Here is a 55,538-nt window from a genome sequence, read left to right on the forward strand (position 1 = left end):
GAACGAACAGATCGCCGCCGTCAGGTTGTGGTGCCAGGGGCAGGCATAGGTATTGTATTCCTGATCCTCGAACGTGTGATTGGGCAGGATCTTCAGCCCGGGTTTTGCCTTGAACAGCGCGATCCGGTCGATCTTTCGGCTGTCCTTCGGAATATGTTCCTCGTGCCGCCAGCGCACACCGCCGAAAAAGTCGAGCTGGCGTTCGCGCGGGTGGCCGGTTTCCGGGTCCTTGCGCGCCTGGGCGTAATACCCCGATCGGTCGAGAAAGGCCCGGTCCAGCGAAACACCCATGGGGCAGGCCTGCAAATCGTCGGCATAAAGGTCGATGACATAGGTCAGCATCGCGTCGCGCCGTTCCTCGCCGTGGAACGTCAGCATCTCGCCCACGCTGCGCGTCTCGCAGAAGGGAAAGAACAGGTATTCGGCATTGTAGCAGTAATACATCCAGATGCCCGGCGCCGCCGCGATGATCCGGTTGATCGCATTGACCACCGCGTTACGCGGCCCGCAGTCGTACGGGATGCGGTGAATGCGCGCCTCGACATCTTTCGGCAGGACAAATGCATCGGGCATAAAGACCAGAACGGACTTGAACCCGGATTGGATGTGATGGCGCATGGTGGTGGCCAGTTCTACATCGTCCTCGACAAAGATCATCGCCACCGGTCCCTTGGCCAGCGCCTCGGCCCCGGTTTTCAGGAAATGGTCCAGCGATGCGTATTCCATGCCTGTCTTCCACCCTTGCCTGTCTGGCATTCTGGGCCAACTTCGGTTAATTGCGCGTGCATTGCAAGCGACGCCCGATCCCTGTAGACGCCGCCGCTGATCTCGCGAAAACAAAGGCCTGTCCGATGTCCGACCCCAAGAAGCTGTTTATCAAGACCTATGGTTGCCAGATGAACGTCTATGACAGCGAGCGTATGGCCGAAGCGCTTGGCGGGCAGGGCTATGTCGAGACGCAGAGCGCCGAAGACGCGGACATGATCCTGCTCAACACCTGCCACATCCGGGAAAAGGCGGCGGAAAAGGTCTATTCCGAACTGGGACGGTTCAAGGGGCTGAAGGCCGCCAAACCCGATCTCAAGATCGGGGTTGCGGGCTGTGTCGCCCAGGCCGAGGGCGAGGAGATCATGCGCCGCCAGCCGCTGGTCGATTTGGTGGTCGGCCCGCAGAGCTATCACCGCCTGCCCGAACTGGAGGCCAAGGCGCGCGCCGGGGAAAAGGCGCTCGACACCGATTTCCCCGAGGAAGACAAGTTCGAAAAACTCAAGAGCCGCCCCAAGGCGAAACGCGGCCCGACCGCGTTCCTGACCGTGCAGGAAGGCTGTGACAAGTTCTGCGCCTTTTGCGTGGTGCCCTATACCCGGGGTGCCGAGGTCAGCCGCCCCGCCGACCGAATCCTGCGCGAGGCCAACGAACTGGTCGAACGCGGCGTGCGCGAAATCACGCTCCTGGGTCAGAACGTCAACGCCTATCACGGCGCGGGGCCCAACGGTGACATGACGTTGGCCGGTCTGATCTGGGAGCTGGACAAGATCGACGGGTTGGAGCGCATCCGTTTCACCACCAGTCACCCCAACGACATGACCGACGACCTGATCGAGGCGCATGGCACCTGTGCCAAGCTGATGCCTTACCTGCATCTGCCGGTGCAGGCGGGGTCGGACAGGATCCTGAAACGGATGAACCGCAGCCACACTGCTGAAAGCTATCTGCGCCTGGTCGAGCGCATCCGCGCCGCCCGCCCCGATATTGTTATGTCGGGCGATTTCATCGTGGGCTTCCCCGAAGAGACCGAGGCCGATTTCCAGGCCACGCTCGATCTGGTCGAGCAGGTCCGCTATGGCTATGCCTATTCGTTCAAGTATTCGACCCGCCCTGGCACCCCGGCGGCCGAGCGGGTACAGGTCGACCCGGCCGAGGCCGACGATCGCCTGCAACGGCTGCAAGCGGTGATCACCCGCCACCAACGCGAGATCCAGGACAGCATGGTTGGCCGCGAGGTCAGTGTCCTGTTCGAAAAACCCGGCCGCCTGCCCGGCCAGATGGTCGGCAAGAGCGAATACCTGCACGCTGTTCACGTGCAGGCCCCCGGCCTGTCGGCCGGTCAGATCGCGCGGGTCCGGATCGTGGCCTCAGGCCCGAATTCGCTGGCAGGCGAACCGGTCTGAGGCCGCGCCCGGTCAGTGCGACGGTGGCGTTTTCGCCATGATCTCCAGCAGCGAGGTCCGCATGTAGTCATGCTGGCCGACGCCCCATTCGTCCCGGCAGATGCGCTCGCCGATGGCATGCGCCTGCGGATAGGAATAGCCGATCTTGACCAGGTCCTCGACAAAGACCGCATTGGGGCGGTCCCAGATCACGTCCCGGGTCGGTCCGCGGAAGCAGCTGATGGTGATGTTGTAGCCGTCAGTCCCCGGTTTCGTCGGACGCTGCTGCGCCACGGCGGAACCAGATGCCACGACAGTACTCGCCAGGAGGATCCCGGCGACCAGATAAGCTTTCATGTCAATACCCCCACGTCTGACAGGAAATATGTAACAGCGCCGTACAGCCCGACGCCGACCTGTTCCGGACATCCGGAAAGGCAGGTCCATACTATCTGATTGCAACCCATTGCGATAGCTGTCGAAACGGCGCCCAAAGCCGATCATTGTTCCCGGCGTGGCGCAGAATGACGGGTTGACCGGCGGCTTTGTCGCCCCCGCCAGCACAATCAGGCCAGAGCGCCCGATGTCTTTGCCCGTGACGAAAGCCGCGACTCACCCCGATGCCGGGCCCCGGCGCTTTGTGTCGGATCAAGGACAATTCGGTTACCACCTAGGGGAGTGTCCCCCAAAAGGGCACAATATGTGGTGGTTTTCACTTCACAGTTATGCAGAATTTTCATATGGTTGAACCAGTTTCGCGTTCGACGATCGGCATGTTTGCGCCGGTTGCCGAAGGTGGGGGAGCCAGGTGAGGATTTGATACGGTGTCTGATTTCAATCTCAAAAAAGTGGCGGTCGCAATTGCAGTCGCCCTGGCAGTATCCGGGGCTGCTGTCGCGCCGGCTACTGCGCAATCCAGTACCACGGGTACGCAACGCACCATCGTGGGCGAACGTTATGTACCCACGATCTGGGTGGACCCCGACGGATGCGAGCACTGGGTGATGGACGACGGCGCCGAGGGGTACATGACTCCGCATGTCTACCCCGATGGAAAACCCGTCTGCCGGCGTGGCCAGCTGTGCGGGATGATGCCGACGGATCAGTTCTTTGCCACCGACAAGCACAATATCAATTCGGCGGGCAAGGCGCGCTTGCAGGAGTTCTTCCGCAAGGCGATGCCGGGCACGCGGTATTTCGTGGTTGCGGGCCATACGGACAGCCGCGCCTCGGACGAGTACAACATCCGCCTCTCTGAACGCCGCGCAAACGCGGTTGCTCAGGTTGCGCGCTCCGTTGGTGCGCGGATCGGCGACATTCGTGCTTATGGTGAGCGCGACCCGCGGGTTCCGAACACCAGCGCCGCCAACATGGCGCAGAACCGTCGTGTCGAAATTTATTGTATCCGTTAAGGAGAGTTGGAAATGACAATTTTCAAGGGAGTTGCCGCTCTGACTCTGGCAGTCACTGTTTCGGCTTGTGCACCGGCCACCGACAAGACCCGCGACCGTAACATCCTGGATGGCAAAAGCGGGGACCTGTCGCTGTTGACCGCCGGTATCTGGGTCGATCCGGCAGGCTGCGAACACTGGATCATCGACGACGGTCTCGAAGGGTATGCCGACTTGCGGCGAACACCGGATGGTAAACCGGTCTGCAACAGCGAACTGCCGCGCAGCGTGGCGACAGGACCGTTCAAATCAGGGTCCACATTCAGCGATCCGATCTGACCAGAACACCGCTGGTACAAAGACCGCCCTCGGGCGGTCTTTTTTGTTTCAGAGTGATGAAAACTTTGCGGTCATGCTTGCACCTCCCACAATATCTTGGCTACGCTGAGATCAGGACTTCGACAACAGGAGAGCGGATGGCCCTCGGTGCCCTGATCACACCGCAAGACGGCAGCGTCCAGACGGACCTGCACCTGGAATTCCCCGACAATCGGCTGTTGATAGACTTGTGCGGCGAACACGACCGTCACCTGGTGCTGATAGAGCAGGTGCTGGGGGTGCAGATTGTCCGCCGCGGCAATCACCTTTCGATTCTGGGCGACGACCCCGAGGCCCGCGCCCGCGCGGGCGAGATCCTCGAGGCGCTTTATGAGCGGCTGCAATCCGGTCGCACTGTCGAGGGGGCCGATGTGGACCGCGAATTGCGCATGGGACGGATCAGCGAAGAGCCCGACCCGCGTGATGGCGACCAGCTGGAAATGTTCCTGGGCGGGCGGTTCGAGATCAAGACCCGCAAGAAACCGGTCGAACCGCGCACCGAGGCGCAAAAGGCCTATGTGAAATCGCTGTTCGAAAACGAGCTCGCCTTCGGCATCGGCCCCGCCGGTACCGGCAAGACCTATCTGGCCGTGGCTGTCGGCGTCACCATGTTCATCAACGGTCTGGTCGACCGTATCATCCTGAGCCGTCCGGCGGTCGAGGCGGGCGAGAAGCTGGGCTATCTACCCGGCGACATGAAGGACAAGGTCGACCCCTACATGCAGCCGCTCTATGACGCGCTGAACGATTTCCTGCCGGGCAAGCAGGTGGCCAAGCTGATCGAGGAGAAGAAGATCGAGATCGCGCCGCTGGCCTTCATGCGCGGGCGCACGCTGGCCAATGCCTTTGTGGTGCTGGACGAGGCGCAGAACGCCACCACCATGCAGATGAAGATGTTCCTGACCCGTCTGGGCGAGGGCAGCCGCATGGTGATCACCGGCGACCGCAGCCAGGTCGACCTGCCGCGCGGGGTGACTTCGGGTCTTTCCGATGCCGAACGGCTGTTGAAACCGGTGCCGGGCATCAGCTTCAACTACTTCACCTCCAAGGATGTGGTCCGGCATCCGCTTGTCGCCGCCATCATCGAGGCGTATGAGGCCGACGCAGGTTGATCCGCCTGGCCGAATGGCGGGTCGCGACCTGAGAAAGCCGGGGCCGCAATGACACTTGATATCACCCTCGAAGATCCGCGCTGGGTTATCCTACCGCCCTTGGCGCAGCGGGCCGCCGACGCGGCCCTGCGGCATTTTGGCCTGGACCCCGAAGAGTGCGAGATCAGCCTGTTGGGTTGTGACGACGCCCGGATATCGGAACTCAACGCCGATTTCCGCGGCAAACCCGTGCCGACAAACGTGCTGAGCTGGCCATCCGAAGATCTCGCCGCCGACGCTCCGGGCGGCACACCCCTGGCGCCCGAGCCGGATTTTACCGGCATGATTCCCCTTGGCGACATCGCGATCGCCTATGACACTTGCCAGCGCGAGGCAGAGGCGGCGGGCAAGCCCATGACCGATCATGTCACGCATTTGATCGTTCACGGGGTGTTACATCTCTTGGGTTACGACCATATCCGTGACGAAGACGCAACGCTGATGGAAGGTTTGGAGGCGGAGATACTTGGCAATCTGGGCCTCGATAACCCATATTATACGGACTGAAGGGCCACGACGCTCTGGATTGGATTAGGATTAATGGGCGACATAGAGGGCAGTTCTAGCGCAGCGCAAAGCGCGCAACCGGATATTCCCGGCGAGACGAACGCAGAAAGATCAGGATTTTTCACCCGCATCATGGATGCGTTTTCCCCTGGCGACGGCCAGGAGCAGCCCGAGACCTCGGGCACTTCGGTTGCGCCTGCCGTCACGCCCGGTCTTTTGAACCTGCGGCGCATGCGGGTCGAGGACGTGGCCATCCCCACTGCGGAAATCATTGCCGTGCCGGTGACCATATCCAAGGAAGAGCTGGTTCAGGTGTTCCGCGACAGCGGGCTGACCCGGATCCCGGTCTACGAGACCACGCTCGATACCCCGCTCGGCTTCGTGCACCTCAAGGACCTGGCGCTGACCCATGGGTTCAATGGCAATTCGGCGGTGTTCGATCTGGCCTCCATGCTGCGGCCGCTGCTGTTCGTGCCGCCGTCTATGCCCATCGGTGTTCTGCTGACCAAGATGCAGACCGAACGGCGCCATATGGCGCTGGTGATCGACGAATATGGCGGGGTCGATGGCCTTTTGACCATCGAGGACCTGATCGAACAGGTGGTGGGCGAGATCGAGGACGAGCACGATACCGATGAGGCGCAGACCTGGATAAAGGAACGCCCCGGCTGCTACATCGCCCAGGCCAAGACGCCGCTGGAGGATTTCGAGGCCGAAATCGGCCGCTCTCTGACCAGTCACGAGGACGTGGACGAAGAAGAGATCGACACGTTGGGCGGACTGGTCTTCATGCTGTCCGGTCGGATCCCGGCCCGGGGCGAAGTGGTCCTGCACCCCGAGGGCGTTGAATTCGAAGTCATGGATGCCGATCCGCGACGCATCAAGCGGCTGCGCGTCATGATACCCGAAGCCGCGGCATGACCTTTTTGTCCGGCTGGCGTTTGTGGCAACGCATGCTGCTTGCCGCAGCCTTGGGCGTGATCGGGGCATTGGGTCTGGCGCCGACCTCGATCTGGGTCGCCACGGTCAGCGCCCTGCTGGCGGTGCCGGCGCTGTTTCAGGCGTCCCGCTCGCGGACCGAGGCTGCCCTGACCGGGTGGGCCTTTGCCACCGGCTATTTCGGCTATGCGCTTCTCTGGATTGTCGAGCCGTTTCTGATCGACATCGCGCGGCACGGCTGGATGGCGCCCTTTGCGCTGATCTTCATGGCCGGCGGGTTGGCGCTGTTCTGGGCGGCGGCCTTTGGGCTGGCGGCCATGCCTTGGCGTACTGCCGAGCGGCGGACCTGGTTGCTGATCCTTTCGCTGGGAATCGCAGAGTTCGCGCGCGGCTATGTGCTGACCGGATTTCCCTGGGCGGGTCTGGCGCAGGTGTGGGTGGAAACCGATGCCGTGTTGCTGCTGGCCTGGATCGGCCCCAACGGCCTCGCGGTCCTCACCCTTCTGGCTGTGTTGCCCCCTGGGTCGGCTTTGGCGCGTGGCATGGGCGGGTCTGCCCTACTGCTGCGCTGCATTCCCGCCATGGCGTTCGGACTGGCAATTCTGGCGGTGGATGCGATCCGGCCGGAGGTCGAGAGCACGGGAAAACGGGTCCGGCTGGTACAGCCGAACGCGCCGCAACACCAGAAATGGGACCCCGACTGGTACCCCGTCTTTCTGGCCCGGCAACTCCGGTTCACCGCCGAAGGTCCGGAGCCCAATCTGGTGGTCTGGCCCGAATCCTCGCTGCCCTATTGGCTCGACGGCGCAGGTCCGGCGCTGGAAGAAATCGCCACCGCCGCGCGCGGTGCGCCGGTCGTCGTTGGCGTGAACCGGGCCGAAGGGACGCGCATCTTCAACTCTCTTGCGGTGGTGACACCCGAGGGTGTTGCCGATCCGGTCTATGACAAGCACCACTTGGTTCCCTTTGGCGAATACGTCCCCTTTGGCGATGTGCTGGAATCCTTCGGCATCTCCGGCTTTGCCGCCCGCAGCGGGCAGGGGTTCAGCCCCGGACCGGGGCCGGACGTGCTCAGGATACCTGGGATCGGTGTCGCGGTGCCGCTGATCTGTTACGAGGCGGTGTTTCCCCAGGACGTGAACGCGGTGCCGGGGCGGCCGGACCTGCTGTTGCAAGCGACCAACGACGCCTGGTTCGGAACCTGGTCGGGCCCCTATCAGCACCTGGCACAGGCCCGAATGCGGGCGGTAGAGCAGGGATTGCCGATGGTGCGCGCCGCCAATACCGGGGTCTCGGCAATGATCGACCCGCTGGGCCGGATCACCGCCGCCCTGCCCCTGAACAAGGCAGGTTATCTCGATGCCGAACTGCCCTTGCCGCTGAACCCGACCGTCTACAGCCAGACCGGGGACTTGCCATTGTTGATGGCGATGCTGATCCTGCTGCTTGGTGCGGCAAGGATACAGGCGCGTCCCGAACCGGCAAATAGCGATTGACCTCAACAAATGCGGGGCGTATCCCGGCTCAGACCTGCCACAACGGCTTCCTGGCGTGGCGCGGGTATTCATTAATGGAGCACTTTGCATGTCCCGACAGAACTACATCTTCACTTCGGAATCCGTTTCCGAAGGGCACCCGGACAAGGTTTGCGACCGGATTTCCGATGCCGTCCTCGACGCGTTTCTGACCGAAGAGCCCGAGGCGCGGGTTGCCTGTGAAACCTTTGCCACCACCAACCGCGTCGTGATCGGCGGCGAAGTCGGCCTGTCGAACAAGGACAAGCTGCGCGAATACATGGGCCGCATCGAGGAAATCGCGCGCGCCTGTATCAAGGATATCGGCTACGAGCAGGACAAGTTCCACCATGAGACGGTGGAAGTTACCAATCTTCTGCACGAACAGTCAGCCCACATTGCCCAGGGCGTCGATGCCTCGGGCGAGAAGGACGAAGGCGCTGGCGACCAGGGCATCATGTTCGGCTATGCCACGACCGAAACGCCCACGCTGATGCCCGCCCCGATCCAGTACAGCCATGCCATCCTGCGCCGTCTGGCCGAGGTGCGCAAGAACGGCACCGAGCCGGCGCTTGGCCCGGATGCGAAATCGCAGCTCTCGGTGATCTATCGCGATGGCAAGCCGGTGGGCGTGTCCTCGATCGTGCTGTCGACCCAGCACCTGGACGAGGCGCTGACCAGCGCCGACATCCGCGCCATTGTCGAGCCCTATATCCGCGAAGTCCTTCCCGAAGGCTGGATCGGCGCCGATACCGTCTGGCACGTGAACCCGACCGGCAAGTTCGTCATCGGCGGGCCCGACGGTGACGCCGGTCTGACCGGCCGCAAGATCATCGTCGACACCTATGGCGGTGCCGCGCCTCATGGCGGCGGTGCCTTCTCGGGCAAGGATCCGACCAAGGTGGACCGCTCGGCCGCCTATGCCGCGCGCTACCTGGCCAAGAACGTGGTCGCCGCCGGCATGGCCGAGAAATGCACCATCCAGCTCAGCTATGCCATCGGCGTATCGGCGCCGCTGTCGATCTATGCCGATACCCACGGTACCGGCACGGTCGCCGATGCCGAGATCGAGGCCGCCATCCCCAAGGTCATGAACCTGACGCCGCGCGGCATCCGCACCCATCTGAGCCTGAACAAGCCGATCTACCAGCGCACAGCCGCCTATGGTCATTTCGGCCGCGACCCCGAAGCCGACGGCGGCTTCAGCTGGGAGCGCACCGACCTAGTCGAGGCGCTCAAGAAAGCGGTCTGAACCGGAAAATGACAAAGGGGCGCGGGAAACCGCGCCCCTTTCGCTTCTATCGGCCGGGGTCCCGTCTTGCACCCGGCGCGCGGTCGCAGTAACCCCACGGCCATGAGCAAAACCATCCCCGACCGCCCGCGGCGCAACTTCTATGGCCGTATCAAGGGCAAGACCCTGAAACCGAACCAGCGGACCTATCTGGACGAGGACCTGACGCCCCTGTCACCGGGTCCGGTGAGCTGGCAGGACAATCCCGCGCGCGCACCGCTGGATCTGGACGCGCTCTTTGGTGGCCGCGAGACATGGCTCGAGATCGGGTTCGGCGGCGGTGAGCATCTGGTGCATCAGGCGGCTTCAAACCCCGGCATCGGCATCATCGGCGCGGAACCCTTTATCAACGGGGTGGCGATGCTGTTGGGCAAGATCCGCGCAGCAGAGGCCGACAATGTTCGGGTGCATCCGGGCGATGTGCGCGACCTGTTCGACGTACTGCCACCGCAGAGCATTTCACGCGCCTTCCTGCTCTATCCCGATCCCTGGCCCAAGAAACGGCATCACCGGCGCCGTTTTGTGACCCCCGAACATCTGGAACCGCTGGCGCGGGTGCTGAAACCCGACGCCATCTTTCGCGTGGCCACCGACATCCCCGACTATGTCCGCCAAACGCTGGAGGAAGTGCCGCGTGCCGGTTTCGAATGGCTGGCCGAGGCGCCCGCCGACTGGCGCCAGCCCTGGGGTGACTGGATCTCGACCCGCTACGAGCAAAAGGCGCTGCGCGAGGGCCGGGTGCCGCATTACCTGACCTTCCGCCGCACCCAGGACTGACCGGTTCAAACCGGCGCGGGGTCATTCATCCACTTGAACTGCCGCCCCTTGGTGAACCAGGCCAGGGCAAAGGCCCACAGCATCGTTGTCTCAAACACAAAGGTCAGGTTCCACTGGTTCCACCAGACCTTGAACTCGGGACCGGTCAGAAAGCCGATGCAGGCCAGCAGGGTCACACAGCCAAGGATCGTGTAGCCGCATATTCCATACACCAGGTTGCGCCGCCGTTTGCTCTCGATCAGGCGGTTGTCTCGAACGTGCCGCTCGGGCACGATCCGCCGCATCACCACCAGACAGTACACCCCGAGATAGATGAACAGCACCGAGGCGGCCATTCGGTGCACGTCTCCCACATCTGGAAACAGCATGAAGAAGCTGCCATCGGGCATCGGAACCACGCGATCGGGCGGACCCGAGTGATATTGGACAAAAACCCGTGACAAGAACCCCGGATGGTCCTCGCACCCATTGCCGATAGTCGGAAAGATCGCCACGAAAAAGGCACCTACGCCCGCAATGAAGGATCCCGTATCCTCGATCCAGTGTTCACCGGAATAAGCGATCATGAAGCCGCCGATAAAGCTCAGAAGGCCGACAAAGATCGATCCGAGAACCTGTGCGTAATAATAATGGCTGATGCTGTCGCGATAGCAGTCTCCATCCAGGCGCGCCCCGAGTACCATGATGATCGGCAGGCAGAGCGCAACGAGACCAACCAGGAAAGCCAGCCGGTTCTGCGTCCGCAGGTTCTGCGACTGCAACGGATCCTTCTCGGGCTGCCTGGGTTGAATCCACCTGGTGGAACCCGTGGTCAGAATGTTGGTGTTGTCCGGCATGGTCGTTTCCCTTCCCTGCTCGGTTCTGCCCGAGGGTCCGTTCAGTCTACCACACCGGACGATGCCGGCTAAGCTTCGTGATTCTGCCTGCAAATCGCTCTGGACCGTCTCGGACCGATTGGATAGGGCTTGGGCGACTTAAGAAAGAGGTTTCCCGCATGTCCGGACACGGCACACCCATCCCGATGACCTCGCATCCCTGCGGTCCGTTGAACGGCGTGGCAGAGGTGCCGGGCGACAAGTCGATCTCGCACCGGGCGCTGATCTTGGGTGCGATGGCGGTGGGCGAGACCCGCATCACCGGCCTGCTCGAAGGCGAGGATGTGCTGGACACCGCCAAGGCGATGCGTGCCTTTGGCGCCGAGGTGACGCGGCACGCGGATGGATCCTGGTCGGTGCACGGCGTTGGTGTCGGCGGCTTTTCCGAGCCGGATCAGGTGATCGATTGCGGCAATTCCGGCACCGGCGTTCGGCTGATCATGGGGGCGATGGCAACCTCGCCCATCACCGCGACCTTTACCGGCGATGCCAGCCTGAACAAGCGCCCCATGGCGCGGGTCACCGATCCGCTGGCGCTGTTCGGGGCAAAGGCTGTGGGCCGCAAGGGCGGCCGCCTGCCAATGACCATCGTGGGTGCCGCTGATCCGGTGCCGGTGCGCTACGCGGTGCCGGTGCCTTCGGCCCAGGTGAAATCGGCGGTTTTGCTGGCCGGGCTCAATGCACCCGGCCAGACCGTGGTGATCGAGAAGGAGGCCACCCGGGACCATTCCGAGCGGATGCTGGCGGGCTTCGGCGCCGAGGTCACGGTCGAGGATACCAACGAAGGTCGTGTCATCACCCTGACCGGGCGGCCCGAGCTGAAACCGCAGGTGATCGCGGTGCCGCGCGACCCCTCCAGCGCCGCTTTCCCGGTCTGCGCCGCGCTGATCACGCCCGGCTCGGATGTGCTGGTGCCCGGCATCGGCCTGAACCCGACGCGCGCAGGCCTCTTCACCACGCTGCGCGAGATGGGCGCCGATCTGACCTATGAAAACGAGCGCACCGAAGGGGGCGAGCCGGTGGCCGACCTGCGCGCCCGCTATTCGCCCGACATGAAGGGCATCACCGTGCCACCCGAACGCGCCGCCAGCATGATCGACGAATACCCGGTCCTGTCGGTGGTGGCCGCCAATGCCCAGGGCGTGACCATGATGGGCGGCGTCAAGGAGTTGCGCGTCAAGGAAAGCGACCGGATCGACGCGATGGCGCGCGGGCTGCGCGCCAATGGCGTGACGGTCGAAGAGGGCGACGATTGGTGGGCGGTACATGGTCTGGGCATCGGCAAGGTGCCGGGCGGCGGCACTTGCGAGAGCTTCCTGGATCACCGCATCGCCATGTCCTTCATGGTGATGGGCATGGGGGCTGCGGCGCCGGTTTCGGTCGACGATGGCAGCCCGATCGCCACCTCCTTCCCGATTTTCGAGCCGCTGATGGGCGGGCTGGGCGCCAAGGTTGAGCGGAGATGACCTTTACCGTGGCCATTGACGGGCCTGCGGCTGCGGGCAAGGGTACGATCTCGAAAGCTGTGGCCGCGCATTTCGGCTTCGCCCATCTCGATACCGGTCTCCTCTATCGCGCGGTGGGGCGCCGCACGCTGGACGGCGAGGCGGCCGAGGTCGCCGCGCGCACCCTGCGGCCTGAGGACCTGGAGCGTGACGACCTGCGCACCGCCGAGGTGGCACAGGCCGCCAGCAAGGTGGCAGCAATCCCCGAGGTGCGCGCCGCGCTGGTCGATTTCCAGCGCGCCTTTGCCCGCCGCGCCGGGGGCGCGGTGCTCGATGGGCGCGATATCGGCACCGTGATCTGCCCCGAGGCCGAGGTGAAACTCTTTGTCACCGCCAGCGCCGAGGTGCGCGCCGAACGCCGCTATCTGGAACTGACGGCCAAGGGCCATGTCACCACGCTGGATGCGGTTCTGGCAGATGTGCGCGAACGCGATGCCCGCGATGCGGACCGCGCCACCGCGCCGATGAAACCGGCCGAGGATGCGGTGCTTCTGGATACCAGCGCCATGGATATCCCCGCCGCGCTGGCCGCCGCGATTGCCCAGATCGAACGGAAGAGGCCCGGCCGGGGCTGATCCGTCACCCATCCGTGATTCCGAATTTGCCCGGAAACAGGTTACGCTGGTTCACCTGAACCGGAGAACCCTGATGACACGATGGCTTGCCCTCTGCCTTGTGGCCCTGACCCTGCCCGCCGCCGCGCAAGAGGCCGAGGCGCCGATGACCTATGAACGGCTGGGCCGCATCGTCTTTGCCCTCGACCCCGAGGCGGAACCTCAGGGACCGGGTTTCACGATGCGGGTCGGCGGTGTGGCCATCCTCATCGTCACCGACCAGGAGGCCGACCGGATGCGGGCCATGTCGCCGATCCGCCCCGCCAAGGGGCTGACCCAGGCCGATCTGGAACGCATGATGCAAGCCAATTTCGACAGTGCGCTGGATGCCCGCTATGCCATTGCCAACGGGACCTTGTGGAGTGTGTTCATCCACCCCCTGTCGCCGCTCGAGCGCGACGAGTTCATTTCGGGGCTGGGTCAGGTGGCGAATGTGGCGCAGAGCTATGGCACGCTCTATTCCGGCGGGGCGCTGCAATATGGCGGTGGCGACAGCGGCGGCTTGCAGCGGCAGTTGATCGACGAGCTTCTGAAAAAGGGTGAGGACCTCTAAACCCCTACAGCGCCCCGGCCAGCTCCGCGACAAACACGCCCAGGTAGTTCCCCACCGCATAGCCCAGGATCGCGATTGCGATACCGGGCACCAGCAGCGACCGGTTGCGCAGCGCGCCGCAGATTACCGGGATGAAAGGCACCGACATGATCGCCGCACCCGAGGCCACCAGATAGGTATCGCGGTCGATCCCGAACAGGCGGCAGAGCAGCGCATGCAGCGCCATAGCGCCCAGCAGGATAAAGGCGAAGTAACCGCCAAGTGCCCAGTTCATCCCGGTCAGAACCGACAGATCCAGCAAGGTGGCCGAGCTGAGGCAGAAGATCAGGATCAGATACATGCCAAGGTGAAAGCTGGTCGGACTGGTGTGCAGCCGGGGCACAAACGCTCCCAAAAGGCCGAATGTGGTGATCAAGAGGATCGTCGCAGTGCCCGACCAGGCCTCGGGCAGCAGACCCGCGAGCACCACCGCCACCCCGACACAAAGCGCCGCCGCGCCGAAGGCCAGCGCTGACCCCACCAGCCCCGACCGCTCGATCAACCGGGCATATCCGTGCGCACTGTCATCGGCGATATGGGCGGCGTTTGCCGCATGATCGGTCTCGGCATGGGGCACAAAGGGCGGCAGGATCAGACCCGCCAGCCTTTGACCCACCAGCAGGATGACCATCATGTAGCCGATGGAAAACACGATGTCATAGGTCACCATGGTCAGAAACAGCGCATCGCTGGCCCCTGTCGCGCTCTTGATCGCACCCATGTTGACCCCACTGCCGGTATAGGCGCCCACCGCCATACCTGCGACCTGCGGCAGGTCCACGATCCGACCCTGAAACAGCAGCACGCCCAGCAGGCTGGCAATACAGACCGAGATCAGCGACAGCGCCATGGCCAGCCCGGCGCCATGCGCCTCGGTCAGAGCGCGGCGCAGGTTGGCGGCAAACAGGATCAGGGGCAGGGCCAGCGCCACGCTCACCTCCTGCACCGTGGTCTGCATTTCGGTGAAAGCGCTCAGGTCCAGGCTTAGCGCCAGCGCGAAACCGATGGCAAAGGTCAACGGCACCACGCCGATCCGGTCCAGCGCCGGTATCCGCGCCGCCAGCCAGATGATCAGCGCGGGCAGCGCCAGCAGGGTTAGGGCAAACAGCATCGCGCCTCCTAATGTGTCTCGTGCCAGACCGGCCACCAATCGGTGATCGCGGTCCCGTCGAACGCGGCGATATCGCCGAATTGCAGGAACAGCGCCTCGCTCTGACGCGGACGGAAGAACAGGAAATCACCGGGTTTCAGGCCACTATCTGCGGGCAAGTCGTACATCTCCTGATTGCTGGAATGCCCGAACAGGGCCGAGCGCCGCGCGCCCGCCGGGTGACAGGGATCGGCCAGCCAATTGCCGCCATAGATGAAACAGGCTCTTTGCGGCGAGCGGCCCAGCAGACGCAACACCCGGCTCAGCTCACGCGCCATCGGGATTTCGGGCCGTTCCACGGTTTTCAGCACCGGGGCGGCGATAAAGGCCGCCGGTTGCAGCGCCTCCAGCGCGGGCAGGTCGAAATCGGTCGGTTTGACCAGGGCCGAGGCCAGCGCCACTTCGGTCTCCGGCCCGCTCCCGTCATAGAGCATGAAGGTGCTGCTGCCGCCGGTGTTATAGATCAGCGTGGCGGCGGCCTCTGCCCCCAGCGTCTGGACCGCCAGCGCATGAAACCGCGCATAGGCCGCCCGCGCCGCGTCCAACGCGCGTGCGGGGCTGGTGATCGCGCGGGGCAGGCGGGCGATATGCGGCTCATACCCCATCAGCCCGGTCAGATGCAGGTTCGGATCGTCGCGCAGGCGGGTCAGGGCGGCTGTGAAATCTCCGGCCCGCTCCAGCGTAAAGCCGCCCCGATGCAGCCCGATATCGACCTCCAGACAGATGCGCAGGGAGCGGCCCGACTGGGCCGCAAGCGCGCCGTATTCCGCCAGCCGTTCCGGGCTGTCGATCAGCCAGTTCACCTGAGCGTCCAGCGCGGGCGATACGCCTGCCACGGCGCCCACTGGCATCGGCTTGCCCAGCAGGATATCTGCCTCTGGAAACACCGCCGCCGTCTGCCGGACAAAGGGCAGGTGAAAGCTCATCAGCCTGTTGGTGTCCAGCCCCGCCATCACCTGCCGCAACAGGTCCGGTGCCGGCAGCGATTTCTCGACCACGCGCAGCGCAAGGCCCGGCGCTGTCATCCGGCGCACCGCCGCCATATTGGCCGCCAGCCGTTCGCTATCCACCACCAGCGTCGGCAGGTGTCGCCCCGCCGCGATCAAAGCCGCCTGCAAGCTTTGAAAATAGGCCTCAGACATCCCCGGCCCCGAACAGCGCGGCAGTATGGGGGTTGAGGAACTTGCCCACCGGATCAAGCCGTGCCCGCAATGCGGCGAACCGGTCAAAATCAGGATAGAGCGCCGCCAGATCGGGGGCCGTCAGCGAATGCAGCTTGCCCCAATGGGGCCGCCCTCCATATTCGCGCAGCATTGGCTCGACTGTGCCAAACAGCATGTCCAGCGGTTCAGAGGCCAGCTTGTGCACCGCCATCGAGACCCGCGTTCCATCGTTGAAGGGCGACAGCCACGCGTCATCCTGTGCGGTGAACCGCACCTCCATGGGGAAAAAGCTCTCCTTGCGGGACTCCAGCGCCGCCACCACCTCACGCACCGCCTCTTGTGCGCGGTCCTCGGGCAGGTGGTATTCCATCTCGTTCATTCGTGTGGCGCGGGCCGTCGAGAGCAGTTTCCAGTATTCGTCGGTCGTGTCCTCCAGCACCCCGTCGGCGGGCACCTCCAGCGCCACATAGGCGCCGAACGCGCGCCGCCGCAGCCAGGGCCACCAACCCAGAATATCGCGCAGGTCCTTGAGCGTGGCGATCCAGTCTTCGTCCTCGCTGGGCACACGCCCGGCGATCTCTCCCTCAAACAAGTCATGGGTGATCACCGCCGCATAGCCCAGATTGGGCAGCACGTAGAATTCGAAATTGCGATGGGCGGCGGCCAGATCGTGCATCCGCGCGATCGCCTCATTGGTGGGCAGGACATAGAGCCGACGGTTCAACGCATAACTCGGGACCAGTTTCAGCGTATAGCGGGTGATCACCCCCAGTGTTCCCAGCGACACCCGGCCCGCATCGAACAGATCGGGGTCGCTGGCGCGGGTCACGTCGCGGGTGGACCCATCGGCGGTGATCAGCCGGAACCCTGTGATACAGCCATGCATGGCCTGCAAGCCGCGCCCGGTGCCATGGGTGGCGGTGCTGAATGATCCGGCCAGCGTCTGCACGTCGATATCTGGCAGGTTGGCAAAGCCCAGCCCGTGTTCAGCCGCCAGCATCGCCGCCTGCCGCAGCCGGGTCCCGGCGCCGAACGTCGCCAGCCCCGCCGCTGCATCGACCGAGATCAGCCCCGACAGTCGCCCGGTATCGAGGATCATGTCCTCGCTCGGCACCAGCGCCGAAAAGGAATGGCCCGACCCCACCGGGCGAATGCGCCCCGGCCATGCGGCGATACGGGCGGCCAATTCCTCTTCCGAGGCAGCAGAATAAACCTGCTCTGGCGTGGCAACCTGATAGCCCGACCAGTTGCGCCAGACCTGGCGGTCCGGCGGGGCAGGGGGGATGTCGGGGCTATAGCCGGGCCGGGTGAAATCGCGGCTCAGCCAATGGGCCTGCATCGCCGCTGGCACTGCCAACCCGGCCAACGCGCCATATCCCAGCAATTTGCGCCGCGTCAGTGTCATTGCCGCCCCTCCCCGGACATGAACGCGATCAGCGCGGCCAGTTGATCGTCCGAACAATCCAGACACAGGCCCATCGCAGGCATGTTCCCGAACCCGTTGCGTGCCGATAACAACAGGCCATGATCCCCGCGCACCTCTTGCCGCGCCGCCCAGGCCGGGGCAAAGCCGGTCAGCGGTGCCTGGGCCTCGACCAGCGCATGACAGGCCATGCAGGACCGTTCATAGATCGCTGCCAGCTCCGGGTCGATCGGGCGCAGGGTCTCGGCCCGGATGATATCGCTCGCCTCCGGTTCCGGAGGTGCCCCGTCACCGGAGAGCCACCACCAGAGCGCCGCCAGAGCCAGTGCCGAGATCAGCAGGATCAGGGCGCGCATCAGCTTTCCTCCGCAGGGGAGCGCCGCAAGTAGAGCGACAGATAGGCATCCAGCGCGCGCACCATCTCTTCGTGATACTGCGCCTCCAGCGTGGGCGAGGTCTGCCGCGCCATCCGGTCCTCCAGCGTCAGGGCAATCTGCACGGCGGTGGTCGCCACCACCTGCGGGTCGCCGCCGCTAAACCCGTCCAGCCCCCGCGCCCAGCGGTCGGCCAGAAAGCCCACCAGTTCCGCATTGTCGTCATCCTCGACGCTCTGCACCCCGCGCAGCGAGGCCAGCAGCAGCAGGAGGCCCCGGTAATAGGGATGTTCGGCCATGAACACGCGGATCCCCTCCAGCGTGCGCCGGATGCGCAGCACCAGATCCGGCTCGCTTTCGGTGGCAGCAATCGTCTCCATAAAATGTTGGCGCAGGTCGCCCGCCGCGCGGGCCGACAGTTCGTCGAGCAGATCGCGCAGGGTGGGAAAGTAGCGATAGATCGAGCTGACAGGCACGCCCGCCCGCTCGGCAATCAGCGAGGTGTTCAGATCGCCCGGTGGCCGCTCGGCCAACAGCGCGGCGGCGGCATCCAGGATATCCGCAACCCGCTGGCGCGCGCGGGCCTGTTTGGGCGTCGCGCGGGTGTGCATCAGGGTGTTGGTGTCGGCTGGACCCATGGCTCCGCTCTCCTCACACCAGAAAGCGGAAACTTTTTCCGAAAAATTTTCAACTTATTTCGTGCCTGACGTGGCGGCAGTCGTGCGTCAGGCGAAATTGACCGAGACCGCGCCAAAGGGGCCGAAATCGGCGTCGATCCGGGCGCCGGGCGGGCATTCGACCGGGCGGATGAAACTGCCCGACAGCACGATATGGCCGGGCGCGATGCTTTGCCCGTATTGCGCCATTCGGCGGGCGAGCCAGACCACGCTTTCGACCGGGTCGTTCAGCACACCGGCGCCCAGCCCGGTTTCCTCGATCTCGCCATTGCGAAAGGTCAGCGCCCCGACCCAGCGCAAATCGAACGCGTCTGGCGCATGGCGCTGCTGTCCCAGCACCACGCCCGCATTGGCCGCATTGTCGCTGATCGTGTCGCAGACATTGCGCGCCCGCCCTGTTTCGGGATCGACCCGCAGGATGCGGGTGTCGAGGATCTCCAGAGCGGGCGCGACATAGTCGGTGGCCGCCAGCACATCGTCTCGCGTCACCTGCGACCCGCCAAGTGGCGCCTTCATCACAAAGGCGATCTCGGCCTCGACGCGGGGCTGGATGAACCGCCCCTTGGGCACCGTGGCCCCATCGTCAAACGCCATGTCGTCGAACAGGATGCCGCTGTCGGGAATGTCGATTTTCAGCGCATATTGCATCGCTTTCGAGGTCAGCCCGATCTTCCACCCGATCACGTGCCGCCCGGCGGTCTGCTTGTGCGCCACCAGGGCCTGCTGGATGGCATAGGCATCGTCCATGTCCATGCCAGGATAGGCCAGCGACAACAGCCCGATCTGGCGGCCGGTTTCCTCGGCCTCGATCAACCGCGCGGCGGCATCGGCGTGCTCTTCGGGTGTCATGCCTCGTCCTCCACCCCGTTGACCAGCGTGCCGACCCCCGTCACCTCGACCTCGACCACGTCGCCGGGCTTCAGGTATCGCGGCGGGTCGAACCGCGCGCCCGCGCCGGTGGGGGTGCCGGTGACGATGATGTCGCCGGGGTTCAGGGTGGTGAAGGTCGAGATATAGGCGATCTCTTCGCGCACGGAAAAGATCATGTTGGCCAGCGCATCGTCCTGCCGCACCTCGCCATTGACCCGGGTGGTGATCCGCGCCGCGTCGATCTGGGCGGGATGGGTGAAGGGCACCATCCACGGCCCGATGGCCCCCGACCGGTCCCAGTTCTTGCCTTGGGTCACGTTGAACTTGGCGTGCCGCACCCAGTCGCGAATGGTGCCTTCATTGCAGACGCTCAGCCCCGCGATATGGTCATAGGCGTCTTCGGCCGGTATGCGCCGGCCCCCCTTGCCAATGACCACCGCCATCTCCCCCTCGTAATCCAGCGTATGGTCCTCCGGCGGGCGGATCAGCGGCTGGCCATGTCCGACAAAGCTCGACGCAAAACGCGGAAACAGCGACATGTATTTCGGCGCTGCGCTGCCATCCTTGTATTCCGCATTGCGGTCGGGAAAATTGACGCCGACACAGATGATCTTGCCCGGGTTCGGCACCGGCGGCAGATAGGTGAAATCGCTATGCGTCACTGCCCGGCCCATCGCCGCCTTGGCCAGATCGTGCAGCCCCCCCGCCGCGATCACCGCGCGCAGGTCGGGCCAGTGCGGGAAATCGGGCGACAGCGCCACGAACCCCTCGTCGCGGATGATGCCGTAAAGCTCCTGCCCGTCGGCGGCAATGGTGGCGAACTTCATGCTGTTCCTCTCGTCTGGCCCGGATATCAAACCGGGAAAATCACGTTGGTCTGCCCGGTGCCGGAGGACGGGAAATACTCCGTCACCACCTCGCAGGGCTTGTCATAACTGTCCCAGCCAAGCGCACCGTAGAGCATGGCTGTATCGTGCATCGACCCCTCGCCACAGCAGAAGCGCGCATAATCGCCCAGCATCTTCAGAAAGGTCGCATGATCGCCGCGCTTCCACATCTCGAGCACATGCAGGTCCATCTGCCGGTTGAACTCGGAACTGATGGTAAAGGTGCCATTATTGGCGGCATAATCCTTGTTGGGCCAGATCTTGTGCGACAAGGAGCCGGAGGCCACCAGCAAAACCTTGCTATCGCTGGCCTCTACCGCGGCGCGGATCGCCTCGCCCACGATGCGGCTTTCGTCATGGTCATGCACGGTGCACCAGGCCGCGACCGAGACCACCTTCATCTGATGTTCACGGCTCAGGAACCGCATCGGCACCAGCGTGCCGTATTCCAGCTCCAGACTGTCCAGATGATGGGCCAGCGTATAGGCGCCGCGCGCGCTGGCCTCCTTGGCGATGGCATCGCCCAGCCCCGGATTGCCCTCGTAGTCATAGGGCATGTTCTGGATGAACTGCGGAAACTCGTTCGAGGTGAACAGCCCCTGAAACCGGTTGTTGGCGTTGATGTGGAACCCTGCGTTGATCACCCAATGGGTGTCGCAGATCACCACGGTATCGGCGCCGAGCGCGCGGGCGCGGCGGGCGATCTCCAGATGCCCGTCGATGGCCGCCTGCCGCTTGCCCTTCACGGGCCCCTCCTGCTCCGACATCAGCATGGTCGGCACATGGGTACATTTGGCGGCAAGGACTATTTCTCCCATTTCTCTCCTCCGTCACGGGATGGTCGCGCGTTTCCCGGTGGGTGGTTCAGGCGCCCAGGCGCTGGATCTTGTGCTGACCGGTGGCAAAGCCGATGTGCTTCTGCTCCATGTAGAATTCGAACGACCAGTCGCCGCCGTCGCGGCCGATGCCGCTGGCCTTGACCCCGCCAAAGGGGGTGGGCAGATGGCGCACGTTTTCCGAGTTCACCCAGATCATCCCGGCCTCGAGCTTGTCGGTAAAGCGCAGCGCTCGGGTCAGGTCGTTGGTCCAGAGATAGCCGGTCAGCCCATAGGGCGTGTCGTTGGCGATTTGCAGCGCTTCTTCTTCCGTCGAGAACGGGATCGAGGTCAGGACCGGGCCGAAAATCTCTTCGCGCGCGATACGCATCTGGTTACTGGCGCCGGTGAACAGGGTGGGGCGCACGAAATAGCCCTGATCGCCCACCACCTCGCCGCCCGCCGCAACGGTGGCGCCGTCCTGGCGCGCGATGTCGAAGTAGCTGGTGACCTTGGCAAAATGCTCTTCGCCGATCAGCGGCCCGATCTCGGTCGCCGGATCCAGCGGATGGCCCACCTTGATGTTGTTCACCCGCTCGACCAGCCGCGCCTCGAACTCTTCGCGGATCGTGTCCTGCACAAGCAAGCGCGAGGAGGACGTGCAGCGTTCGCCGTTGATCGAGTAGACCATGAAGATCACCGCATCCAGCGCACGCTCGATATCGGCATCGTCGAACACGATCACCGGGTTCTTGCCGCCCAGTTCCAGATGCACCCGTTTCAGCGTGTCGGCCCCCTGTTTCACGATCATGCTGCCGGTGCGGCTTTCGCCGACAAAGGCCACGGCCTTGATCAGCGGATGTTCGGTCAGCGCTTTGCCCGCATCCTCGCCAAACCCGTTGACCAGGTTCAACACCCCGGGGGGCAGGCCCGCTTCTTCGGCGATCTCGATCAACAGCCGCGCGCTCAGCGGGCTGAGTTCGGCGGGTTTGTGCACCACTGTGCAACCGGCGGCCAGCGCGGGCGCGATTTTCCAGGTGGACAGCATGAACGGCGTGTTCCAAGGCGTGATCACCCCCACCGGGCCGATCGGAACGCGGGTGGTGATATTCATCAAAGTGGGCGATTTCAGATGCTGTCCATCGCGCGCCTGCACCACCTGATCGGCGAAATAACGGAAATTCTCGGCCCCGCGCAGCGCCGCCTTGGACATGAACCGCCAAGCCTGCCCGGTGTCCCAGCATTCGCACAGCGCGATCTCCTCGGCCCGCGCCTCGATCCCTTCGGCGATGCGGATCAGGATGGCGCGCCGCTCGGTCGCGGGCATGTCGCGCCAGGCCGGAAAAGCCGCATGCGCGGCCCGTGCCGCCGCGTCCATGTCGGCCGCGTTGCCGCGCGCGACGGAACAGATCACCGACTTGTCCACCGGCGAGGCTGTGTCGAAGGTGCCGCCCGAGCCGGGCAGGTCGCGCCCGCCGATCCGGTTTGCAATGCCGTTTTCGCGAAACCGGGCAAGATGGTTGTCGAGGGCTGCAAGCCGTGTCGAAAGATCGCTCATCCGCGAATACCCCTGCTTTTTCTTTGTTCACATGTTAAGCAAATATCGACACGAGTCAAGCACGCCGTGCCGCCGCTGCTATCGGGAAATGGGGGAAACGGGCGGTATGGCCTGCGACAACCTGTTGCAAACCTGTCGCTGCAACGCAGAATATTTGCCGTTAGCGCCCCAACCGGGCGCTTTTGACGCCATAAATGACCGAACGGCATTTGCTTTCGGGCGACCACTCCCTTAAAGGTGCCCGCCAGACGGGACGGTTCAAAAATCTGTCGCCTGCGCGGCACCGGAGGCACTCAGGGTTTCCGGGTATTTCTCTGAAAGGTCCCATGAACTATTCAGGGCCCGCCACGGGAATCGGACACGAGAAGAACGTAGCGATCACATGCAGAATTTCAGATTGAAAAAGGGATTGGACCTACCTGTCGCCGGTGCGCCGGAGCAGACAATCCATCCCGGTTCCACCGTCGGCACGGTCGCGGTTCTTGGTCCCGACTATATCGGGCTGAAACCCCGGATGCTGGTGCAAGAGGGTGACGAAGTCCGCCGCGGCACGCCGCTCTTCTGTCACAAGGACGCGCCTGAGGCGATGATCGTCGCGCCGATGACCGGTCGCGTCGCCGCGATCAACCGCGGCGAACGCCGGGTGTTGCAAAGCGTCGTGATCGAGGTGACCGATGCCGCCGATTCCGGGCTCGACTTTGCCGCCACCGGCAATGGCAAGACGTCCGAGGGCCTGACCGAAAAGCTCTGCGCCGCCGGTCTCTGGACCGCCTTCCGCACCCGGCCCTATTCCAAGATGCCCGCGCCGGGCAGCAAGCCGGACGCGATCTTTGTCACCGCCATGGATACCGAGCCGCTGGCAGCTGACGCCGCCACCGTCATCGCAGACGCGGGCAGCGCCTTTGCCACCGGCCTGGCGGCGGTCGCGCTGCTGACCGAGGGCAAGACCTGGCTCTGCCACAAGCCGGGTGATGCGCTCCCCGGCGGCGACGCCGCCGGGGTCGAGACCGCCACCTTCGAGGGCCCGCACCCGGCGGGTCTGGCCGGGACGCATATCCATTTCCTCGATCCGTCCAGCGCCGCAAAGACGGTCTGGACCATTGGCTATCAGGACGTGATCGCCATCGGGCGCCTTTTGGAAACCGGCCATATCGACCCCTCGGTGGTGATCGCGCTGGCCGGTCCTGCCGCCCGCCAGCCGCGCTTGATCCGCACCGTCATGGGCGCCTCGACCGATACGATGACCGCAGGCGAGATCTCGATCGACGCGCCTGTGCGCGTGATCTCGGGCTCGATCCTGACGGGCCGCCACGCCACCGGGCCGTTTGCCTATCTGGGCCGCTTCGCCCGCCAGGTCGCGCTGATCGAAGAGGACCATAAGCAGCACACGATGGGTTGGATCCTTCCGATGCCGTCGAAATACGCGGTGCAGCCGGTGCTGGGCTCGGCCTTCTCGCGGAAGCTCTACAAATTCACCTCGAACCTGAATGGCGGCCGCCGCGCCATGGTGCCTACCGGCACGTTCGAAGAGCTGATGCCGCAGGATTACCTGCCCACTCAACTCCTGCGCGCGATTCTGGTGATGGACACCGACACCGCGCAGGCGCTCGGCGCGCTGGAGCTGGACGAGGAAGACCTCGGGCTCGTCGGCTTTGCCTGCCCGGCCAAATACGAATACGGGCTGGCGCTGCGCGACTGCCTGTCCAAGATCGAGAAGGAGGGCTGAGCCCATGGGGTTGCGCAACTTCTTTGACCGGATCGAGCCGAATTTTACCAAGGGCGGCAAGTACGAGAAACTCTTCCCCATCTACGAGATGGTCGAAAGCTTCATCTACACCCCCAAGACGGTGACCACCGTCGCCCCGCACGCCCGGTCCTATGTCGATATGAAGCGAATCATGACCTATGTCGTGATCGCCACCATCCCTTGCATCCTGTGGGGCATGTGGAATACCGGCTATCAGGCCAACTCGGCCATCGCCATGCTGGGCGCCGATGCGGCCACCGGCTGGCGCATCGCCATCCTTCAGGCGCTTGGCATCTCGCTGGATGCGGCCAATCCGCTGGCCAACGTGGCGCACGGCTTCCTCTACTTCCTGCCGATCTACCTGACGACGTTGGTCGTCGGCGGAATCTGGGAAGTGATCTTTGCCACCGTGCGCGGCCACGAGGTGAACGAGGGCTTCCTCGTGACCTCGATGCTCTACACCCTGATCCTGCCGGCCAGCACCCCGCTGTGGCAGGTGGCGCTTGGCATTTCCTTTGGTGTGGTGATCGGCAAGGAAGTATTTGGCGGCACCGGCAAGAACTTCCTCAACCCCGCACTCGTGGGCCGCGCGTTCCTGTACTTCGCCTATCCCGCCTATATGTCGGGTGACAGCGTCTGGACCCCGGTCGACGGCTTCTCGGGCGCCACCGCGCTCGCGGTCTCGGCCTCGGACGGGTATCAGCAGCTGGCCGCCAACGGCATCACCTGGATGGACGCGTTCTATGGCACGATCCAAGGCAGCTTTGGCGAGACCTCGACGCTGGCCGCGATGCTCGGCCTGGCTTTCCTCCTGATGACGAAAATCGCCAACTGGCGCCTGGTCGTCGGCTGTCTGGCGGGGATGATCGGCTTTTCGCTGCTGCTCAATGTCATTGGCTCCGACAGCAATCCGATGTTCGCCATGCCCTGGTACTGGCATCTGGTGCTGGGCGGCTACGCGTTTGGCCTGGCCTTCATGGTGACCGAGCCGGTCTCGGCCAGCCACACCAATACCGGCCGCTACATCTATGGCGCGCTGATCGGGGTCATGGTCGTGCTGATCCGCGTGATCAACCCCGCCTTCCCCGAAGGCATGATGCTCGCCATCCTGTTCGGCAACGTTTTCGCGCCGCTGATCGACTATTTCGTCGTGCAGGCCAACATCAAACGGAGGGCCCGCCGCCATGTCTGAGACACGGAACCAGGGCCTGATTGCCCGATTCCTCGCCGCACCGCCGGACTCGGTCGGCAAGACCCTGTTCGTCGCCGTCACGCTGTGCCTCTTCGCCTCGATGATCGTGTCGATGGCCGCGGTGTCGCTGCGACCGGTGCAAGAGGCCAACAAGCTCAAGGACAAGCAGCTGAACATTCTGCAAGTCGCCGGGCTCTATCAACCCGGCCAGAATGTGGCCGAGGCTTTCAAAGCGTTCGAGCCGCAGGTGCTAGACCTCGATACCGGTACCTTCACCGACCAGTTCGACGCCGCCTCCTTCGACGATCTGGCGGCCGCCCAGGATCCTGAACTCAGCCGCGCGCTGGATGACGACCCCGCAGGCATCGGCCGCCAGTCGCGCTATCGTACCGTTTACCTGCTGCGAGACAGCAGCGGCGCGCTGGACAAGGTGATCCTGCCGCTGCACGGCTATGGCCTATGGTCCACGCTCTACGGTTTCATCGCGGTCGAAGAGAACGGCAACGACATCTTCGGTCTGCAATTCTACCAGCATGGCGAAACCCCGGGCCTGGGCGCCGAGGTGGACAACCCCCGCTGGAAATCGCTGTGGAACGGCAAGAAACTGCGCGATGACGCGGGCACGCTGCAAATCACCGTGGCCAAGTCGCAACCCGCCGCCGGTGCCGATTTCTATGTCGATGCGCTGGCCGGTGCCACGCTGACCTCGCGCGGGGTGGACAACCTCGTGCGGTTCTGGATGGGCGATCAGGGATACGCCCGCTTCCTCGACGCCCTGAAAGCCGGAGAGATCTGATGAGCCAGACCAAGAAAGAACTGCTGGTCGATCCGCTGGTCGACAACAACCCGATCACACTCCAGGTGCTGGGCGTCTGCTCGGCGCTGGCGGTCACCTCGTCGCTGCAAGTGGCCTTTGTCATGGCGCTGGCGGTGACTTTCGTGACGGCGTTTTCCTCGTTCTTCATCTCGATCCTGCGCAACCAGATCCCCAGCTCGATCCGGATCATCGTGCAGATGGTGATCATCGCCAGCCTCGTGATCCTGGTCGACCAGATCCTCAAGGCCTATGCCTTTGAGATCTCGAAAACCCTGTCGGTCTTTGTCGGCCTGATCATCACCAACTGTATCGTGATGGGCCGGGCCGAGGCGTTTGCGATGAAAAACCCACCGGTCGCCTCGTTCATCGACGGGGTGGGCAACGGCGCTGGTTACGGGCTGATCCTGATGCTGGTCGGCGTGATCCGCGAACTCTTCGGCGCGGGCTCGCTGTTCGGTATCACGATCCTGGAAACCGTGAACAACGGCGGCTGGTACGTGCCCAACGGCCTGCTGCTGCTGCCGCCCTCGGCCTTCTTCGTGATCGGTCTCTTGATCTGGGCCTTCCGCACCTGGAAACCCAAGCAGGTCGAGGAACGTGAATTCAAGATCCAGTCGGTGGAGGCGCACTGATGGAAGGGCTCATTTCCCTCGCGGTCAAGGCCGTCTTTGTCGAGAACCTGGCGCTCAGCTTCTTTCTTGGCATGTGTACCTTCCTGGCGGTGTCGAAAAAGATCTCGACCGCGCTTGGTCTGGGCATCTCGGTCATGGTGGTGCAGGCCATCACCGTGCCGGCCAACAACCTGCTTTTGAACACGCTCCTGAAACCCGGCGCGCTGGCCTGGGCGGGCTTTCCCGATGTCGATCTGACCTTCCTCGGTTTGATCTCGTACATCGGTGTGATCGCCGCCATCGTGCAGATCCTTGAGATGTTTCTCGATAAGTACGTGCCCGCGCTCTACAACGCGCTTGGCATCTTCCTGCCGCTGATCACCGTGAACTGTGCCATCCTGGGCGGTTCGCTCTTCATGGTGGAACGCGACTACAACTTTGCCGAGGCGGCGACCTATGGTCTTTCCTCTGGCTTTGGCTGGGCGCTGGCGATCACCGCCATGGCCGGCGTGCGCGAGAAGCTGAAATACTCCGACGTGCCCGACGGTCTTCAGGGCCTCGGCATCACCTTCATCACCGCGGGACTGATGGCCATGGCCTTCATGTCCTTCTCGGGCGTCAAACTGTAAGGGGGCCGGACAGATGGAAACATTTTCGCTGGGCGTCGTCCTCTTTACCCTGATCGTCATCGCGCTGGTCAGCATCATCCTGATGGCCCGCTCGCGGCTGGTCTCGACCGGCAACGTCAACATCACCATCAACGGCGAGAAAACCATCTCGGTTCCCGCCGGTGGCAAGCTGTTGCAGACGCTGGCGGCTGAAAAGCTGTTTGTGCCATCGGCCTGCGGCGGTGGCGGCACCTGCGCCCAATGCCGGGTCCGGGTGCATTCCGGCGGCGGTTCGATCCTGCCGACCGAGGAAAGCCACATCACCAAGCGCGAGGCCGCCTGCGGCGACCGCCTGTCCTGTCAGGTCGCGGTCAAGCAGGACATGGATATCGAAGTGCCCGAGGAAGTGTTCGGCGTGAAAAAGTGGGAATGCACCGTGCGTTCCAACGAAAACGTCGCCACCTTCATCAAGGCGCTGGTGCTGGAACTGCCCGAGGGCGAGAACGTCAACTTCCGCGCCGGTGGCTACATCCAGATCGCGGCCCCCGCGCACCAGCTCGCCTATACCGACTTTGACATCCAGGAAGAGTATCGCGAGGACTGGGACAAGTTCAATCTGTGGCAATACAAGTCCACCGTGACCGTCCCGATCGAACGCGCCTATTCGATGGCCAACTACCCCGAGGAAAGGGGCATCATCATGCTCAACGTCCGGGTGGCCTCGCCGCCGCCGGGCTCCGAGGGCATCCCGGCCGGACAGATGTCCTCCTACATCTTCAACCTGAAACCGGGTGACAAGGTCACCATTTCAGGCCCGTTCGGTGAATTCTTCGCCCGTGACACCGACAAGGAGATGGTGTTCATCGGCGGCGGTGCCGGTATGGCGCCGATGCGCAGCCATATCTTCGACCAGCTCAAGCGCCTGAAATCCAAACGCAAGATCACCTTCTGGTACGGCGCACGCTCGAAGAAAGAGATGTTCTTTGTCGAGGATTTCGACCAACTGGCGGCCGAGAACGAGAATTTCGAATGGCACGTGGCGCTGAGCGACCCGCAGCCGGGCGATGACTGGACGGGCTACACCGGCTTCATCCACAACGTCCTGTTCGAGGAATACCTGAAAAACCACCCCGCGCCCGAGGACTGCGAATTCTACATGTGCGGCCCGCCGATCATGAACCAGTCGGTGATCAAGATGCTGCTCGACCTGGGCGTCGACCGCGAAGACATCATGCTGGACGACTTCGGCGGATAAATTGGGAACCGGCGCAGCAATGCGCCGGTTTTTTGCTTCCGTCCCTGGCCGGTAGAGCGGTCCCGTGCCCCCGTGAGGGCAGGATCACTGAGACCCGCACGAGAAGCTCGATGGGTCCCGAGGGTCGCCCTTTCCGTCATATCGCGCGACATCGGGATAGGCGCACACAGGCCGGCCTCCGGCAGGCTGCCCCTTGTCATCGATCCAATAGGCTACGACCGCGTCAGGTGCCGTATCCGTTTCGGCCCATCTGTCGATTTCGGAGAGGAAGTTCACCCAGGATGGGCCCGCCCCGCCAAAGCAATGATCGACCCCCGGCATCATGAAAAGTCGGGCATCCTGTTGCACGCTCGGGTCATGAGACAATAAACCTTCGTAATAGTCGATCATTGCAAGCCCCGATTGCGCATTGTCCGACCAGCCGGAATACAGAAGCATCTTGCCACCCCGTGCACGGAACGCCGACAGATCGCGATCCGTGGCATTCAGCGTGGCGGCCGCAGCGGCCGCATCCTGTGCATAGGTGCTGAAATCGGCCCCCGCGTAGGACCATTCCGGATCGTGATACACGAAATTCCGTATGATCCCGGTTCCGAACCCGAAAAAGGCGCTTGGCGTGACCGGGACCGCGAAATCCCCGGCCTCGATCCCCTCCTGGAACTCGCCCGCCGCCTCCAGTGTATCCAGACCGCCCGTCAACCAGCGGCTCCATCCGCCAGGCGAGGTTTCGCCGCCAAATGGAAATCCGAAATATAGCGCCTCGCCCGAGGACGTTTTCGGCCCGTCGTAAACCACCCGCACCGCGGCAAGCTCTTCGGCAGTCAGGCAACTGTCTGACTTCTCTGCCGTACACAACAGGCTGCCGACGTCGAACTTGCACTGGCGTGGATCGTTGAGGATACCATCCTCCAAACCGTCCAGCGCGTCGCAGGCCGCAAGGTAGGACCGCTCGATCAACGCCTGCGCTTCCGGTCCGACAACTGCCCGGTCCAGTTTCTGCGGATCGGGATACATGGCCTCGGTGATCTTCGCCGCCTGCACGGCGATGCCCGTCCAGTTGATCGCATAGGCCCCGGCCGCGACGGCATCGAAATCCTCAGGATAGCGCAACGCCGACATGATCGCCTGCCCGCCGCCACGCGAACAGCCGGTGAAATAGCTGCGCGAAATACGGTCCCCGTAATAGGCATTGGTCAGGGCTTTTGCCGTGACCGCCGTCCGGTGCACCGCCAGATGTCCGAAATTGACGATCGCCTCCAGATCATTGAGCGCCCAACTGGCGTCGATCGGATGAGCCTGGTGGCCGGTATCCGTACCCACGGTCGCATAGCCCGATTGCAGCGCGCCATACATCAGCGCGGTGTTCATCACAGATCCAACGAATCCACCCCCGCCACCCATGACGAACTTGCCGTTCCACTTGTCGGGTAGCAGGAGCTCAAAGTTGATCTTGCCCCCGATCACCCCCGCAACCGAACAATGCGCGGCGGGCTCCGCCACCTCGCGCGCCGAGACCAGTTCGACATCGGGAAGGGGACCGAAACCGGCCGCGTCGCAGGTGGACAGGGCCCAGCCTGCCGGGGCAATATGCGTTGCCAATACCGCGGACATCGCGACGATACATACTCTCATCATACTCTCCCCTTCCCGTTCCAAACTCAGCTTTCGGACGAACCTATGCGGGCGCGATCGATCTGCGCCATGAGCCACGTGATCTTCACGTCCCGGCTTCGGCCGTCGGGGTCACGGCCGGATGTTTGGTCCGGGCCCTAGCCCACGATCATTTGCTTCATCCGCAGCGCTTCGTATTCCAGCTCGCGCAGGCGGAAATTCACCACGTCGCCGATGGTGATCATGCCGCACAGGTTGCCGTCCTTCACCACCGGCATGTGGCGGAACCGGCCTTCGGTCATCGTCTTGAGCACATCCGTCAGCGTGTCCTCGGGCGTGCAGGTGCGCACGCTCTTGGTCATCAGCGCCTCGACCTGCTGCGGCAGGGTCTGGCCTGGCGTGTCGGCCATGCGCCGCACGATGTCACGTTCCGACAGGATGCCTTGCAGCGTGCCGTTCTGATCGGTCACCACCACGGCGCCGATCCGCTTTTCCTTCAGCACGCCCACCACATGCCCGATCGTGTCCCCCGGCCGGACCGAGAATATCGCGTCGCCCTTGCCCTCCAGCAATTTGGCCACCGTCGACTGGGAATGCGCCAGGTTCGATTCGGCCGTCTGGCTATAGGTTGCCGTGTCGGCCTTGTCGCCCCGGGTCGGCGGCTGATATGAGGTGGGTGCCATGCGCGGGTCTCCTGCTGTCCTGCTGCGGGTTCACCTCCATCTTACCCCGGCAGACCGATCCGGGAAGGCCCGAAATTCACCGGCGCCGAAAATCGGCAAGGCCGTGATGTTCGATACCCTGCACCTGACCCCGTTTTCCGCCGCGCTGATCTTCTTTGTGGTGGTGGTCTGCGGCCACGGCTACCGCAAGACATGGAAGGCCGATCCCCCCGCGCCCCGGTCGCGGCTCTGGCTGTACGGCGTACCGGCGGCAATCGGCCTGCTGGTCCTCGCCTTTCTGCCGCTGCGACCCTGAGGCGTTTGACACCGCCCCGCCGCTGTCCTATGCCGCAGCAGCGAAATCGCCGAGGTTTTTCGATGTTCCGTTGGCTTGCCCTCTCCGCCACTCTCCTGCTCTCCGCCTGTCTCTTTGACGAAGAGCCGGTTGTCGTCAAACTTTCGGGCGAGACGATGGGCACCACCTATCACGTCACCGCCATCGGCCCCGATCTGGACGAGGCGAAACTCGCCGCCGCCGTGGCCGAGACCCTGACGGCCGTGAACGGCAAGATGTCGAACTGGGACCCAAAATCCGAGGTCTCGACCTTCTCGGCCAGCGATCAGACCACGCCGATGCCGGTATCGGCGGATTTCGTCACCATCCTGACCGCGGCCAACGAAGTGCATCAGAAATCGGGCGGCAAGTTCGATGTGACCCTCGGGCCGCTGATCGAGCTCTGGGGCTTTGGTCCGCGCAAACCCGAAGACCCGATTCCCGCCGATGATGCCATCGCCGCCGCCCTGCATGGCGTCGGCCAGACCCGCCTCTTGACGCTGAACGCGGGCGCCGGAACCATCGCCAAGGCCCGGCCCGAGACCGGCATCAACCTCAGCGCCATCGCCAAGGGTTTTGGCGTCGACGCGGTGGCGCGCACGATTGCCGGGCTGGGCGCCGAAAGCTACCTGGTCGAGATCGGCGGCGATCTGGTGACCAAGGGCAACAACGACAAGGGCGAGGCCTGGCGCATCGGCATCGAACGCCCCGACCAGGGCGCGCAGAGCATCCAGCTGGTGGTGCCGGTCAGCGACCACGGCATGGCCACCTCGGGCGATTACCGCAACTATTTCGAACACGAGGGCCGCCGCTATTCTCATATCCTCGACCCGGTCACCGGCCGCCCGGTGACCCACCGCACCACCTCGGTCACCGTCATTGCCGACACCGCGATGATGGCCGATGCCTGGGCCACTGCGATGCTGGTTCTGGGGCTGGATGCGGGGCTGAAAGTGGCCGAAGCCAATAACCTTGCCGTGTTTTTCATCGAAAGAGATGTGCAAGGCGGCGACGATGCCTATATGACGGCACAAAGCAGCGCCTTTGCCGATCTGCTCAACACCGACTGATCCGAAACGGGGACCCCCGAGATGACAACCTTTGTGCTGGCCTTCTTCCTCTTGCTGATCGTGATGCTGGGCATGTCGCTGGGCGTCATGCTGATGGGCAAGCGGATCAAGGGCAGCTGCGGCGGGCTCAACGCCATTTCCGGCACCGACCGCTGCGTTGTCTGCTCCAAGGAGATCGACCCCGACAGCCCGCTGCGCGAGCGGTTGCAATGCCCGCGCGCGCGCAAGATTGCGGCTGAACTGGAAAAGGAAAAGCGCGGCTGAACCGCGCTTCCTTGTCTTACCGTTTCCGCATGATCACCATGTCCTGACCCATCGACCGGCTGCCTTCCAGCGCGCGGCGGTGGGCCTCGGGCAACGAGGGATGATCATACAGCATCGGCGGCCGACCCTTGTAAACCTGCAAGACATCCATGTGCTTGCTCCACTCCTGTCGGATGAAATCCGAGGTGTGGATGGACGAGCCATAGTTTTCCGGGAAATCCATCTCCGTCCCGCGCGACGTGTGAATGTCGAAATACCAGAACCCGGCATTCTGGATCTTCTCGCGTTCCGGCTTGGAGAACTTGCTTTCCAGCCACCAGTCGCCCTGTATAGTGATCAGATAGATACAGCCCGGCTTGCCGACGCGCGCCAGTTCCTTCAGCCAGCGCTCTTCACTGTCCCGCTTGAGATGCGAGAACACCGAAAAGCTGTACACCAGATCGAACGTCCCGTCGGCCCATTTCAGCGGTGGTTCGGGCTGGCTCTGATATACTTCGGCATGTTTGAAGAAGTCGTTGCAGAACTTGACCAGCGGCCCGTTCGGATCACAGCCCTTGATGTTGGCGGTGTTCGGGAACATCTGCATCAGCCGGCCGGTGCCACAGCCGAAATCAAGGATCGACTGATAGTCATACAGCCGCTTCCCGTCATGTTTCAGCGTCGCCGCCTCGAAGAACGCGATATGCTCCAGCGCCGAGCGCTGGAAATGCGCAAGATCGGTCGTGCCAATGGTGTGGCGCAGCAGATGCTCGGGTATGTCCGACAGCGATGTCCGCTCCACCTCGGGCAGGAAAGATGCGTCGATAACCACCTCGTTCAATGCCGTATCTCCTTGAAAATATGTTGATATTCGTGATCTATCCGGCGGCTGCGCGAATGGCGGGACGCTACCATGACCCAACCCGGAGACGCAAGTGCGCACAACCGCGCCCCGCGCTGCGGATCTTCAATCCCGAACCAGGAAACCCGACGAGATATTGGTGGCCATTCGGATCGCCTGGGTCCGGTTCTCGCAGTTCGCTTTCGACAGGATCGACTTGACCTGGGTGTTCACGGTATCCAGCGACCGGCCCCGCTCTTCGGCAATCTGCTTGTTGGTCTTGCCTTCGGCCATCAGCTCCAGCACCGCGCTTTCCGCCTCGCTCAGATCGAACAGCGCGGCAAGGCATTGCATCTCCAGCCGATAGCTGCGGCTGGTGTCCGTACTCATCAGCAGATAGCCGTCGATCGGTCCGTTCCCCATCTCGCCCGCCGTGTTCAGCGGCGAGATGTCGATGCACAGCGCCTCGGTCGCGCCGGCCTGTCCCTTGTGGTCGGCCTCGACCGCTTCCTTGCGGGGGCGGGCGCCGAACCGGCCATGGCCCTCGACCCCGCTCATCAACGCGCGCGCCCGGCCCAGATCGCCTTCGCTGCGAAACGACAGCTGGCCGCGCGGTGTCGTGCGATAGACGCCCGCCTCGTCGGCCTGGCGGCGGAATTCCGCATTGTCGACGATCACGTTCATCCGGCTGTCCAGAACGCAGAACCCGACATCCAGCTTGTCGAGTGCGTTCAGCACCGTCTGGTGCCGTTTCTGCACCGCCTGGATCGGGCGGCCGATACTCAGCGCCTTGGCGATATGCGGCAACAGCCGCGATGCCCGGGCCAGGCGCAGCGGCAGGTCTTCGGCCGCGTCCGATCCGAATTGCATGGAAAACCGGTCATGAAACAGCTGGTCCTTGTTCAGCAAGGCGCCACAGCGATAGCGGATGCCGTATTGCATCATGGTTTTCTGGTTCGGCCGCGCCAGCAACTCGGCCTCGGATGCGGCCAGAACCGAATCCGGGATCAGTTCGATATCGTCCGTCGCGCGGGAATGCCGGGCAAAAATCGCCTGATCGGCGATTTCCAGATCGTTGTGCTGCACAAGGTAACCCTGCACCAGTGCGGCATCATAGGTGTCGCTGAAATGCGAGGCCAACAGATGCGGTTGGTCGCGGGGCGTCTCCACCTCGAATATCATCGCACCCACCGCACCGGCATAATGTGCGATTTCTGTCAGCAACGCTGGCCATTTCGCTGGATCCAGCGCGGCATCGTAAATGGAAACTACTAACTGATCGTGCCGGTCGGTCTTGGACATGAGACTTGATGATTCGAGTGGTTGTTTCCGAATATACCCGGTTTCACCAATTCTGGTGATTATTCAGAGTTGTTCATCCTTTACGCTACGTTGCATTCAAGTCCGAGAGTGAGTGGCTCAGGAAAAAGTCATTATCGTGCTGAGTTGGCGGCTGAGGCGTGCCGATCACCAAAACCGGACAGGGCCAGCGGGGGTATTCTGGACCCGCCCCTCGACGGGATACGGTGCAATGCAGACGCCGCTCAGCATATCAGAGGTATTCAGTTCTCAATATGTTTAAGCGCCTAAAAATAGAAAAAGATATTTGAAAAACACGCAAGGGCGGCGGCACAATGGGGTCGCCGCCCTTGTGGCAATATCGGGAGCGGTCGCAACAGCACCGGAGGTGAGTGATGATTTCGAGACATTGGATTGGTTTGACCCTGCTTGGTGCCCTTATGGCTCTGGGCGCACCTCAGGCCCAGGCGCAATCGGGCTGGAGCGTCTGTCGCGACGTCGAATGCCTGGATCAGGGCTGGAACGATGCGCAGCGCCGCTGGTGGTACACCACCACCCAGGGCTCGCGCCTCTTGCCGCTCGACTGGCTCGTGGCGCTGGAACAGCCCGGCGCGGGCCAGCGCGCCTTTCTCGACGGCGCCTATATGGAAGAGCTGGGCTATATCGCCAACCCCGACCCGGTGAACAATCCCAATGACCTGCCGCTCGGCTGGGTGATCGACCAGGACCAGGGCCTGTCGGCCGACCTGATGTGCGATACCTTCCCCGAGACCTGCGATGCGCTGACCATGCGCAAACCCTGGGTCGGGCTCACCTGTTCGGCTTGCCACACCAACGAGATCACCCATCAGGGCCGCCGGCTGCGGATCGAAGGCGCGCCGACGCTCGCCGATTTCCAGCGGATGGAAGAGGACCTGCTGCAATCGCTCAAGGACACCGTGGCCGACCGCACCCGCTTCGACCGTTTCGCGCGCGCCGTGCTGGGGCAGGATCACGATATCGACACCCGCGCCTCGCTGGAAACCCAGCTTGGCGAACAGATCGCCTGGCAACAGGCGCTGGCCGACAAGAACGCGGCACCCAAGGTGCGCTATGGCCACGCCCGGTTGGATGCCCAGGGCCATATCCTGAACAAGGTGGCGCTGACCGTCCGCGACCCCGACCAAATCACCAACGTGCTGGCGGATGCCCCGGCCAGCTATCCCCATATCTGGAACACCTCGCAGCAGGAGCAGCTGCAATGGAACGGCATCGCCAAGCGGATGTTCAAGATCCGCTTCCTCGGCGAAAGCACGGAACTCGGCGCGCTGGTGCGCAACACCTCCGAGGTGATCGGCGTGTTTGCCCATATCGAAACCGACAAGTTCACCGTGCGCCGGGGCTATCCCTCCAGCGCCCGGGTCCGTGAACTGGTCTCGCTCGAACGCCAGCTTGAAAGCCTGCAATCGCCGAAATGGCCCGAGGATATGCTGGGCGCCATCGACTGGGATCTCGCCGCACGCGGGCGCGAGGTGTTCACCCGCCAGATCGACGGCGAAAGCTGCGCCGACTGCCACAGCGATATGGCCCCCACGGACACCACCAGCCCGATGGCCACCACGATGACGCCTCTGGCCGATATCGGCACCGATGTGTTCACCACCTGCAACACCTTCCTGCACCGCTCGAAACCCGGCCAGTTCGGCGGTCAGTACGTCATCACCGAAGGCGCCCGCATCGACCCGGTCGAGGATTTCACCCGCATGATGCTGGTCAACGCAACCATCGGCGCCATCTGGGGCAAGCGGAACGAGGTGCTGGGCGCGATCCTCTACGAGGATGACCGCCCCTCGGGCGACCGCACCGAAACCGGGCTGGTCACCGAGTACCTGCCTGGCGTGACCGACGAGAAAAAGAAGGCCGACGCGCAGGACTGCCTGACCCAGGAGCATCCGCTGCTGGCCTACAAGGCCCGCGCGCTGAACGGGATCTGGGCCACCGCGCCCTATCTGCACAACGGCTCGGTACCCACGCTTTACGACCTGCTGCTGCCCGCCCGCATGCGCAATGTCGCCACCGATCTCGACGCCGTCCTGCCTGCGGATGCCGAAACCCGGCCCGAGGTGTTTGGCGTCGGCAGCCGCGAGTTCGACCCGGTCAAGGTCGGTTTTGTCTCGGATCTGGAGCAGAACCCCTTTACCTTCCGCGCCCGCGACGAGGATGGCGAACCGATCCCCGGCAATTTCAACTCGGGCCACGACTATGGCACCGCCACCCTGTCCGAAGAGGACCGCCGCGCCCTGCTGGAGTACCTGAAAACCCTGTGATCCATCCTGGCCTGCACGCGGGTGGCGGGTGCGGGAGCCTCCGGCGGGAGTATTTTGAACCAGAAAGAAGCCCAAGCGCACTGCTGCTTCTTTCTGGTCACAAATACTCAAAATCGCCGCGCCCGCGCCGGGTCAGCCGGTCAGATATTGCCCCAACAGGAACGCCAGGGCGCAAAGCACGACACTGATCAGGATATTGCCCGCCGCAACCAGGATCGTGCGCGAGCGATGCAGGTCCAGGGTCTGCCAGGCAAAGCTGGAAAACGTGGTCAGTCCGCCGCAAAAGCCCAGAACCAACCGGCGCGCATCCTCGCTGACGCCCGCGCCACTGGCCTCCAGTTGCCCCAGCGACAGACCCAGCAGAAGCGTGCCCGCGACATTCACCGCCAGCGTTGCCAGCGGCAAGTCATGGGTGATCCGTCGCGCGGTCCAGTGCCGCAGCACAGCGCCAAGCCCGCCGCCAAGCGCAAACAGGAGATGCAGGTAAACCCCGCTCATCGCGGTGTCCTCCGGCGCCCAAGCGCCTCGCCCAGCACCGCCGCCGCAAGGCCCGCGGCAATCTCCAGCGTCATGGCGCCCAGCCCGGTGCCCCAGCCCTCCAGCCGGATCATCCGGTCCAGTTCGAAGATGAACGACGAAAAGGTCGACAGCCCGCCGCAGAACCCCACCGCGCCCAGATGCAACACATGGGCATGCACCCGGTGGCGCACGGCGTAAAGCCAGCCCAGAATCAGGCAGGCCAGCGTATTGATGCCGAAAGTGGCGGTCACCAGCGGCAGGCCGGGGATCTCCAGCGCGAACAGCTCGCGCAGCAGCGACCCCGTCGCGCCGCCCGCGAATACCGCCAGATACATGCCTGCCCGTGCCACCCGCGCCCCTTATCCGCCTGTTGACCCGGCATAGCGGGCAAAGGCGCGGTTTTCAATTCCGAGGGGTCAGGCCAGTCCGAGGATCTCGCGCGCCTCTTGCCAGCGGGCCACCGGGCGCTCGTATTTCTCGCAGAGCTCGACCGCCCGCCGAACCAGCGCCGCGTTCGACGGTGCCAGACGGTCGCGGTCCAGCCGCACGTTATCCTCCAGCCCCGTGCGCGTGTGACCGCCCGCCGCGATGGCCCATTCGTTGACCACGATCTGGTTCTGGCCGATCCCGGCGGCACACCATTCCGCCTGCGGCGCGCGGGTTTGCATCGTATGGACGTAGAAATCGAACACCTCGCGGTCGGCGGGCATGGCGTTCTTCACCCCCATCACGAACTGCACATAGAGCTTGCCGTAAAGCTGCCCTTTGCCATGCATGTCGATGGCACGCAGGATATGGCTCAGGTCAAAGGCCTCGATTTCCGGCGTCACGTGATAGGTCCGCATTTCCGAGGCCAGCCAGTCGACCAGGTCGGGCGGGTTCTCATAGACCCGCGTCGGAAAGTTGTTCGACCCCACCGACAACGAGGCCATATCAGGCGCGAGCGGCAGCATGCCGCCCCGCGCCTGTCCGGCCCCGGACCGCCCGCCGGTCGAGAATTGCACGATCATGCCGGGACAGTGCTGCCGCAGCCCTTCCAGCAGGCGCCCGAAGCGTTCGGGGTCGCTGGTTGGCGTCTGGTCGTCGTTGCGCACATGGCAATGGGCGATGCTTGCGCCCGCCTCGAACGCCTCCTGCGTGCTTTCGACCTGTTCCTCGACCGTGATCGGCACAGCCGGGTTGTTGTCCTTGGTCGGCAGCGACCCGGTGATGGCGACGCAGATGATACAGGGTTTGGTCATGGCTTCCTCCCGGCTCAGATGTCGAAGAACACCGTCTCGTTCTCGCCTTGCAATCGGATGTCGAACCGATAGACGACCTTGCCGTCCGTCTCGTTGCGCCGGGCGATCAGCGTCTGGCGGCGGTTCTCCCATTCGATCATGTTGATCACCGGGTCGGCGGCGTTGGCCTCGGCCTCGTCCTCGAAATAGAGCCGCGTGTTGAGCCCCACGTTGATGCCGCGCGCCACGATCCACAGGTTGATATGCGGCGCCTGAACGGTTCCGTTCCGGCCCGGAACGGAACCGGGCTTGACTGTGTCGAACCCCCATTCGCCAGTGGCGAAATCGGTGATCACCCGGCCCCAGCCGCGAAATCCGTCCTCGACCGCGCCCGCGTGTTCGGGATGGGCGTAGATACCGGCGGCATTGGCCTGCCAGGCCTCCAGGAGCACGTCCTTGACCGGGCTGCCGGTGCCGTCGATCACCAGCCCCTCGACCCGGATACGTTCGCCCTGCGCATTCGGCCCGGCAATGTCCCAGCCCAGTTCCTGACCGTAGATGTCGAACCCGGCGGCACCCGGCGCCAGCCCGATATGCACATAGGGGCCAGCCGTCTGCGACGGGGTCTCTTTCAGGTAATCCAGCGATTGCGGCATGTTCTTCTCCTTTTCTGTCGCGTTTCCGAACCGGAAAACCGGTTTTCACTTTTCCATGAAACGCTTCAGTTCCCCTCCAGACGATTTTCAAACAAGGTCGACCGGCGCCCGCGCAGCACCACGTCGAACTTGTAGGCGATGGTATCCAGCGGGATCGTCGCGTTCAGGTCCAGGGGCGCGATCAGCCTGTCGATGGCCGCCGGGTCGGGGATGGTGTTCACGATCGGGCATTTCGCGATCAGCGGGTCGCCCTCGAAATAGCATTGCGTGATCAGCCGCTGCGCGAACGCGGTGCCAAAGATCGACATATGGATATGCGCCGGCCGCCAGTTGTTGACCCAGTTGCGCCAGGGGTAGGCGCCGGGCTTTACCGTGCGGAAATAGTAATAGCCGTTCTCGTCAGTCAGGGTCCGGCCGCAGCCGCCGAAATTCGGGTCGATCGGCGCCAGATAGGTGTCCTTCTTGTGCCGGTACCGCCCGCCCGCATTGGCCTGCCAGATCTCGACCAGCGTATGGGGCAGGGGGCGGCCGTTCTCGTCCAGAACCCGGCCGTGCAGGATGATCCGCTCGCCAATAGCGCTCTCGCCCGGCTTGGCATAGTTGTAGATCAGGTCATTGTCGCCCGCGTCGATATCGCCGTGCCCAAACACCGGGCCGGTGATCTCGCTCACCGTGTTCTCTAGGCTGATCAGCGCCTGCCGGGGCGAGCGCGCGACCGAGGTCTTGTAGTTGGGATCATAGGCGGGCGGGTGCCACTCCCTGTCCCTCTGGTAGAATTCACCGGGTTTGAGCATCTCTGGGGTCTCCTCTCTCGGGCGGGACGTGTTGCGCGTTTCCCGGACTATTCCTGTTCCATCTCGGCATAGGTCTGCTTGGCCAGTTTCAGCGCCTGATTGGCGCGCGGCACACCGGCATAGATCGCCACATGCTGGAACGCCTCCAGCACGTCTTGCTTGCTGGCGCCGGTGCGGGCGGTGGCGCGGATATGCATCGGGATCTCCTCGAAATTCCCCAGCGCCGCCAGCAGCGCCAGTGTCAGCATCGACCGTTCCCGGTCGCTGATCCCGTCCGAGGCCCAGACCGTGCCCCAGGCGCCCTCGGTGATCAGCGTCTGGAACGGCACGTCGAACTCTGTCTTGGCCGCCTCGGCCCGGTCGACATAGGCATCGCCCAGCACCCGGCGGCGCACCTTCATTCCGTTGTCATAGCGATCGGACATTCGTCTTCCTTTCCGCTGCGGCCTAATAGGGCAGACCGACATAGTTCTGTGCAAGCACCGTCTGCGCATCCCGGCTGTCGCGCAGGAATGCGATCTCGGCCTTTTGAACCTTCAGGTCGAACTCCGACTGATGCGGGAACCGGTGCAGCAGGGTGGTCATCCACCAGCTGAACCGCTGGGTCTTCCACACCCGCGCCAGCGCCTTTTCCGAATAGCGGTTGATGCCCTCGGTCTCGCCGGTTTCATAGACCTGCACCAGTGCGTGATACAGATAATGGATATCGCTCGCCGCCGTGTTCAGCCCCTTGGCCCCGGTCGGCGGCACGATATGCGCCGCATCCCCGCATAAAAACAGCCGCCCCCAGCGCATCGGCTCGCAAACGAACGACCTCAGCGGCGCGATGGATTTCTCGATCGACGGGCCGGTCACCAGCCGTTCCGCCGCCTCTGCCGGAATGCGCCGTTTCAACTCCTGCCAGAACGCCGCATCGGTCCAGTCCTCGGCATGGTCCGAGAGCGAACACTGGATGTAGTACCGGCTCAGGTTGGCGTTGCGCATCGAACACAGAGCGAACCCGCGATCCGACCCGGCATAGATCAGCTCGTCATTCACCGGCGGCGTCTCCGACAGGATACCCAGCCAGCCAAAGGGATAGACCTTTTCGTATTCCCGCCGCACTGTCAGCGGGATCGACTGGCGGCTGATCCCGTGGAACCCGTCGCAGCCCGCCACATAGTCGCAGTCGACCCGGTGCTCGGTGCCGTCCACCTGATAGGTGACATAAGGCGCGTCGCTGTCGGCCCCGTGGATCTCGACATGTTCGGTGTTGAACACGGTCTTGGCCCCGACCGCCGCGCGCGCATCATACAGATCGCGCGTCACCTCGGTCTGGCCATAGACCACGACATGATTGCCCGTCAGCGCCTCGAAATTGATGCCGAACTGCATGTCTTCGTAAGAGATCACCGTGCCGCCATGGATAAAGCTTTCGCGCTCCATCCGCTTGGCCACGCCCGCCTCGCGCATCAGGTTGACGAAGCCCACCTCCAGTACCCCGGCCCGGATGCGGCCCAGCACGTAGTCGCGGGTCTTGCGCTCCAGTACCAGCGTGTCGATGCCCTTTTGGTGCAACAGCTGCCCCAACAGCAGCCCCGATGGCCCCCCACCGATGATGACAACCTGTACCCGCATGGCAAATCCTCCCCGAATACAGGGTGAATGATTGGAACGGACATGTAAAATGAGTTATCGTGCCATTTGATTATCAATTATGGAAAGTAAATGATCGACCGACGCATCAAGTTCCGGCACATCCAGTGTTTCGTCGAGATTGCCCGCGAACGCAGCCTCAAGACTGCCGCCGAGAAACTGTTCCTGACCCAACCGGCCATGTCCAAGACGCTGAAAGAGCTCGAAGAGATCGTCGGTACCACTCTGATGCGGCGCAGCCGCTCGGGCGTGGTTCTGACCCGCCCCGGCGAAGTGTTTTTGCATTTCGCACAGATGTCGATTGCCAGCCTGCAACAGGGGCTCGACGGGATCGAGCTGGAAGGCCGCCGTCAAAAGGACAAGCTGTCGGTCGGCGCCCTGCCCAGCGTGGCGGCCCACCTGATGCCGCTGGTGGTGACCGAATTCGCCCGTCTCGCGCCCAACGCACTGCTGCGTATCCTCGACGGACCGCATGGTTACCTGACCGAACGGTTGCGGCTTGGAGAGCTTGATCTGGTGATCGGTCGCATCGGCCCCTCGGACACCATGCAGGGGATTTCCTTTACCCAGCTCTATGACGAACAGGTGGTGTTCGTGGTGCGCCCGGGCCACCCGCTCTTGTCCGACCCCGATCTGCGCCGGGTTGCCGACTGGCCGGTGATCTACCCGCCCGCAGGTGCGGCCATCCGGCCGCTGGTCGAACAGTTCCTGATCGCCAACGGGGTAGGGGAGTTTCCCAACCGCCTGGAAACCGTCTCGGGCGCGTTTGGCCGGGTGTACACAAGGCAATCCGATTGCATCTGGATCATCTCGCGCGGGGTGGTCGCCAAAGAAATCGCCGAGGGCCGTCTGGTGGCGCTGCCCTTCCGCACCGAACTGACCCAGGGGCCGGTCGGGTTGATGACCCGGCCCGACCATCCCGAAACCCCGGTTCGGCAACTCTTTGCCCTGGCGGTCACCAACGTTCTGGCAGGAAAATCGGCACACATGACCTAAGTCAAGTCTGCGGGCCGCCCCGGCTTCTAGAACTCGGAACAACCGTAAACCCCGAGTCGGAGTCCCCATGTCCCGCCGGCACAGATCCGCAAACCTGTCCCACCGCGCCCTGCGCGCGCTGGCGGGCTGTGCCGCGATCCTGCTGATGGTGCTGCAACTGTTGGCGCCGCAACTGGCGCAGGCCGGGCAGGGCAACTGGATCGAGATCTGTTCCGAAGGCGGCGCGGTCTGGGTTCAGGTGACCGAGGACGAAACCCCTGACCGGAACGCGCCTTGCCCCCGTTGCGCCGACTGCGCGCTCTGCGCCCTGACCGGTCCGGCCCCGCTGCCCGATCTGCCCGTCTGGGCGCTGTTCCAAGGCGTACAAAACGGTCAATGGGCCCTGAAACCGCTGTACAAAACGGTCAATTCACCTCGTTTGCGGCCCGAAACCCGCGGCCCCCCGGTCGCGGCCCAAGATAAAATTGCCCGCGCTCCCCGCGCGGTCCTGGCGTCAATCCACATTACCGGAGGTGCGCCATGGTCCTGAAACGCGCAGCTGAATTCCTGTTGGTTCTTTCCCTGTCCTGCTTGCTGGCGGTCACCGCCCGCGCCGACAGCCTGGCCAGCTTCCTTCCCGATATCGCCCCATCCGACCTCGCCCCCGGCGCCGACGCCTTTGGCCCGGTGCGCGAGGATGTAAAGGTCGCCCCCGTGCTCAAGGGCGGCGAGCCTGTCGCCTGGGCCTTCCTGACCTCTGACTTTGTCGGCACGACCGGCTATTCGGGCAAGCCCATTCACGTGGTCGCGGCCATCGACGCCAATGCCATCCTGACCGGCGTCAAACTGGTTGAACACTCGGAACCCATTGTTCTTATTGGCATTCCCAACTCGAAAATGGTCGCCCTGACCGAAGGTTACAAGGGTCTCGACCTGAAACGCGAAGCCGAGACCGGCGGCGAGGGGCATGATCTCGACATCATCTCAGGCGCCACCGTCACCATCATGGTGATCGACGACAGCCTGGTGCGCGCAGGGCTCAAGGTGGCCCGCGCGCTGGGTCTGGGCGGCCTGTCGCCCGCCACCCCCGAAGGCCCGCGTCGCGAGATCGACATGGGCCAGACCGGGAGCAGCGACTGGTTCACCCTGTCGGGCGACGGCTCGGTGCGGCGGATGACCTTGGACATCGGTCAGATCAATGCCGCGTTTGACGCCACAGGCGACGAACGCGCCAAACGGCGCCGCGAACGTGGCGCGCCCGAGGACACGTTCATCGACATGCATCTGGCCCTGGTCTCGGTCCCAGAGATCGGCCGCACCCTGTTGGGCGAGGCGGAATATGCCAATCTTGTCAACTGGTTGGAGCCCGGCGAACAAGCCATTCTGGTGCTCGGGCGCGGCGCCTACAGCTTCAAGGGCTCGGGCTATGTGCGCGGCGGCATCTTCGACCGAATCCAGCTGATCCAGGGCGACAGCGCGGTGCGCTTCTTTGATCGCCAGCAACGCCGTCTGGGCGCGCTCGCGGCCGAGGATGCGCCCGGCTTTACCGAGCTTGACCTCTTCAAGATTCCCGCCGATGCCGAGTTCGACCCCGCCGCCCCCTTCCGCCTGCAACTATTGGTGCAGCGCGCCGTGGGCGCGGTGGAGAAGAGCTTCCTCACCTTCGATCTGGGCTACCGCCTGCCGGAACGCTTCCTGCTGCCCGCCGCCGCCCCGGCGGTGGTTGAGGATGCGGGTGACGAAGCCGCCGCCAAGGCCGCGCTGTGGCAACGGATCTGGAAGGACCGCACCGTCGAAATCGGCATCCTGAGCGCGATGCTGCTGCTACTGACCGCGACCTTCTTCTTCCAGTTCCAGGCCACGATGAATGCCCGCGTCTTCTACTGGTTCCGGATCGCCTATCTGACCGCAACGCTGTTCTTCATCGGCTGGTACGCCAATGCCCAGCTGAGCGTCGTCAACCTGATGGCACTTGCCGGCAGCCTGCGCACGGGCTTCAGCTGGGATGCGTTCCTGCTCGACCCGCTGGTCTTTATCCAGTGGTTCGCCGTGGCCGCCGCGTTGATCTTCTGGGGCCGGGGCGCCTATTGCGGCTGGCTCTGCCCGTTTGGCGCGCTGCAAGAGCTGACCAACAAGGTTGCCCGCGCCCTGCGCCTGCCGCAATGGACCCTTCCCTGGGGGCTGAACGAGCGGCTCTGGCCTATCAAATACATGATCTTCCTGGGTCTTTTCGGTCTTAGCTTTGTCTCGATCCCGCTGGCCGAAACCTATGCCGAGGTCGAACCGTTCAAGACCGCGATCATCCTCAAGTTCATGCGCGACTGGCCCTTCGTGGTGTTTGCGCTGCTGCTCCTGCTGATCGGCCTCTTCATCGAACGGTTCTATTGCCGCTATCTCTGCCCGCTGGGCGCAGCGTTGGCGATCCCTGCCCGCATCCGCATGTTCGACTGGCTGCGCCGCTACAAGGATTGCGGCAACCCCTGCCAGACCTGCGCCAACGAATGCCCGGTTCAGGCGATCCACCCCACGGGCGAGATCAACCCGAACGAATGCATCACCTGCCTGCATTGCCAGGTGCTCTATCAGTCCGAGGCCAAATGCCCCGTCGTCATCCGCCAGATCAAGCGGCGGGCGCGCACAGGGACGGTCGATCCGAAACTGAACCTCGGACACCCACCGGCGAACCATCCAAACGCCAAACCGCAAGAAGCTTCCTGAAAGGAGGAACGATCATGTCGGACCACGAAAACAACCTGAGCGTCACCCGCCGCGGCCTGTTGGGCGCGACAGCTACCGGGGCCGTTCTCGCCAGCACCGGGCTGGGGGCCACCCTGATGACCGCGCGCGAGGCCTCTGCCGCCGCCAAGGCCAATCTCGAACCCGGCGAGCTGGACGAATATTACGGCTTCTGGTCCTCGGGCCAGACCGGCGAGCTGCGCATCCTGGGCATCCCCTCGATGCGCGAGCTGATGCGGGTGCCGGTGTTCAACCGCTGCTCGGCCACCGGCTGGGGCCAGACCAACGAGTCGCTCAAGGTGCTGACCGAGGGCCTGCTGCCCGAGACCAAGCAATACCTGGCCGCCAACGGCAAGAAGACCTATGACAACGGTGACCTGCACCACCCGCATATGTCGTTCACCGATGGCACCTATGACGGCCGTTACCTGTTCATGAACGACAAGGCCAACACCCGGGTTGCCCGCGTCCGCTGCGACGTGATGAAATGCGACAAGATCATCGAGATCCCCAACGCGCATGACATCCACGGCCTGCGTCCGCAGAAATTCCCGCGCACCGGCTATGTCTTTGCCAATGGCGAGCATGAGGCGCCGCTGGTCAATGACGGCAAGATCCTGGATGAGCCCGACAAGTATGTGAACATCTTCACCGCAATCGACGGTGACAGCATGGAAATCGCCTGGCAGGTGATCGTGTCGGGCAACCTCGACAACACCGATTGCGACTATCAGGGCAAATACGCCTTCTCGACCTCGTACAACTCGGAAATGGGCATGAACCTGGCCGAGATGACCGAGAACGAGCTGGACCATGTGGTTGTGTTCAACCTCAAGGAAATCGAGGCCGGCATCGCCGCGGGCGATTATCAGGAGCTGAACGGTGTCAAGGTTGTCGACGGGCGCAAGGGCGCGGGCAACAACTATACCCGCTATATCCCGATCCCCAACAGCCCGCATGGCTGTAACGCCGCCCCCGACAAGCGCCACATCATGATCAACGGCAAGCTGTCGCCCACCGTCTCGGTGATCGACGTCGAAAAGGTCGATGCGCTGTTCACCGAGAATGCCGATCCGCGCTCGGCCATCGTGGCCGAACCGCAGCTGGGCCTTGGGCCGCTTCACACTGCGTTCGACAACAAGGGCAACGCCTATACCACCCTGTTCCTGGACAGCCAGGTGGTGAAGTGGGACATCCAGAAGGCAATCGAGGCTTATGCCGGTGCCGATGTCGACCCGATCCTCGACAAGGTCGATGTGCAGTATCAGCCGGGCCACAACTCGACCTCGATGGGCGAAACCGCCGAGGCCGACGGCAAATGGCTGATCTCGATGAACAAGTTCTCGAAGGACCGGTTCCTGAACGTCGGCCCCTTGAAGCCCGAGAACGAGCAGCTGATCGACATCTCCGGCGACAAGATGACCGTGGTGCATGACGGTCCGACCTTTGCCGAGCCGCATGACAGCATCATCGTGCACCGGTCCAAGGTGAACCCGGTCAACGTCTGGGATCGCAACGACCCGATGTGGGAAGACGCCCGCCAGCAGGCCGCCGCCGATGGCGTCGATCTGGAGGAAGGCGCCGAGGAGCCGATCCGCGACGGTAACAAGGTGCGGGTCTACATGACTTCGGTCGCTCCGACCTTCAGCCTCGAGAAGTTCACGGTGAAACAGGGCGACGAGGTGACGATCTATGTCACCAACCTCGACGATGTGGATGATGTGACCCACGGGCTGTGCATGGCCAACTTTGGCATCGCGATGGAAGTGGCACCGCAGGCCACCGCCTCGGTCACCTTCATCGCCGACCGTCCGGGCGTGCACTGGTTCTATTGCCAGTGGTTCTGCCACGCGCTGCACATGGAAATGCGCGGCCGGATGTTTGTCGAACCGCGGGGAGCATAAATCATGCGCTGGCCCCTGCTGATTGCGGCCCTGTTTGCCACGCCCCTTTGGGCGGCGGATTGGGACGTGCCCAACCAGGCGGGGGCCATCTCTGAAACACTGGCCCAGGCGGCGGATGGTGACACCCTCCGCCTGGCGCCCGGCGTTTATGCCGAAACCCTGGTCCTGTCCCGGCCCGTCACCCTTGACGGGATGGGGCAGGCCACTATCGACGGGCAGGGCGCGGGCAGCGTGATCACTGTTACCGGCCCGGATGTGACCGTGCGAGGATTGACCGTGATCGGCTCCGGCTCGGACCATGACGGGATCGACAGCGGTATCCAGCTGACCAAGACCGCCAGCGCACCAGTAGTGGAAAACAACGTGCTGATCGGCAATCTTTACGGCGTCGATATCCACGGCGCCAAGGATGCGCTGGTCAAAGGCAACCGGATCGAGGGCCGTCAGGACCGCCTCATGAATGCGCGCGGCAACGGTGTCTATGTCTGGAACGCCCCAGGCGCGGTGGTCGAGGGCAACGATATTCAATACGGGCGCGACGGTATCTTCGTGAACTCCTCGCGCCGCAACATCTTTCGCGACAACCTGTTCCGCGATCTGCGCTTTGCCGTGCATTACATGTATGCCGACAATTCCGAGGTCTCGGGCAATGTCTCGATCGGCAACGACCTGGGCTATGCGGTGATGTTCACCAGCCGGGTCAAGGTGGTCGACAATGTCTCGATCGGCGACCGCGAACACGGGGTCATGCTGAACTATGCCAATGACAGCGTGATCTCGGGCAATGTGGTGAAGGGGGCAAAAGAGAAATGCACCTTCCTCTACAATGCCAACAAGAACGAGTTTACCGACAACTGGTTCGAAGGCTGCGGCATCGGCATCCATTTCACCGCCGGATCCGAGCGCAACCGGATCGTCGGCAACGCCTTTGTCGGCAACCGGACCCAGGTCAAATATGTCTCGACCAAATGGGTCGAGTGGTCCGAGGACGGGCGCGGCAACTATTGGTCCGACTTTGCCGCCTATGACGTCAACGGCGACGGCATTGCCGACGCCCCCTATCGCCCCAACGATAGCATGGACCATGTGCTGTGGACCCAACCTGCAGCCAAGCTGCTGCTCGGCTCCCCTGCCGTGCAGCTGGTGCGCTGGTCGCAATCCGCCTTTCCGGCCCTTCTGCCCGGCGGCGTGATCGACAGCCACGCCCTGATCAAAGCCCCAAAACCCCCAGCATTGAAAAAGGTGCCTCATGACGGATAAGGCCCTGACCATCGAAACCCTATGCAAGGATCGCGGGCCAATCCGCGTTCTGAGCGATATCACCCTGCATGTCGCCCCCGGCGAGCGCGTGGCGCTCCTGGGACATAACGGCGCCGGGAAATCGACCCTGATCAAATCCATCCTCGGCCTGATCCCGACCGATGGCGGCACGATCCGCATCGGCGCAGCTGCCCCCGGCAGCGCCCAGGCCCGCCGCGATACCGCCTATCTGCCCGAGGCGGTGTCTTTCCACCCGGCCCTGACCGGGCGCGAGCAACTGACGCTCTTTGCCCGCCTGTCCGGCGAACGGGCCGATGTGCCCGGACTACTGGAACGGGTCGGCCTGGCCGACGCACTGGACCGCCGCATCGGCACCTATTCCAAGGGGATGCGGCAGCGGCTGGGACTGGCGCAGGTGCTGCTGGGCAAACCCCGCGTGGCGCTGCTGGACGAGCCGACATCGGGGCTCGACCCGATCTCGCGGCAGGATCTCTATGCCATCATCGACGAACTGGCAGGGCAGGGGGCTGCAGTGCTGATCGCCAGCCATGCCCTGACCGAAGTCGAGGCCCGCACCGACCGCATCGCCATTCTGCGCAAGGGAGTCAAGGTGGCCGACGACACGCTGGCCAACCTGTCGGCGCTGGCGGGTCTGCCGATCCGCCTGCGGGTAAGGGCACGCGAAAACGCCGATGCGCTGGCCGCCCGGCTGGGCGGCAACCGTGTCAACGGCGCCTCTGTCGAGCTTCTGTGTTCGCCCGCCGACAAGATGGAGGCGCTGCGCCGCATCGCCGCAATGGGCGAGGCGGTGGCCGATCTGGAAATGACCCCGCCCAAGCTCGAAGACCTTTACCGCCACTATGCAAGGGAGACCGTGCAATGACCCGTTTTCTTGCCATCACCCGGGCCGAAATGCTGATCCTGCGCCGTAACCGCTGGCTGCTGGTGGCGACGCTCATCATGGTGCTGTTCGCGCTGGCCCTGACATTCGCGGGCAGCGCGCCTACTGGCACGCTGGGCGTGGACATGCTGACCGTCTCGGTCGCCTCGATGACGACGCTCAGCGTCTATCTCGCGCCGCTCCTTGCGCTGATGATTTCGTTTGACTCCATCGCGGGCGACGTGGACCGGGGCAGCCTGGCGCTGCTCCTGTCCTATCCCTCGGGTCGCGGCGAGATTCTGCTGGGCAAGTTCACCGCCCATCTCGCGGCGCTGGCCTTTGCCATGACCGTGGGCTTTGGCACCGCGGGCGCGGTTGCCGCCTGGTTCGGCGGGGCAGGGCCTGAAAGCCTGATGGCGCTTCTGCGTCTCATCCTAACCTCGATCCTGCTGGGCGCCGTGTTCCTGGCGCTTGGATACCTGCTGTCGGCCCTGGCACGGGGCGCCACGGCTGCGGCAGGTCTGTCGGCCGGGCTCTGGCTAGTCTTTGTCGTCCTTTATGACTTGGGGCTGTTGGGGGCCGTAGTCATGGATCAGGGCGGTACCTTCACCCGTTCCGTCTTCCCGTGGGTGATGGTGGCCAACCCGGCCGACGCTTTCCGTTTGTGGAACATCGCCGCGACCGAAGGGGTTGCCATGGCCTCGGGCATGACCGGCGCCGCACAGGCGCTGCCGGTCTGGGCTGCGCCGGTGTCGCTGCTGGTCTGGCCAGTCCTGGGGTTTGTCCTGGCCTGGGCGGCCTTCCGGAGGGTCGAGCCATGAGAACACTCGCTCTCATCGCTCTGGTCGCCCTTGCTGCCTGTAGGGAGGAAGAGGCCAAGGCGCCACCGGCCCCGGTGGAGCTGACCGAGGCCGCGCTCAGCTACTTTTGCCAGATGAACGTGGCCGAACATGGGGGGCCCAAGGGGCAGATCCACCTCGACGGCTATCCCGCACCGATCTTTTTCGCCCAGGTCCGCGATCTGGTCACGTATCTGAAAAGCCCCGAACGCGAGGCGGAGATTACCGCCGTCTATGTCAGCGACATGGGCGCGGCCGTTAGCTGGGCGGAACCGGGTTCGATGAACTGGACCCCGGCCAATACAGCTTTATTTGTCGTCGGGGCGGGTGTCGCCGGTGGCATGGGCGCGCCGGAACTTGTGCCCTTTGCCGATCAGACGGCAGCCGAGGCCTTTGTCGCACGCTATGGTGGCCGTATCCTGTCGCTCGACGACATACCCGAGGCCGAGGTGCTGGGGCCGGTCGATCTGAACCAGACCCTGCAAAACCCGGCGTAACCTAGAAAAGACCAACCTCAACCAAGAAGGAGAGAGAGATGCTCAAATCCAGACTGATCCTGACGGCGCTGGCAGCGACGCTGGCCATGCCAGCGCTTGCCGATGGCGATGCCGACAAGGGCAAGAAAGTCTTCAACAAATGCAAGGCCTGCCACGCGGTTGGCGAAGGCGCGGCCAACAAGGTCGGGCCGCAGCTGAACGGTATCGTCGGAGCAGCCGCCGGTCAGGTCGAAGGGTTCAAGTATTCCGATGCCCTGACCGAGGCCGCAGCCGGCGGTCTGGTCTGGGACGAGGCAAATCTGGCCGCCTTCTTTGCCAAGCCCAAGGATTTCATGAAGGGCACCAAGATGAGCTTTGCCGGGCTCAAGAAGGAAGACGAGATCGAAGACGTCATCGCCTACCTGCAAGGCTTCTGACCGGTTACCGGGCGGCGGGTTCACCCGCCGCCCGCGTCAGCCGTCCAGCGAGACCCAAAGAACGCGTGCGTCCTCTTCGCTGGTCGAGACGCAGCCGTGCCCCATGCCGCTGTCGTAATAGACGCTGTCGCCCGCCTTCATCTGCAAGGGGCGGTAATGTTCGGTATAGAGCGTCACCTCGCCGCTCAGCACGAACATGAACTCTTCGCCCCGGTGGCGCACCCAGGTGTCGAATTCGCTGACATCGCGGGCCTTTATCGTGCTGATATAGGGCAGCATCCGTTTGCTGGTCAGTTCGGTGCACAACAGCTCGTGATCATAGGTGCGGGTGACCTGATGTTCGCCCTGATCCTTGCGGGTGAAATCGCGGCGGCCGGAAATGTCGCTCTTGCCCGACTGAACGAAAAGCTGCGGCGTCTCCAGTTCCAGTGCCTGCATCAGGCGGCGGATGATGTCGAAACTGGCGCGTGTCTGGTTGTTCTCGATCTTGGACAGGGTCGACCGGCCGATGGCGGCAGCACGGGCCACTTCCTCCAGGGTCAAGCCCTTGTCTTTGCGCGCCTCGCGAATCATCCGGCCCAGGGTTTCGCCATCGGGCGCTTCCAGCCCCTCGACGCTCAGGCCTTCGTCTTCTGTCTGAACCGGCTCCATCCGCGTTCCCCTGTTTTCTTCGGTTCGCTTGCCCGACAACCCTAACGTATTCGAATTTTCCAAATCAAATCTTTTGTTGCCAATAAGGGAAAAGTTTCCTATACGAGACATCAAGATTGTGCGCCATGGGATACAGAACGGGCGCACGGTGAAACTCAGGGGGATCCGGTGGGCCTGCCACTTGCGATACTGATCGGTGAAATGGGCCATGGCTCTTGCCATGTGTCGGTTTCGCGCCCCGCCACCCCTCCGTCCGCCTTGCCGCCCTGCCGACAACTGCGTGCCAAAGCTTCTCTCCTCCTCTCCCTTCGGTATGGGGATGGGTGGGGCGGCAACCCTTTCCCTTTGCGTGCCCTGCGCGAGCCCCTGGACCAAGGACAAACCAGATCATGACTGACACGCCCAAACGCACACCGCTTTATGACCTGCATGTCGAACTCGGCGGCAAGATGGTGGATTTCGCCGGATGGGAGATGCCGGTGCAATACCCGATGGGGATCATGGGCGAGCACAAGCAGTGCCGCGAAAAGGCGGCGCTGTTCGATGTCAGCCACATGGGGCAGGTGATCCTGCGCGGAAACGACATCGGCGCCAAGCTGGAAAAGCTCTGCCCGCAGGTGTTTTCGACCTTGCCCGAGGGCAAGGCGCGTTACGGCTTCTTCACCAATGCCCAGGGCGGCATCATGGACGACCTTATCGTGTCGAATGCGGGCGAGTACTTCTTTGTGGTGGTGAACGCGGCGCTGCGCCATCAGGACATTCCGCATATGGCGGCGCATCTGGACGGGGTCGAGGTGACCGAGATCTTCGACCGCGCGCTGGTCGCGGTGCAGGGTCCCAGCGCCGAGGATGTGGTGGGCCGCCTCTGCCCCGCCGCGCGGGACCTGAAATTCATGGAGACGATGCTGGGCGAGATTGACGGTGTAGACTGCCGCATCTCGCGGCTGGGCTATACCGGCGAGGACGGATACGAGATCTCGATCCCCGAGGGTGAAGCGATCCGTATCTCGCGCCTGTTCCTGGCGCATGAGGATTGCGAGCCGGCGGGCCTGGGCGCCCGCGACAGCCTGCGGCTAGAGGCCGGGCTTTGCCTTTACGGTAACGACATTGACAACGGCACCTCACCTATCGAGGCCAGCCTGCTTTGGGCAATCCAGAAACGCCGCCGTGAAGAGGGCGGATTTCCTGGCGCCGAGCGCATCCTGAAGGAAATCTCCAAAGGCGCCTCGCGCAAGCTGGTCGGCATCAAGCCCGAAGGTCGCGCACCCGCCCGCCAGCATGTGGAGATCCAGAACCTTGACGGTGACACAATCGGTGAGATCACGTCCGGTGGGTTCGGCCCCACGGTGGGCGCGCCGGTGGCAATGGGCTATGTCGCCAGCGCCCACGCGGCGCCGGGCGGCAAGGTCAACCTGATCATCCGGGGCAAGGTCCAGCCTGCCGAAATTGTCGCGCTGCCTTTCGTCGCGCAGAATTACAAACGCTAGCCCCTGCCAGAGGCAGGGGTACAAAGCCTTGACTAAGGCTTTGTCCACAAGGTTTTTCCAAAACCTTGCCCCCGCCTGCCGCAGCCGAAATACACCATCCGAAGGATCGACAAACATGACCATCTACTACTCCGAAGACCACGAATGGCTCAGCGTCGAGGGCGAGATCGCCACGCTGGGCATCACCAAACATGCCGCCGATCAGCTGGGCGAGGTGGTGTTCATCGAACAGAAAGAAGCCGGTGACGAATTTGCCCAAGGCGACGAGATCGGCGTGATCGAGTCGGTCAAGGCCGCCTCCGAGATCTATGCCCCCGTCGATGGCGAGGTGGTCGAGGTGAACGAGGAACTGGCCGACAATCCCGGCGCCCTGAACGAAAGCCCCGAGGGCGACGCCTGGATCTACAAGATCAAGCTCAGCGATGCGTCGCAGCTTGACGGGCTGATGGATCTCGCCGCCTATAACGACATGATCGGCTAAGCCGCCGGCCGCCGGCCTTGCCGGCGGCTCCCACCGCCTGACGAGGACCCAGAGCCATGGCCTTCAAACTCACCGATTACGAAGCCTACGATTTCGCCAACCGCCGCCATATCGGGCCCAGCCCGCGCGAGATGGCCGATATGTTGCAGGTGATCGGCTTCAAGACGCTCGACCAGTTGATCGACGCCACCGTGCCGCCGTCGATCCGGCAGAAAGAGGCGCTGGACTGGGGTCCGGCCATGACCGAGCGCGACGCGCTCTATCACATGAAACAGGTGGCCTCGAAGAACAAGGTTCTAACCTCGCTGATCGGCCAGGGCTATTACGGCACCACCACCCCGGCGCCGATCCTGCGCAACATTCTGGAGAACCCGGCCTGGTATACCGCTTATACCCCCTATCAGCCGGAAATCAGCCAGGGACGGCTTGAGGCGCTGTTGAACTATCAGACCATGGTCAGCGACCTGACCGGGCTCGACGTGGCCAATGCCTCGCTTCTGGACGAGGCCACCGCCGCCGCCGAAGCGATGACCATGGCGCAGCGCGGCGGCCGGTCCAAGGCCAACAATGCCGCCTTCTTCGTCGACAAGAATTGCCACCCTCAGACGATCGCCGTGATCAAGACCCGCGCCGAGCCTCTGGGCATCGACGTCAAGGTTGCCGATCCTGACGAGCTGGAGGCCGGCGCCGTATTCGGTGCGATCTTCCAGTATCCGGGCACCTATGGCCATGTGCGCGACTTCACCAAGGAAATCGCGGCGCTGCACGAACACAACGCCATCGCCATCGTGGCCGCCGACATCCTGTCGCTGGCCCTGCTGAAAAGCCCGGGCGAAATGGGCGCCGACATTGCCATCGGCTCGACCCAGCGCTTTGGCGTGCCCATGGGCTTCGGCGGACCGCACGCCGCCTATATGGCCACCACCGACAAGCTCAAGCGCGCGATGCCGGGCCGGATCATCGGTGTCAGCATCGACGCGCGTGGCAACAAGGCCTATCGCCTCGCGCTTCAGACGCGTGAACAGCACATCCGCCGGGAAAAGGCCAACTCGAACGTCTGCACCGCGCAGGCCCTGCTGGCCGTCATCGCCTCGATGTATGCCGTCTATCATGGCCCTGACGGGATCAAGGCCATCGCGCAATCGGTGCACCGCAAGACCTCGCGCCTGGTCGACGGTCTGGTCGAGGCCGGGTTCAAAGTGGAACCGGAAGTGTTCTTTGACACCATCACCGTCGAGGTCGGCCCGCTCCAGAAAACCGTGATGGAAGCCGCCGTTGCCCGGGGCGTCAACCTGCGCAAGGTGGGTGAAGACCGGATCGGCATCTCGCTCGACGAGCAGACCCGCGCCGAGACCATCGAGGCGGTCTGGGGTGCCTTCGGCATCGACAAG

At 63.5% G+C, this 55,538-nt stretch carries 58 protein-coding genes and 1 riboswitch (2 of these 59 cut by a window edge); of the genes, 34 read left to right on the forward strand and 24 right to left on the reverse strand.

The annotated features are described in order from the left end of the window. Positions 1-726 carry the 5' portion of a hypothetical protein gene (locus G0P99_RS19585; RefSeq protein ID WP_164132164.1) on the reverse strand. 141 nt of this gene lie to the left of the window's left edge, so 726 of the gene's 867 nt are visible here — the first part of the coding sequence; it begins with the start codon at positions 724-726; its stop codon lies off the left edge, out of view. A 125-nt stretch (positions 727-851) separates the two neighbouring features. Here G0P99_RS19585 and miaB point away from each other — a divergent pair, with 125 nt between their 5' ends. After that, positions 852-2,171 carry a tRNA (N6-isopentenyl adenosine(37)-C2)-methylthiotransferase MiaB gene (gene miaB, locus G0P99_RS19590; RefSeq protein ID WP_164132165.1) on the forward strand — a complete coding sequence of 440 codons (1,320 nt, stop codon included), beginning with the start codon at positions 852-854 and terminating at the stop codon, positions 2,169-2,171. A 12-nt stretch (positions 2,172-2,183) separates the two neighbouring features. Here miaB and G0P99_RS19595 read toward each other — a convergent pair whose 3' ends face one another. Then, positions 2,184-2,507: a hypothetical protein gene (locus tag G0P99_RS19595; protein WP_203583174.1), complete on the reverse strand. Its 324-nt coding sequence runs from the start codon at positions 2,505-2,507 to the stop codon at positions 2,184-2,186. 467 nt (positions 2,508-2,974) lie between these two features. Between G0P99_RS19595 and G0P99_RS19600 the strand changes: the two genes are divergently transcribed. The 8 genes from G0P99_RS19600 (at position 2,975) to G0P99_RS19635 (ending at position 10,098) form a co-directional block, all read left to right on the forward strand. Continuing rightward, the gene (locus G0P99_RS19600; RefSeq protein WP_370462851.1) at positions 2,975-3,562 is read left to right on the forward strand and encodes an OmpA family protein; all 588 of its coding nucleotides are present in this window, start codon (positions 2,975-2,977) and stop codon (positions 3,560-3,562) included. Between the two features lie 12 nt (positions 3,563-3,574). Next, positions 3,575-3,880, forward strand: a complete 306-nt coding sequence (locus tag G0P99_RS19605; RefSeq protein ID WP_164132166.1) for a hypothetical protein — start codon at positions 3,575-3,577, stop codon at positions 3,878-3,880. Between the two features lie 137 nt (positions 3,881-4,017). Then, on the forward strand, positions 4,018-5,031 hold the full coding sequence (locus G0P99_RS19610; RefSeq protein ID WP_164132167.1) for a PhoH family protein: 1,014 nt from the start codon (positions 4,018-4,020) through the stop codon (positions 5,029-5,031). A 48-nt stretch (positions 5,032-5,079) separates the two neighbouring features. Further along, positions 5,080-5,577, forward strand: coding sequence for an rRNA maturation RNase YbeY (ybeY, locus tag G0P99_RS19615; RefSeq protein WP_164132168.1), 498 nt, complete (start codon positions 5,080-5,082; stop codon positions 5,575-5,577). Positions 5,578-5,610: 33 nt separating this feature from the next. Continuing rightward, entirely contained in the window at positions 5,611-6,498 is an 888-nt protein-coding gene (locus G0P99_RS19620; protein ID WP_164132169.1) for a hemolysin family protein, read from the forward strand. Continuing rightward, positions 6,495-8,012: an apolipoprotein N-acyltransferase gene (gene lnt / locus G0P99_RS19625; RefSeq protein WP_164132170.1), complete on the forward strand. Its 1,518-nt coding sequence runs from the start codon at positions 6,495-6,497 to the stop codon at positions 8,010-8,012. Before G0P99_RS19620 ends, lnt begins: the two co-directional genes overlap by 4 nt. Before the next feature lie 31 nt (positions 8,013-8,043). Then, positions 8,044-8,094: riboswitch (SAM-SAH riboswitch) on the forward strand. 6 nt (positions 8,095-8,100) lie between these two features. Continuing rightward, a complete protein-coding gene (metK, locus tag G0P99_RS19630; protein ID WP_164132171.1) occupies positions 8,101-9,282 on the forward strand; it encodes a methionine adenosyltransferase in 1,182 nt (393 codons plus the stop codon). A gap of 102 nt (positions 9,283-9,384) precedes the next feature. Then, positions 9,385-10,098, forward strand: coding sequence for a tRNA (guanosine(46)-N(7))-methyltransferase TrmB (locus G0P99_RS19635; RefSeq protein WP_203583175.1), 714 nt, complete (start codon positions 9,385-9,387; stop codon positions 10,096-10,098). A gap of 5 nt (positions 10,099-10,103) precedes the next feature. Here the strand turns inward: G0P99_RS19635 and G0P99_RS19640 are convergent, their stop codons facing one another. Beyond that, a complete protein-coding gene (locus G0P99_RS19640) occupies positions 10,104-10,934 on the reverse strand; it encodes a hypothetical protein (RefSeq protein ID WP_164132172.1) in 831 nt (276 codons plus the stop codon). A gap of 158 nt (positions 10,935-11,092) precedes the next feature. Here G0P99_RS19640 and aroA point away from each other — a divergent pair, with 158 nt between their 5' ends. The 3 genes from aroA to G0P99_RS19655 all read left to right on the forward strand — a co-directional run bounded on the left by aroA (position 11,093) and on the right by G0P99_RS19655 (position 13,645). Then, positions 11,093-12,439, forward strand: coding sequence for a 3-phosphoshikimate 1-carboxyvinyltransferase (aroA, locus tag G0P99_RS19645; protein ID WP_164132173.1), 1,347 nt, complete (start codon positions 11,093-11,095; stop codon positions 12,437-12,439). After that, complete coding sequence (locus tag G0P99_RS19650) at positions 12,436-13,053, forward strand: d(CMP) kinase (RefSeq protein WP_164132174.1); 618 nt, start codon at positions 12,436-12,438, stop codon at positions 13,051-13,053. The genes aroA and G0P99_RS19650 overlap by 4 nt, the downstream gene beginning before the upstream one ends. A gap of 73 nt (positions 13,054-13,126) precedes the next feature. Then, entirely contained in the window at positions 13,127-13,645 is a 519-nt protein-coding gene (locus G0P99_RS19655) for a hypothetical protein (RefSeq protein WP_164132175.1), read from the forward strand. A 4-nt stretch (positions 13,646-13,649) separates the two neighbouring features. Here the strand turns inward: G0P99_RS19655 and G0P99_RS19660 are convergent, their stop codons facing one another. The 9 genes from G0P99_RS19660 to hpaE all read right to left on the reverse strand — a co-directional run bounded on the left by G0P99_RS19660 (position 13,650) and on the right by hpaE (position 22,601). Next, entirely contained in the window at positions 13,650-14,795 is a 1,146-nt protein-coding gene (locus G0P99_RS19660) for a DUF819 family protein (protein ID WP_164132176.1), read from the reverse strand. 8 nt (positions 14,796-14,803) lie between these two features. Further along, positions 14,804-15,976 carry a DSD1 family PLP-dependent enzyme gene (locus G0P99_RS19665; RefSeq protein WP_164132177.1) on the reverse strand — a complete coding sequence of 391 codons (1,173 nt, stop codon included), beginning with the start codon at positions 15,974-15,976 and terminating at the stop codon, positions 14,804-14,806. Further along, the gene (locus G0P99_RS19670; RefSeq protein WP_164132178.1) at positions 15,969-17,402 is read right to left on the reverse strand and encodes a D-arabinono-1,4-lactone oxidase; all 1,434 of its coding nucleotides are present in this window, start codon (positions 17,400-17,402) and stop codon (positions 15,969-15,971) included. Before G0P99_RS19670 ends, G0P99_RS19665 begins: the two co-directional genes overlap by 8 nt. Next, positions 17,399-17,776 carry a cytochrome c5 family protein gene (locus G0P99_RS19675; RefSeq protein ID WP_164132179.1) on the reverse strand — a complete coding sequence of 126 codons (378 nt, stop codon included), beginning with the start codon at positions 17,774-17,776 and terminating at the stop codon, positions 17,399-17,401. Before G0P99_RS19675 ends, G0P99_RS19670 begins: the two co-directional genes overlap by 4 nt. After that, positions 17,776-18,432, reverse strand: a complete 657-nt coding sequence (locus tag G0P99_RS19680; RefSeq protein ID WP_164132180.1) for a TetR/AcrR family transcriptional regulator — start codon at positions 18,430-18,432, stop codon at positions 17,776-17,778. Before G0P99_RS19680 ends, G0P99_RS19675 begins: the two co-directional genes overlap by 1 nt. Positions 18,433-18,519: 87 nt before the next feature. Beyond that, on the reverse strand, positions 18,520-19,320 hold the full coding sequence (gene hpaH / locus G0P99_RS19685) for a 2-oxo-hept-4-ene-1,7-dioate hydratase (protein WP_164132181.1): 801 nt from the start codon (positions 19,318-19,320) through the stop codon (positions 18,520-18,522). After that, positions 19,317-20,168 carry a fumarylacetoacetate hydrolase family protein gene (locus tag G0P99_RS19690; RefSeq protein WP_164132182.1) on the reverse strand — a complete coding sequence of 284 codons (852 nt, stop codon included), beginning with the start codon at positions 20,166-20,168 and terminating at the stop codon, positions 19,317-19,319. The genes hpaH and G0P99_RS19690 overlap by 4 nt, the downstream gene beginning before the upstream one ends. 26 nt (positions 20,169-20,194) lie before the next feature. Further along, complete coding sequence (gene hpaD / locus G0P99_RS19695; RefSeq protein WP_164132183.1) at positions 20,195-21,046, reverse strand: 3,4-dihydroxyphenylacetate 2,3-dioxygenase; 852 nt, start codon at positions 21,044-21,046, stop codon at positions 20,195-20,197. Positions 21,047-21,092: 46 nt separating this feature from the next. Then, on the reverse strand, positions 21,093-22,601 hold the full coding sequence (gene hpaE, locus G0P99_RS19700) for a 5-carboxymethyl-2-hydroxymuconate semialdehyde dehydrogenase (RefSeq protein WP_164132184.1): 1,509 nt from the start codon (positions 22,599-22,601) through the stop codon (positions 21,093-21,095). 382 nt (positions 22,602-22,983) lie between these two features. On the opposite strand from hpaE, the gene G0P99_RS19705 reads away from it, so the two are divergent. From G0P99_RS19705 to nqrF, 6 genes are read left to right on the forward strand one after another with little or no spacing between them, the layout of a single operon-like run. After that, complete coding sequence (locus tag G0P99_RS19705; protein WP_164132185.1) at positions 22,984-24,327, forward strand: Na(+)-translocating NADH-quinone reductase subunit A; 1,344 nt, start codon at positions 22,984-22,986, stop codon at positions 24,325-24,327. Positions 24,328-24,331: 4 nt separating this feature from the next. Then, positions 24,332-25,540, forward strand: coding sequence for an NADH:ubiquinone reductase (Na(+)-transporting) subunit B (locus G0P99_RS19710; protein WP_164132186.1), 1,209 nt, complete (start codon positions 24,332-24,334; stop codon positions 25,538-25,540). After that, positions 25,533-26,336 (forward strand): Na(+)-translocating NADH-quinone reductase subunit C, encoded by an 804-nt coding sequence (locus G0P99_RS19715; RefSeq protein WP_164132187.1) that lies wholly within the window; start codon positions 25,533-25,535, stop codon positions 26,334-26,336. Before G0P99_RS19710 ends, G0P99_RS19715 begins: the two co-directional genes overlap by 8 nt. After that, positions 26,336-26,989, forward strand: coding sequence for an NADH:ubiquinone reductase (Na(+)-transporting) subunit D (locus tag G0P99_RS19720; RefSeq protein WP_164132188.1), 654 nt, complete (start codon positions 26,336-26,338; stop codon positions 26,987-26,989). The genes G0P99_RS19715 and G0P99_RS19720 overlap by 1 nt, the downstream gene beginning before the upstream one ends. Next, positions 26,989-27,597 (forward strand): NADH:ubiquinone reductase (Na(+)-transporting) subunit E, encoded by a 609-nt coding sequence (gene nqrE / locus G0P99_RS19725; RefSeq protein WP_164132189.1) that lies wholly within the window; start codon positions 26,989-26,991, stop codon positions 27,595-27,597. Before G0P99_RS19720 ends, nqrE begins: the two co-directional genes overlap by 1 nt. Positions 27,598-27,610: 13 nt before the next feature. Further along, positions 27,611-28,831 carry an NADH:ubiquinone reductase (Na(+)-transporting) subunit F gene (gene nqrF, locus G0P99_RS19730; RefSeq protein WP_164132190.1) on the forward strand — a complete coding sequence of 407 codons (1,221 nt, stop codon included), beginning with the start codon at positions 27,611-27,613 and terminating at the stop codon, positions 28,829-28,831. 84 nt (positions 28,832-28,915) lie between these two features. Here nqrF and G0P99_RS19735 read toward each other — a convergent pair whose 3' ends face one another. Together G0P99_RS19735 and G0P99_RS19740 are read right to left on the reverse strand one after the other, a co-directional pair. Then, positions 28,916-30,463: a tannase/feruloyl esterase family alpha/beta hydrolase gene (locus G0P99_RS19735; protein ID WP_164132191.1), complete on the reverse strand. Its 1,548-nt coding sequence runs from the start codon at positions 30,461-30,463 to the stop codon at positions 28,916-28,918. A gap of 137 nt (positions 30,464-30,600) precedes the next feature. Further along, a complete protein-coding gene (locus G0P99_RS19740) occupies positions 30,601-31,125 on the reverse strand; it encodes a CBS domain-containing protein (RefSeq protein ID WP_164132192.1) in 525 nt (174 codons plus the stop codon). A gap of 106 nt (positions 31,126-31,231) precedes the next feature. Between G0P99_RS19740 and G0P99_RS19745 the strand changes: the two genes are divergently transcribed. The 3 genes from G0P99_RS19745 (at position 31,232) to nqrM (ending at position 32,772) form a co-directional block, all read left to right on the forward strand. Next, entirely contained in the window at positions 31,232-31,420 is a 189-nt protein-coding gene (locus G0P99_RS19745; protein WP_164132193.1) for a hypothetical protein, read from the forward strand. Positions 31,421-31,482: 62 nt separating this feature from the next. Further along, positions 31,483-32,508, forward strand: a complete 1,026-nt coding sequence (locus tag G0P99_RS19750) for an FAD:protein FMN transferase (protein ID WP_164132194.1) — start codon at positions 31,483-31,485, stop codon at positions 32,506-32,508. A gap of 21 nt (positions 32,509-32,529) precedes the next feature. After that, the gene (nqrM, locus tag G0P99_RS19755) at positions 32,530-32,772 is read left to right on the forward strand and encodes a (Na+)-NQR maturation NqrM (RefSeq protein ID WP_164132195.1); all 243 of its coding nucleotides are present in this window, start codon (positions 32,530-32,532) and stop codon (positions 32,770-32,772) included. A 16-nt stretch (positions 32,773-32,788) separates the two neighbouring features. On the opposite strand, the gene G0P99_RS19760 is transcribed toward nqrM, so the two are convergent. Both G0P99_RS19760 and G0P99_RS19765 read right to left on the reverse strand, forming a co-directional pair. Then, positions 32,789-33,583, reverse strand: a complete 795-nt coding sequence (locus tag G0P99_RS19760; protein ID WP_370462858.1) for a class I SAM-dependent methyltransferase — start codon at positions 33,581-33,583, stop codon at positions 32,789-32,791. A 135-nt stretch (positions 33,584-33,718) separates the two neighbouring features. Next, positions 33,719-34,894: a helix-turn-helix transcriptional regulator gene (locus tag G0P99_RS19765; protein WP_164132197.1), complete on the reverse strand. Its 1,176-nt coding sequence runs from the start codon at positions 34,892-34,894 to the stop codon at positions 33,719-33,721. A 392-nt stretch (positions 34,895-35,286) separates the two neighbouring features. On the opposite strand from G0P99_RS19765, the gene G0P99_RS19770 reads away from it, so the two are divergent. After that, a complete protein-coding gene (locus G0P99_RS19770) occupies positions 35,287-37,197 on the forward strand; it encodes a di-heme-cytochrome C peroxidase (protein ID WP_164132198.1) in 1,911 nt (636 codons plus the stop codon). A gap of 132 nt (positions 37,198-37,329) precedes the next feature. Here G0P99_RS19770 and G0P99_RS19775 read toward each other — a convergent pair whose 3' ends face one another. The 7 genes from G0P99_RS19775 to pobA all read right to left on the reverse strand — a co-directional run bounded on the left by G0P99_RS19775 (position 37,330) and on the right by pobA (position 42,003). After that, positions 37,330-37,695, reverse strand: a complete 366-nt coding sequence (locus tag G0P99_RS19775; RefSeq protein WP_164132199.1) for a CrcB family protein — start codon at positions 37,693-37,695, stop codon at positions 37,330-37,332. Beyond that, positions 37,692-38,066: a CrcB family protein gene (locus G0P99_RS19780; RefSeq protein WP_370462852.1), complete on the reverse strand. Its 375-nt coding sequence runs from the start codon at positions 38,064-38,066 to the stop codon at positions 37,692-37,694. The genes G0P99_RS19775 and G0P99_RS19780 overlap by 4 nt, the downstream gene beginning before the upstream one ends. Before the next feature lie 66 nt (positions 38,067-38,132). Then, positions 38,133-38,957, reverse strand: a complete 825-nt coding sequence (locus G0P99_RS19785) for a 3-keto-5-aminohexanoate cleavage protein (RefSeq protein ID WP_164132200.1) — start codon at positions 38,955-38,957, stop codon at positions 38,133-38,135. A gap of 14 nt (positions 38,958-38,971) precedes the next feature. Then, positions 38,972-39,592 (reverse strand): protocatechuate 3,4-dioxygenase subunit alpha, encoded by a 621-nt coding sequence (gene pcaG / locus G0P99_RS19790; RefSeq protein ID WP_164132201.1) that lies wholly within the window; start codon positions 39,590-39,592, stop codon positions 38,972-38,974. 65 nt (positions 39,593-39,657) lie between these two features. Further along, the gene (gene pcaH, locus G0P99_RS19795; RefSeq protein WP_164132202.1) at positions 39,658-40,386 is read right to left on the reverse strand and encodes a protocatechuate 3,4-dioxygenase subunit beta; all 729 of its coding nucleotides are present in this window, start codon (positions 40,384-40,386) and stop codon (positions 39,658-39,660) included. Positions 40,387-40,433: 47 nt separating this feature from the next. Next, positions 40,434-40,811, reverse strand: coding sequence for a 4-carboxymuconolactone decarboxylase (gene pcaC, locus G0P99_RS19800; RefSeq protein ID WP_164132203.1), 378 nt, complete (start codon positions 40,809-40,811; stop codon positions 40,434-40,436). Positions 40,812-40,833: 22 nt separating this feature from the next. After that, positions 40,834-42,003 (reverse strand): 4-hydroxybenzoate 3-monooxygenase, encoded by a 1,170-nt coding sequence (pobA, locus tag G0P99_RS19805; protein WP_164132204.1) that lies wholly within the window; start codon positions 42,001-42,003, stop codon positions 40,834-40,836. 90 nt (positions 42,004-42,093) lie between these two features. Here pobA and pcaQ point away from each other — a divergent pair, with 90 nt between their 5' ends. The 9 genes from pcaQ (at position 42,094) to G0P99_RS19850 (ending at position 51,528) form a co-directional block, all read left to right on the forward strand. Continuing rightward, on the forward strand, positions 42,094-43,017 hold the full coding sequence (gene pcaQ / locus G0P99_RS19810) for a pca operon transcription factor PcaQ (protein ID WP_164132205.1): 924 nt from the start codon (positions 42,094-42,096) through the stop codon (positions 43,015-43,017). A 67-nt stretch (positions 43,018-43,084) separates the two neighbouring features. Further along, positions 43,085-43,546 carry a DUF2946 family protein gene (locus tag G0P99_RS19815; protein WP_203583176.1) on the forward strand — a complete coding sequence of 154 codons (462 nt, stop codon included), beginning with the start codon at positions 43,085-43,087 and terminating at the stop codon, positions 43,544-43,546. Continuing rightward, entirely contained in the window at positions 43,537-45,714 is a 2,178-nt protein-coding gene (locus G0P99_RS19820) for a NosR/NirI family protein (protein WP_164132206.1), read from the forward strand. The genes G0P99_RS19815 and G0P99_RS19820 overlap by 10 nt, the downstream gene beginning before the upstream one ends. Before the next feature lie 14 nt (positions 45,715-45,728). Continuing rightward, a complete protein-coding gene (gene nosZ, locus G0P99_RS19825) occupies positions 45,729-47,636 on the forward strand; it encodes a TAT-dependent nitrous-oxide reductase (RefSeq protein ID WP_164132207.1) in 1,908 nt (635 codons plus the stop codon). A gap of 3 nt (positions 47,637-47,639) precedes the next feature. Next, complete coding sequence (locus G0P99_RS19830) at positions 47,640-48,896, forward strand: nitrous oxide reductase family maturation protein NosD (RefSeq protein ID WP_164132208.1); 1,257 nt, start codon at positions 47,640-47,642, stop codon at positions 48,894-48,896. Further along, complete coding sequence (locus G0P99_RS19835) at positions 48,886-49,779, forward strand: ABC transporter ATP-binding protein (RefSeq protein ID WP_164132209.1); 894 nt, start codon at positions 48,886-48,888, stop codon at positions 49,777-49,779. Before G0P99_RS19830 ends, G0P99_RS19835 begins: the two co-directional genes overlap by 11 nt. Further along, positions 49,776-50,597, forward strand: coding sequence for an ABC transporter permease (locus tag G0P99_RS19840; RefSeq protein ID WP_164132210.1), 822 nt, complete (start codon positions 49,776-49,778; stop codon positions 50,595-50,597). Before G0P99_RS19835 ends, G0P99_RS19840 begins: the two co-directional genes overlap by 4 nt. Next, complete coding sequence (locus tag G0P99_RS19845) at positions 50,594-51,112, forward strand: nitrous oxide reductase accessory protein NosL (protein ID WP_164132211.1); 519 nt, start codon at positions 50,594-50,596, stop codon at positions 51,110-51,112. Before G0P99_RS19840 ends, G0P99_RS19845 begins: the two co-directional genes overlap by 4 nt. A 38-nt stretch (positions 51,113-51,150) precedes the next feature. Beyond that, positions 51,151-51,528: a cytochrome c family protein gene (locus tag G0P99_RS19850; protein ID WP_164132212.1), complete on the forward strand. Its 378-nt coding sequence runs from the start codon at positions 51,151-51,153 to the stop codon at positions 51,526-51,528. A gap of 36 nt (positions 51,529-51,564) precedes the next feature. Here the strand turns inward: G0P99_RS19850 and G0P99_RS19855 are convergent, their stop codons facing one another. After that, positions 51,565-52,179 carry a helix-turn-helix domain-containing protein gene (locus G0P99_RS19855; protein ID WP_164132213.1) on the reverse strand — a complete coding sequence of 205 codons (615 nt, stop codon included), beginning with the start codon at positions 52,177-52,179 and terminating at the stop codon, positions 51,565-51,567. A 389-nt stretch (positions 52,180-52,568) separates the two neighbouring features. Here G0P99_RS19855 and gcvT point away from each other — a divergent pair, with 389 nt between their 5' ends. The 3 genes from gcvT to gcvP form a co-directional block, all read left to right on the forward strand. After that, the gene (gene gcvT, locus G0P99_RS19860) at positions 52,569-53,666 is read left to right on the forward strand and encodes a glycine cleavage system aminomethyltransferase GcvT (protein WP_164132214.1); all 1,098 of its coding nucleotides are present in this window, start codon (positions 52,569-52,571) and stop codon (positions 53,664-53,666) included. A gap of 115 nt (positions 53,667-53,781) precedes the next feature. After that, positions 53,782-54,147, forward strand: a complete 366-nt coding sequence (gene gcvH / locus G0P99_RS19865; RefSeq protein ID WP_164132215.1) for a glycine cleavage system protein GcvH — start codon at positions 53,782-53,784, stop codon at positions 54,145-54,147. A 56-nt stretch (positions 54,148-54,203) separates the two neighbouring features. Continuing rightward, a protein-coding gene (gcvP, locus tag G0P99_RS19870) for an aminomethyl-transferring glycine dehydrogenase (protein WP_164132216.1) crosses the window boundary here: on the forward strand, positions 54,204-55,538 show its start. 1,524 nt of this gene lie beyond the right edge of the window; 1,335 of the gene's 2,859 nt are visible here — the first part of the coding sequence; the start codon lies at positions 54,204-54,206; the stop codon falls past the right edge of the window.

The sequence above is a fragment of the Ruegeria sp. PrR005 genome (assembly GCF_010500245.1).
Taxonomy (GTDB): domain Bacteria; phylum Pseudomonadota; class Alphaproteobacteria; order Rhodobacterales; family Rhodobacteraceae; genus Ruegeria_B; species Ruegeria_B marisflavi.

Coding starts and splice junctions, on each gene's coding strand:
- miaB (WP_164132165.1), top strand. CDS start 852: ATGTCCGACCCCAAGAAGCTGTTTATCAAGACCTATGGTTGCCAGATG.
- G0P99_RS19595 (WP_203583174.1), bottom strand. CDS start 2,507: ATGAAAGCTTATCTGGTCGCCGGGATCCTCCTGGCGAGTACTGTCGTG.
- G0P99_RS19605 (WP_164132166.1), top strand. CDS start 3,575: ATGACAATTTTCAAGGGAGTTGCCGCTCTGACTCTGGCAGTCACTGTT.
- G0P99_RS19610 (WP_164132167.1), top strand. CDS start 4,018: ATGGCCCTCGGTGCCCTGATCACACCGCAAGACGGCAGCGTCCAGACG.
- ybeY (WP_164132168.1), top strand. CDS start 5,080: ATGACACTTGATATCACCCTCGAAGATCCGCGCTGGGTTATCCTACCG.
- G0P99_RS19620 (WP_164132169.1), top strand. CDS start 5,611: ATGGGCGACATAGAGGGCAGTTCTAGCGCAGCGCAAAGCGCGCAACCG.
- lnt (WP_164132170.1), top strand. CDS start 6,495: ATGACCTTTTTGTCCGGCTGGCGTTTGTGGCAACGCATGCTGCTTGCC.
- metK (WP_164132171.1), top strand. CDS start 8,101: ATGTCCCGACAGAACTACATCTTCACTTCGGAATCCGTTTCCGAAGGG.
- G0P99_RS19635 (WP_203583175.1), top strand. CDS start 9,385: ATGAGCAAAACCATCCCCGACCGCCCGCGGCGCAACTTCTATGGCCGT.
- G0P99_RS19640 (WP_164132172.1), bottom strand. CDS start 10,934: ATGCCGGACAACACCAACATTCTGACCACGGGTTCCACCAGGTGGATT.
- aroA (WP_164132173.1), top strand. CDS start 11,093: ATGTCCGGACACGGCACACCCATCCCGATGACCTCGCATCCCTGCGGT.
- G0P99_RS19650 (WP_164132174.1), top strand. CDS start 12,436: ATGACCTTTACCGTGGCCATTGACGGGCCTGCGGCTGCGGGCAAGGGT.
- G0P99_RS19655 (WP_164132175.1), top strand. CDS start 13,127: ATGACACGATGGCTTGCCCTCTGCCTTGTGGCCCTGACCCTGCCCGCC.
- G0P99_RS19660 (WP_164132176.1), bottom strand. CDS start 14,795: ATGCTGTTTGCCCTAACCCTGCTGGCGCTGCCCGCGCTGATCATCTGG.
- G0P99_RS19665 (WP_164132177.1), bottom strand. CDS start 15,976: ATGTCTGAGGCCTATTTTCAAAGCTTGCAGGCGGCTTTGATCGCGGCG.
- G0P99_RS19670 (WP_164132178.1), bottom strand. CDS start 17,402: ATGACACTGACGCGGCGCAAATTGCTGGGATATGGCGCGTTGGCCGGG.
- G0P99_RS19675 (WP_164132179.1), bottom strand. CDS start 17,776: ATGCGCGCCCTGATCCTGCTGATCTCGGCACTGGCTCTGGCGGCGCTC.
- G0P99_RS19680 (WP_164132180.1), bottom strand. CDS start 18,432: ATGGGTCCAGCCGACACCAACACCCTGATGCACACCCGCGCGACGCCC.
- hpaH (WP_164132181.1), bottom strand. CDS start 19,320: ATGACACCCGAAGAGCACGCCGATGCCGCCGCGCGGTTGATCGAGGCC.
- G0P99_RS19690 (WP_164132182.1), bottom strand. CDS start 20,168: ATGAAGTTCGCCACCATTGCCGCCGACGGGCAGGAGCTTTACGGCATC.
- hpaD (WP_164132183.1), bottom strand. CDS start 21,046: ATGGGAGAAATAGTCCTTGCCGCCAAATGTACCCATGTGCCGACCATG.
- hpaE (WP_164132184.1), bottom strand. CDS start 22,601: ATGAGCGATCTTTCGACACGGCTTGCAGCCCTCGACAACCATCTTGCC.
- G0P99_RS19705 (WP_164132185.1), top strand. CDS start 22,984: ATGCAGAATTTCAGATTGAAAAAGGGATTGGACCTACCTGTCGCCGGT.
- G0P99_RS19710 (WP_164132186.1), top strand. CDS start 24,332: ATGGGGTTGCGCAACTTCTTTGACCGGATCGAGCCGAATTTTACCAAG.
- G0P99_RS19715 (WP_164132187.1), top strand. CDS start 25,533: ATGTCTGAGACACGGAACCAGGGCCTGATTGCCCGATTCCTCGCCGCA.
- G0P99_RS19720 (WP_164132188.1), top strand. CDS start 26,336: ATGAGCCAGACCAAGAAAGAACTGCTGGTCGATCCGCTGGTCGACAAC.
- nqrE (WP_164132189.1), top strand. CDS start 26,989: ATGGAAGGGCTCATTTCCCTCGCGGTCAAGGCCGTCTTTGTCGAGAAC.
- nqrF (WP_164132190.1), top strand. CDS start 27,611: ATGGAAACATTTTCGCTGGGCGTCGTCCTCTTTACCCTGATCGTCATC.
- G0P99_RS19735 (WP_164132191.1), bottom strand. CDS start 30,463: ATGAGAGTATGTATCGTCGCGATGTCCGCGGTATTGGCAACGCATATT.
- G0P99_RS19740 (WP_164132192.1), bottom strand. CDS start 31,125: ATGGCACCCACCTCATATCAGCCGCCGACCCGGGGCGACAAGGCCGAC.
- G0P99_RS19745 (WP_164132193.1), top strand. CDS start 31,232: ATGTTCGATACCCTGCACCTGACCCCGTTTTCCGCCGCGCTGATCTTC.
- G0P99_RS19750 (WP_164132194.1), top strand. CDS start 31,483: ATGTTCCGTTGGCTTGCCCTCTCCGCCACTCTCCTGCTCTCCGCCTGT.
- nqrM (WP_164132195.1), top strand. CDS start 32,530: ATGACAACCTTTGTGCTGGCCTTCTTCCTCTTGCTGATCGTGATGCTG.
- G0P99_RS19765 (WP_164132197.1), bottom strand. CDS start 34,894: ATGTCCAAGACCGACCGGCACGATCAGTTAGTAGTTTCCATTTACGAT.
- G0P99_RS19770 (WP_164132198.1), top strand. CDS start 35,287: ATGATTTCGAGACATTGGATTGGTTTGACCCTGCTTGGTGCCCTTATG.
- G0P99_RS19775 (WP_164132199.1), bottom strand. CDS start 37,695: ATGAGCGGGGTTTACCTGCATCTCCTGTTTGCGCTTGGCGGCGGGCTT.
- G0P99_RS19785 (WP_164132200.1), bottom strand. CDS start 38,957: ATGACCAAACCCTGTATCATCTGCGTCGCCATCACCGGGTCGCTGCCG.
- pcaG (WP_164132201.1), bottom strand. CDS start 39,592: ATGCCGCAATCGCTGGATTACCTGAAAGAGACCCCGTCGCAGACGGCT.
- pcaH (WP_164132202.1), bottom strand. CDS start 40,386: ATGCTCAAACCCGGTGAATTCTACCAGAGGGACAGGGAGTGGCACCCG.
- pcaC (WP_164132203.1), bottom strand. CDS start 40,811: ATGTCCGATCGCTATGACAACGGAATGAAGGTGCGCCGCCGGGTGCTG.
- pobA (WP_164132204.1), bottom strand. CDS start 42,003: ATGCGGGTACAGGTTGTCATCATCGGTGGGGGGCCATCGGGGCTGCTG.
- pcaQ (WP_164132205.1), top strand. CDS start 42,094: ATGATCGACCGACGCATCAAGTTCCGGCACATCCAGTGTTTCGTCGAG.
- G0P99_RS19815 (WP_203583176.1), top strand. CDS start 43,085: ATGTCCCGCCGGCACAGATCCGCAAACCTGTCCCACCGCGCCCTGCGC.
- G0P99_RS19820 (WP_164132206.1), top strand. CDS start 43,537: ATGGTCCTGAAACGCGCAGCTGAATTCCTGTTGGTTCTTTCCCTGTCC.
- nosZ (WP_164132207.1), top strand. CDS start 45,729: ATGTCGGACCACGAAAACAACCTGAGCGTCACCCGCCGCGGCCTGTTG.
- G0P99_RS19830 (WP_164132208.1), top strand. CDS start 47,640: ATGCGCTGGCCCCTGCTGATTGCGGCCCTGTTTGCCACGCCCCTTTGG.
- G0P99_RS19835 (WP_164132209.1), top strand. CDS start 48,886: ATGACGGATAAGGCCCTGACCATCGAAACCCTATGCAAGGATCGCGGG.
- G0P99_RS19840 (WP_164132210.1), top strand. CDS start 49,776: ATGACCCGTTTTCTTGCCATCACCCGGGCCGAAATGCTGATCCTGCGC.
- G0P99_RS19845 (WP_164132211.1), top strand. CDS start 50,594: ATGAGAACACTCGCTCTCATCGCTCTGGTCGCCCTTGCTGCCTGTAGG.
- G0P99_RS19850 (WP_164132212.1), top strand. CDS start 51,151: ATGCTCAAATCCAGACTGATCCTGACGGCGCTGGCAGCGACGCTGGCC.
- G0P99_RS19855 (WP_164132213.1), bottom strand. CDS start 52,179: ATGGAGCCGGTTCAGACAGAAGACGAAGGCCTGAGCGTCGAGGGGCTG.
- gcvT (WP_164132214.1), top strand. CDS start 52,569: ATGACTGACACGCCCAAACGCACACCGCTTTATGACCTGCATGTCGAA.
- gcvH (WP_164132215.1), top strand. CDS start 53,782: ATGACCATCTACTACTCCGAAGACCACGAATGGCTCAGCGTCGAGGGC.